This is a genomic window from Embleya scabrispora, from assembly GCF_002024165.1.
Classification (GTDB): Bacteria; Actinomycetota; Actinomycetes; order Streptomycetales; family Streptomycetaceae; genus Embleya; species Embleya scabrispora_A.
In genome coordinates this window covers 633,293-690,595 of the sequence record NZ_MWQN01000003.1, presented here as the reverse complement: position 1 = coordinate 690,595, position 57,303 = coordinate 633,293, and the positions used below count along the sequence as shown (strand labels likewise).

Annotated in this window: 48 protein-coding genes and 2 pseudogenes (2 of these 50 only partly in view); 22 read left to right on the top strand and 28 right to left on the bottom strand. The window is 71.4% G+C overall.

Translation table 11 applies throughout. From position 1 onward, the window contains the following. Together B4N89_RS38570 and B4N89_RS53510 are read right to left on the bottom strand one after the other, a co-directional pair. Positions 1–878 carry the 5' portion of a cytochrome P450 gene (locus tag B4N89_RS38570; protein ID WP_078981196.1) on the bottom strand. The gene continues 184 nt to the left of window position 1, outside the view, so 878 of the gene's 1,062 nt are visible here — the first part of the coding sequence; it begins with the start codon at positions 876–878; the stop codon falls past the left edge of the window. A 201-nt stretch (positions 879–1,079) separates the two neighbouring features. Next, a complete protein-coding gene (locus B4N89_RS53510) occupies positions 1,080–1,163 on the bottom strand; it encodes a tryptorubin family RiPP precursor (protein WP_414646465.1) in 84 nt (27 codons plus the stop codon). A gap of 503 nt (positions 1,164–1,666) precedes the next feature. On the opposite strand from B4N89_RS53510, the gene B4N89_RS38565 reads away from it, so the two are divergent. Continuing rightward, a complete protein-coding gene (locus tag B4N89_RS38565; protein WP_235619209.1) occupies positions 1,667–2,149 on the top strand; it encodes an LNS2 domain-containing protein in 483 nt (160 codons plus the stop codon). A gap of 42 nt (positions 2,150–2,191) precedes the next feature. Here B4N89_RS38565 and B4N89_RS38560 read toward each other — a convergent pair whose 3' ends face one another. From B4N89_RS38560 to B4N89_RS38545, 4 genes are all read right to left on the bottom strand, one after another. Next, positions 2,192–3,085: a hypothetical protein gene (locus tag B4N89_RS38560; RefSeq protein ID WP_078981195.1), complete on the bottom strand. Its 894-nt coding sequence runs from the start codon at positions 3,083–3,085 to the stop codon at positions 2,192–2,194. A 209-nt stretch (positions 3,086–3,294) separates the two neighbouring features. Then, positions 3,295–3,789: a nitroreductase family deazaflavin-dependent oxidoreductase gene (locus B4N89_RS38555; RefSeq protein ID WP_414646457.1), complete on the bottom strand. Its 495-nt coding sequence runs from the start codon at positions 3,787–3,789 to the stop codon at positions 3,295–3,297. A 117-nt stretch (positions 3,790–3,906) separates the two neighbouring features. Beyond that, positions 3,907–4,551, bottom strand: coding sequence for a DsbA family protein (locus B4N89_RS38550; RefSeq protein WP_078981194.1), 645 nt, complete (start codon positions 4,549–4,551; stop codon positions 3,907–3,909). A gap of 162 nt (positions 4,552–4,713) precedes the next feature. Beyond that, complete coding sequence (locus tag B4N89_RS38545; protein ID WP_078981193.1) at positions 4,714–5,214, bottom strand: MarR family winged helix-turn-helix transcriptional regulator; 501 nt, start codon at positions 5,212–5,214, stop codon at positions 4,714–4,716. 205 nt (positions 5,215–5,419) lie between these two features. Here B4N89_RS38545 and B4N89_RS38540 point away from each other — a divergent pair, with 205 nt between their 5' ends. Next, the gene (locus tag B4N89_RS38540) at positions 5,420–6,547 is read left to right on the top strand and encodes a hypothetical protein (RefSeq protein WP_201261111.1); all 1,128 of its coding nucleotides are present in this window, start codon (positions 5,420–5,422) and stop codon (positions 6,545–6,547) included. Here the strand turns inward: B4N89_RS38540 and B4N89_RS38535 are convergent. From B4N89_RS38535 to B4N89_RS38515, 5 genes are all read right to left on the bottom strand, one after another. After that, positions 6,506–7,327: an ABC transporter permease gene (locus tag B4N89_RS38535; protein ID WP_078981192.1), complete on the bottom strand. Its 822-nt coding sequence runs from the start codon at positions 7,325–7,327 to the stop codon at positions 6,506–6,508. The genes B4N89_RS38540 and B4N89_RS38535 overlap by 42 nt on opposite strands. A gap of 7 nt (positions 7,328–7,334) precedes the next feature. Then, complete coding sequence (locus B4N89_RS38530) at positions 7,335–8,309, bottom strand: ABC transporter ATP-binding protein (RefSeq protein WP_078981191.1); 975 nt, start codon at positions 8,307–8,309, stop codon at positions 7,335–7,337. 121 nt (positions 8,310–8,430) lie between these two features. After that, the gene (locus B4N89_RS38525; RefSeq protein WP_414646456.1) at positions 8,431–9,075 is read right to left on the bottom strand and encodes an HNH endonuclease family protein; all 645 of its coding nucleotides are present in this window, start codon (positions 9,073–9,075) and stop codon (positions 8,431–8,433) included. Between the two features lie 249 nt (positions 9,076–9,324). Beyond that, the gene (locus B4N89_RS38520) at positions 9,325–10,260 is read right to left on the bottom strand and encodes a LysR family transcriptional regulator (protein WP_078981190.1); all 936 of its coding nucleotides are present in this window, start codon (positions 10,258–10,260) and stop codon (positions 9,325–9,327) included. 109 nt (positions 10,261–10,369) lie between these two features. After that, positions 10,370–10,963 (bottom strand): TetR/AcrR family transcriptional regulator, encoded by a 594-nt coding sequence (locus B4N89_RS38515; protein ID WP_078981189.1) that lies wholly within the window; start codon positions 10,961–10,963, stop codon positions 10,370–10,372. A 70-nt stretch (positions 10,964–11,033) separates the two neighbouring features. On the opposite strand from B4N89_RS38515, the gene B4N89_RS38510 reads away from it, so the two are divergent. After that, on the top strand, positions 11,034–11,927 hold the full coding sequence (locus tag B4N89_RS38510) for an NADP-dependent oxidoreductase (RefSeq protein WP_078981188.1): 894 nt from the start codon (positions 11,034–11,036) through the stop codon (positions 11,925–11,927). A 92-nt stretch (positions 11,928–12,019) separates the two neighbouring features. On the opposite strand, the pseudogene htpG reads toward B4N89_RS38510, so the two are convergent. Then, positions 12,020–13,950: pseudogene (gene htpG / locus B4N89_RS38505) on the bottom strand (molecular chaperone HtpG). Positions 13,951–14,193: 243 nt separating this feature from the next. Here htpG and B4N89_RS38500 point away from each other — a divergent pair. The 3 genes and pseudogenes from B4N89_RS38500 to B4N89_RS38495 all read left to right on the top strand — a co-directional run bounded on the left by B4N89_RS38500 (position 14,194) and on the right by B4N89_RS38495 (position 18,505). Beyond that, entirely contained in the window at positions 14,194–15,801 is a 1,608-nt protein-coding gene (locus B4N89_RS38500; protein ID WP_235619208.1) for an Orn/Lys/Arg decarboxylase N-terminal domain-containing protein, read from the top strand. Continuing rightward, positions 15,735–16,526: a hypothetical protein gene (locus B4N89_RS52125; protein WP_235619207.1), complete on the top strand. Its 792-nt coding sequence runs from the start codon at positions 15,735–15,737 to the stop codon at positions 16,524–16,526. Before B4N89_RS38500 ends, B4N89_RS52125 begins: the two co-directional genes overlap by 67 nt. Before the next feature lie 333 nt (positions 16,527–16,859). Continuing rightward, a pseudogene (locus tag B4N89_RS38495) lies at positions 16,860–18,505 on the top strand (alpha/beta hydrolase). A 55-nt stretch (positions 18,506–18,560) separates the two neighbouring features. Here B4N89_RS38495 and B4N89_RS38490 read toward each other — a convergent pair. The 6 genes from B4N89_RS38490 to B4N89_RS38460 form a co-directional block, all read right to left on the bottom strand. Further along, on the bottom strand, positions 18,561–19,190 hold the full coding sequence (locus tag B4N89_RS38490) for an alpha-ketoglutarate-dependent dioxygenase AlkB (protein WP_078981187.1): 630 nt from the start codon (positions 19,188–19,190) through the stop codon (positions 18,561–18,563). A 49-nt stretch (positions 19,191–19,239) separates the two neighbouring features. Further along, positions 19,240–19,965, bottom strand: a complete 726-nt coding sequence (narI, locus tag B4N89_RS38485) for a respiratory nitrate reductase subunit gamma (protein WP_078981186.1) — start codon at positions 19,963–19,965, stop codon at positions 19,240–19,242. Next, positions 19,962–20,651 (bottom strand): nitrate reductase molybdenum cofactor assembly chaperone, encoded by a 690-nt coding sequence (narJ, locus tag B4N89_RS38480; RefSeq protein ID WP_078981185.1) that lies wholly within the window; start codon positions 20,649–20,651, stop codon positions 19,962–19,964. The genes narI and narJ overlap by 4 nt, the downstream gene beginning before the upstream one ends. Beyond that, complete coding sequence (gene narH / locus B4N89_RS38475) at positions 20,648–22,351, bottom strand: nitrate reductase subunit beta (RefSeq protein ID WP_078981184.1); 1,704 nt, start codon at positions 22,349–22,351, stop codon at positions 20,648–20,650. Before narH ends, narJ begins: the two co-directional genes overlap by 4 nt. Before the next feature lies 1 nt (position 22,352). Beyond that, on the bottom strand, positions 22,353–26,132 hold the full coding sequence (locus B4N89_RS38470) for a nitrate reductase subunit alpha (protein WP_078981183.1): 3,780 nt from the start codon (positions 26,130–26,132) through the stop codon (positions 22,353–22,355). Positions 26,133–27,561: 1,429 nt separating this feature from the next. Then, a complete protein-coding gene (locus B4N89_RS38460) occupies positions 27,562–29,079 on the bottom strand; it encodes a chitinase (protein WP_078981181.1) in 1,518 nt (505 codons plus the stop codon). A gap of 309 nt (positions 29,080–29,388) precedes the next feature. Here B4N89_RS38460 and B4N89_RS38455 point away from each other — a divergent pair, with 309 nt between their 5' ends. Next, positions 29,389–30,318 carry an EamA family transporter gene (locus tag B4N89_RS38455; RefSeq protein WP_161500959.1) on the top strand — a complete coding sequence of 310 codons (930 nt, stop codon included), beginning with the start codon at positions 29,389–29,391 and terminating at the stop codon, positions 30,316–30,318. Positions 30,319–30,442: 124 nt separating this feature from the next. On the opposite strand, the gene B4N89_RS38450 is transcribed toward B4N89_RS38455, so the two are convergent. Continuing rightward, positions 30,443–31,291, bottom strand: a complete 849-nt coding sequence (locus B4N89_RS38450; RefSeq protein ID WP_078981179.1) for a class I SAM-dependent methyltransferase — start codon at positions 31,289–31,291, stop codon at positions 30,443–30,445. Positions 31,292–31,679: 388 nt separating this feature from the next. Here B4N89_RS38450 and B4N89_RS38445 point away from each other — a divergent pair, with 388 nt between their 5' ends. From B4N89_RS38445 to B4N89_RS38395, 11 genes are all read left to right on the top strand, one after another. After that, entirely contained in the window at positions 31,680–32,828 is a 1,149-nt protein-coding gene (locus B4N89_RS38445) for an acyl-CoA dehydrogenase family protein (protein ID WP_078981178.1), read from the top strand. A 1-nt stretch (position 32,829) separates the two neighbouring features. Then, a complete protein-coding gene (locus B4N89_RS38440) occupies positions 32,830–35,730 on the top strand; it encodes an amino acid adenylation domain-containing protein (RefSeq protein WP_078981177.1) in 2,901 nt (966 codons plus the stop codon). Then, positions 35,723–36,505, top strand: a complete 783-nt coding sequence (locus B4N89_RS38435; RefSeq protein WP_078981176.1) for a thioesterase II family protein — start codon at positions 35,723–35,725, stop codon at positions 36,503–36,505. Before B4N89_RS38440 ends, B4N89_RS38435 begins: the two co-directional genes overlap by 8 nt. A 130-nt stretch (positions 36,506–36,635) precedes the next feature. Beyond that, positions 36,636–37,043 carry a RidA family protein gene (locus B4N89_RS38430; protein WP_078981175.1) on the top strand — a complete coding sequence of 136 codons (408 nt, stop codon included), beginning with the start codon at positions 36,636–36,638 and terminating at the stop codon, positions 37,041–37,043. A gap of 96 nt (positions 37,044–37,139) precedes the next feature. Next, positions 37,140–39,353 (top strand): MMPL family transporter, encoded by a 2,214-nt coding sequence (locus tag B4N89_RS38425; protein WP_078981174.1) that lies wholly within the window; start codon positions 37,140–37,142, stop codon positions 39,351–39,353. A 5-nt stretch (positions 39,354–39,358) separates the two neighbouring features. Beyond that, positions 39,359–40,600: a sensor histidine kinase gene (locus B4N89_RS38420; protein ID WP_078981173.1), complete on the top strand. Its 1,242-nt coding sequence runs from the start codon at positions 39,359–39,361 to the stop codon at positions 40,598–40,600. After that, positions 40,597–41,277 (top strand): response regulator, encoded by a 681-nt coding sequence (locus tag B4N89_RS38415; protein WP_078981172.1) that lies wholly within the window; start codon positions 40,597–40,599, stop codon positions 41,275–41,277. The genes B4N89_RS38420 and B4N89_RS38415 overlap by 4 nt, the downstream gene beginning before the upstream one ends. Positions 41,278–41,393: 116 nt before the next feature. After that, positions 41,394–43,136: a protein kinase domain-containing protein gene (locus tag B4N89_RS38410; RefSeq protein ID WP_143658233.1), complete on the top strand. Its 1,743-nt coding sequence runs from the start codon at positions 41,394–41,396 to the stop codon at positions 43,134–43,136. Between the two features lie 294 nt (positions 43,137–43,430). Further along, positions 43,431–45,254 carry a thiamine pyrophosphate-requiring protein gene (locus B4N89_RS38405; protein ID WP_078981170.1) on the top strand — a complete coding sequence of 608 codons (1,824 nt, stop codon included), beginning with the start codon at positions 43,431–43,433 and terminating at the stop codon, positions 45,252–45,254. Between the two features lie 5 nt (positions 45,255–45,259). Beyond that, positions 45,260–45,427: a hypothetical protein gene (locus B4N89_RS52120; RefSeq protein ID WP_235619206.1), complete on the top strand. Its 168-nt coding sequence runs from the start codon at positions 45,260–45,262 to the stop codon at positions 45,425–45,427. A 229-nt stretch (positions 45,428–45,656) separates the two neighbouring features. Continuing rightward, positions 45,657–45,980: a plasmid stabilization protein gene (locus B4N89_RS38395; RefSeq protein WP_078981169.1), complete on the top strand. Its 324-nt coding sequence runs from the start codon at positions 45,657–45,659 to the stop codon at positions 45,978–45,980. 113 nt (positions 45,981–46,093) lie between these two features. Here B4N89_RS38395 and B4N89_RS38390 read toward each other — a convergent pair whose 3' ends face one another. The 9 genes from B4N89_RS38390 to B4N89_RS38350 form a co-directional block, all read right to left on the bottom strand. After that, positions 46,094–46,654 carry a DJ-1/PfpI/YhbO family deglycase/protease gene (locus tag B4N89_RS38390; RefSeq protein ID WP_078981168.1) on the bottom strand — a complete coding sequence of 187 codons (561 nt, stop codon included), beginning with the start codon at positions 46,652–46,654 and terminating at the stop codon, positions 46,094–46,096. Positions 46,655–46,740: 86 nt separating this feature from the next. After that, positions 46,741–47,181, bottom strand: coding sequence for a response regulator (locus tag B4N89_RS38385; protein WP_235619205.1), 441 nt, complete (start codon positions 47,179–47,181; stop codon positions 46,741–46,743). A 507-nt stretch (positions 47,182–47,688) separates the two neighbouring features. Then, positions 47,689–47,859: a hydrophobic protein gene (locus tag B4N89_RS38380; protein ID WP_078981166.1), complete on the bottom strand. Its 171-nt coding sequence runs from the start codon at positions 47,857–47,859 to the stop codon at positions 47,689–47,691. 387 nt (positions 47,860–48,246) lie between these two features. Beyond that, entirely contained in the window at positions 48,247–49,722 is a 1,476-nt protein-coding gene (locus B4N89_RS38375; protein WP_078981165.1) for an aminotransferase class I/II-fold pyridoxal phosphate-dependent enzyme, read from the bottom strand. A gap of 77 nt (positions 49,723–49,799) precedes the next feature. After that, on the bottom strand, positions 49,800–50,207 hold the full coding sequence (locus tag B4N89_RS38370) for an ATP-binding protein (RefSeq protein WP_143658232.1): 408 nt from the start codon (positions 50,205–50,207) through the stop codon (positions 49,800–49,802). Between the two features lie 253 nt (positions 50,208–50,460). Next, positions 50,461–52,146: an alpha/beta fold hydrolase gene (locus B4N89_RS38365; protein ID WP_078981163.1), complete on the bottom strand. Its 1,686-nt coding sequence runs from the start codon at positions 52,144–52,146 to the stop codon at positions 50,461–50,463. Between the two features lie 81 nt (positions 52,147–52,227). Then, complete coding sequence (locus B4N89_RS38360; protein WP_078981162.1) at positions 52,228–52,785, bottom strand: TetR/AcrR family transcriptional regulator; 558 nt, start codon at positions 52,783–52,785, stop codon at positions 52,228–52,230. A gap of 31 nt (positions 52,786–52,816) precedes the next feature. Continuing rightward, on the bottom strand, positions 52,817–53,302 hold the full coding sequence (locus B4N89_RS50935; protein WP_078981161.1) for an FAD-dependent oxidoreductase: 486 nt from the start codon (positions 53,300–53,302) through the stop codon (positions 52,817–52,819). A gap of 96 nt (positions 53,303–53,398) precedes the next feature. After that, entirely contained in the window at positions 53,399–53,842 is a 444-nt protein-coding gene (locus B4N89_RS38350) for an NUDIX hydrolase (RefSeq protein ID WP_078981160.1), read from the bottom strand. 207 nt (positions 53,843–54,049) lie between these two features. Between B4N89_RS38350 and B4N89_RS38345 the strand changes: the two genes are divergently transcribed. From B4N89_RS38345 to B4N89_RS38330, 4 genes are all read left to right on the top strand, one after another. Then, positions 54,050–55,345, top strand: coding sequence for an alpha/beta hydrolase (locus B4N89_RS38345; protein ID WP_143658231.1), 1,296 nt, complete (start codon positions 54,050–54,052; stop codon positions 55,343–55,345). Positions 55,346–55,480: 135 nt separating this feature from the next. Continuing rightward, complete coding sequence (locus B4N89_RS38340) at positions 55,481–55,978, top strand: Asp23/Gls24 family envelope stress response protein (protein WP_078981158.1); 498 nt, start codon at positions 55,481–55,483, stop codon at positions 55,976–55,978. 210 nt (positions 55,979–56,188) lie between these two features. Continuing rightward, positions 56,189–56,437, top strand: coding sequence for an SCO4226 family nickel-binding protein (locus B4N89_RS38335; RefSeq protein ID WP_078981157.1), 249 nt, complete (start codon positions 56,189–56,191; stop codon positions 56,435–56,437). Between the two features lie 179 nt (positions 56,438–56,616). Next, positions 56,617–57,303, top strand: the 5' portion of a protein-coding gene (locus B4N89_RS38330; RefSeq protein ID WP_078981156.1) for a hydroxymethylcytosylglucuronate/cytosylglucuronate synthase. Its footprint extends 522 nt past the window's final position; only the first 687 of its 1,209 coding nucleotides appear in the window; it begins with the start codon at positions 56,617–56,619; the stop codon falls past the right edge of the window.

The window sequence follows — 57,303 nt, the reverse complement described above, 5'->3', positions numbered from 1 at the left end:
CCGAAGGGAATGTAGCCCGGGTGGTCGTCCTCGTCCAGCTCGTGCCAGCGCTCGGGGACGAACACATCGGGCTCGGGCCACAGTTCGGGATCGCGGTGGGTCAACAGCGGGAGCAGCAGCACATCGTCGTTCGGGCCGATCCGGGAGTCCACGGCGGAGAACTCGGGGGACGCGACCCGCAGGATGTTCCACGACGGCGGCAACAACCGCAGCGACTCCAGCACGATGTGCCGGTTGCTCGCGTCGGGGTGGAACGGCGAGCCGAGCCAGAGCGCGTTCGCAACCAGCGCCGCGACCCCCAGGCACACCGGCGCGGCGACCCGGCGGTACAGGCCCATGGCGTAGTGCCGGTCGCCGTGCTCGGCGGCCGCGGCGATGACGGCGGCGAGGCGGGACACCGGCGGGTCGAGGGCGGGCTTTCCCGGCAGGACGGCACTCGTGCGGACCACGGCGCGGGTGAGTACCGGCGCCTTTTCGAGGCGGCGATCGGTGAGCATGCGAAACCGCAAGGGATCGGGCCCGAAAAGAAGATCGCGAAGATACGCGTGCCCCGTACGCGGCCAGATTCCGGAAAGATCGACGGAATCGGGAGCCGGGCCGCCCAATGCGGCGCGTACGTCGTGCGAGACGGCCCGCAGGACGTCGTTGGCCTCCACGCGCTCGATCGATCTTCCCTGGAGCGGCTTGAAAGTCGGTCGCTCGAATTCGTGCGCCGGCCTGCTCTCCAGGAGTTTGTTGATCAATTCCGGATCGGCGACCCCGACCGTGTCGCCGTCGATGCGGAAAAACCCCGCACCGCGACGTTCGCGCAGCAGTTCCTCGATCTTCGGCGCGAAAACGGTGACCCGGGCACTTCCGACCGTGTCGGAACGATTCATCGGTGCTCTCCACTGGGCGTAGAGTCTCCCGCCCGGCGGAGCCGGGACGCGGCTCCACCGGACGCGAGCCCGGGCGGCGATCCGACGCTCGGTCGGGTCGAGGCGGCGCTACCGCAGAGGTAACGATTATGCGGCGGGAGCGAGCCCGAACCGCATCGGTCGGCGGATCAACCGAATCTCAGGCGGAGCCGATCGAAACGATCAGCTGTACCAGATGTACCAGGTGGCGGATTTGAGGCTCTTCTCGACCCTGAACCTCTTGGAGAAAGAGTTGACGATCTTCACCACGACAACCTCCAGGTGACTGTGGACCGGCCGGGTTTCCTACGCGACCCGGACCGGTGGAGAGATATCCACCGCTAGAGAATCCGTCTTTCGATTCTCGTCGCCTCGAAAGTGAAGCCTTGATACGAAAGGTGCGTCAATGTGATGTGGATCACAGATCAAAAAGGCTCACACACTCCTCACACAAAAGATGTAAGCGGTTGTGTGTCGATCTTGCGCGCGGGTCCCCGAAAGATCCGTCGGCGGTTCCGATCACGTGCGGAGGTCGAGTAGGAGCGAGGATAAACGGATCTCTTTCGGCCACGGGGGTAAGCGGGCCGGCGGAGCCGAGTGCCCGGGTCGGTGGTGACCGGTGACGGCCTGCCCGCCTGGATGTCTCCCGAGTCGGCGGCCCTGTGCTCCGACGGCGAGGGGTGACGACGCCGGCTCCGAGGCGGCTCCCGGGAGCCCCGCGGCATCGGCGTAGACTGCGCGACCGAGTCCGGATTGTCGTGGAGGCGTTTGTGATATCCCGTCCGCTGGCGGTGTTCGACCTGGATGGCACGGTGGCCGATACCCGGCACCGGTTGCACTTCGTCGAGGCGCGTCCCCGGGACTGGGACGCGTTCTTCGCGGCCGCGGCGCAGGACGCGCCGCTCGCCGAGGGTGCCGAACTCGCGCGGACCAGTGCGGAGACGCACGAGGTGGTGTACGTGACCGGCCGTCCGGAGCGCTGCAGGCGCGACACCGTCGACTGGTTGGATCGACACGGCCTGCCCGCCGGCCGCCTGCTGATGCGTGCCGAGCGGGACCGCCGCCCGGCACGGGTCGCCAAACCCGAACTGCTGCGGAAGCTCGCGCGCGGCCGTACCGTCGCCATGGTCGTCGACGACGACGCCCTGGTCTGCGAGGCATACCGGGCCGCGGGCTTCCGGGTGGTACACGCCGACTGGATGCCGTCCTCGCAGGCGCTGCGACAGGCTCAGAACGGCGCCGGCCGCACCTGAGTCCCTCGGCTCGGCCGAGCCCGATCATCGTGCCCGGCCGCCTCACTTAGTGGCGACTGCCGTTTGCCACATCGTGTAGGAGTATTCGCTGGTGCTGCTGAGTCCGAGGGTGCCGAAGTGGCCGTCGGCGGTTTGCAGGCAGTAGTGGCCGTAGGGGTTGAGCTTGTTGAAATCGCTGCCCCAGGCGTCCGGTGGTTCCGTGACGCAGTCCCGCAGGGACGGCGTCTTGTCGCCGGAGAACTTCGCGTACCGCGCGCCGTGTGCGGCCGAGGGGCCGCCGAGGCCGGCGTGCAGGTCGGTGCCGGCGTGCGAGGCGGAGCGCTTGTCGGAGTCGAAGTCGTAGTCGGTGTACTTGCCCGCCACCAGGAGCCGGAACTTCCCCGAACTGCGCACCGGTTGCTCCAGGCTGTCCACGACGGCGACGGCGGTCGCGGTGTCCGAGGTGGCGTCGATCGTGATCAGCTTCCGACTGGGCTCGAACGACTGCGCGGTACGGCCGTTGGTGAGCACGTACACCTTGCCCGCGTAGGCGACTCGGTATCCGGTGTTCCGCACCGTGCCGTCGACCTTGCGGCGCACCACGATCGTCCAGTCGTTGTCCACGGGTCGCGTCGCATCGGAGGCGACGCGATGCGCGACGGGGACGATGCCGCCGGACGGGCCGGCGCCGGGGTCGGTGCCGGCCGCGCTCGCGGCGAGCAGTGCTTCCAGGGCGATCGGTCCCAGTACGGTCACCGTGAGCTTGGCGGCCTGCTCGACCGAGATGTCGCCGCCTTGGCTCATCATCAGCCGGGCCACCTCGACGGTCAGCGCCGGAAGACCCTGCTTGACCACCACTCCACAGGCGACCAGCGATCCCGCCACGGTCGCCGCACACACCGTCCGGCCGAGCGCGCGCACGCCCGACGCTCGATTGGAGGACACACCGAAGGACATGCCGAATACCCCCACCGTCTTCCCGCGTCCGGTGACCGGCGCCCGGTGGACGCGGATGCCGACGCGCTCCCCCCACGGTCGCCGCGCACCACCGCGTACGACCCTCCCCGATCAGGGTAGGCCGACTCGCCCGCGCCGGCGGGGGTTTCGTCGAGATGACCGCGGTCGGCGCCGGCCACGGCGGCGCCCCTGCGGGAGTGCGGGTCGGCTCAGTCCTCGACCGCGTGCCGCGCCGGTGTGTTCGCGTCGACGGGTTCGAGGACGAAGACCGGGATGAGGCGGTCGGTCCGGAGTTGGTAGTCGGCGAAGTCCGGGTACGCGTCCACGGCTCGGCGCCACCACACGGCCTTCTCGTCGTCGAACACCTCGCGCGCCCGATATCCGCCGACGGTCGTGCCGTCCTGGAGACCGACGACGGGTTCGGCGACGAGGGAGGCGTACCACTGCGGGTTGGTCGGCTCGCCGCCCTTGGATGCGACGGCCGCGTACTGCCCCCCGTACTCGACGCGCATCACCGGTGTCTTGCGGATCTTGCCGGACCTGGCGCCCCGATAGGTGAGCAGCACGGTGGGCAGGCCCTTGATCGTGATGCCCTCGGTGGTCCCGGTGCGCATGATCTGCTCGACGTGCTCGCGGACCCACGGCGACGCGCTCGGCTCGTAGTCCCCGGTGGGTATCGCGCTCTGATCGATGTCGGTGGTCATGGGCTCTCCTCGACGGGCCGTGCCTGTGCCTGACGGCAGATTGGTTATGCGCATAAGATTATGCGCATAACCAATCCTGTGTCGAGAGGGGAGTCGGGCGGTGTCCGGGGGCGCGCCTCAGTGGCCGGCGGTGGTGGTCCCGGGGCGGCCCGCTCCGAACCGTTCCAGCGCGGCGTCGATCGAGTCGGGATCGGCGCGGCCGACGGCCAGGACCGCGACGCGCTCGCCGTTTTGGACCAGGAGGGTCGGGTACGCCGTCACCCCCGACTCGGCCGCCCACCGGAAGTCGGCCTCGGCCGCGTGACGGGAGGCCGGTGCGTCGAGCGCGGCTCCGATCCGCGTCGTGTCGAGGCCGGCCGCGGCAGCGACGCGGAGGAACGTACCGGGCTCCGACAGGCTCAGCCCGTCGCGATAGAACGCGGCCTGCACCTCGCCGGCCAGTGCCGCCGCCCGCTCCGGCGCCGCCTGCCGAAGCGCCGCCATGCCGCGTGCGGCCGCCGCGGAGTCCATCACGAACGACCCGTCCGCGATCAGCCGTTCGTAGGCCGGCCCGAACACGACGCCGGTCTGCTCACTGATCCGGGCATTCGCCCCCTGGACGTAGCCGAACTCGCGGATCGGCACGGCGCGCGGCCCGGTGAACAGCCCCCCGGACACCACCTCGACGGGCAGTTCGGGGTGGCGCGCGGTGACCTCGGCGAGGGTGGGGGCAAAGCCGTAGGACCAGCCGCAGTATGCGTCGAAGACGTAGACGAGTTTCACGGGAAGGGGCTTTCGTGGGAGGGAATGGCTCGGGCATACGCACCGCTCCGGGCGCAGGTGCCGGTCGAAGCGATGTATCTGCTCCAACAGTATCTGTTCTGTCAGATATTCCCTTCGGGTGTGCGCTCGGCCGGGCGAGCCGGTGAACCCGGTCGGTTCGGGCTAGCGCAGGCGTGGGAGGGCGTCACGGGCCGCGTGGGACAGGATGCGCAGGCACTCCATGAACTGTTCCCGGGCCTCCGCGGGCAGCGGTTCCAGGAAGTGGCGGCGGATGTTTTGTACGTGGAGTCGACTGGCCCGCACCACGACGTCCCGGCCGTGCGCGGTCAGCCGTACCAGCTTGCCGCGACGGTCCGTGGGGTCGTCGGTGCGCGCGACCAGGCCGGCCGCCTCCATGCGGTCCACCAGGCGGGTCATCCCGCCCGTGGTCAGGACCCGCTCCTGCGCGATCGCGCGCATCGACATGCCTGCGCCACCCGCTCGGCCAACGATCAGCAGCACCTCGTACATCAGGTGACTGATCCCGAACTCCTCCTCGATCGCGCCGCCGAGCAGGTACTCCAGTCGCCCGGCCGCCCCCTGCAACCGCCCGAACGCGAGCACCAACTCGTCGTTCGCGGCATCCTGCGCCGATTCGATCCCGGCGCCGTCGCTCTCGCCCACGCCTCGCCCCTTATGGTTCGCCCGATCCGATTCCTGCGACGATCATCGCCTTCCCCGCTCCCGGTCCGCGCCGTGGCCCGGTAGCGGGGCGGCCCGGCGCGTTCAGTCGAACGAGGGATGGCATCGCGCCGTTCCGCGCCCTCACGCTGGAACTCGACAAACACGCCGGGCCCGGGCGCAGCGGCGGAAAGGCGGGCGGTGGGGCATGACCGCGCGTAGGGACTTCCTCGGAGCCGTGTCGGCCGTCGGCGCCTCGACGTTCCTCGGCGGTATCGGGACCGCGGCCCCGGATGCGGGCGACCCGGGGCCGGATCCGGCCGGCGCCGAACTCCGGGCCCGCAACACGATCGTCGCGATCGACGGCGACACGCGGCGCCATTACGACACGCTGCGGGCCGAGTTGATCCCGCGCCTCGGGCCGGTCGTCGTCGTGGAGAACGACTCCCGAGGCGGCCTGTTCACCCTCGTGCACGAGGGTCGACGGGAGTCCCTGTGGCCCGTCTCGGACATCTTCGAACTGGCCAAGTCGATCGCCCATGTGCCGTTGGGCATCTTCTCGATCCTCGCGCCGTACCTGAGCCGGCGAATCCCGAACCCGCCCGGTACCGCGCGCCTGGACCGGCACGACGTGGACATGGTGGCGTTCGAGGGCCCCGGTACGACCGAGTGGATCGGTCCGCTGCGGGCCTTCGGCGCCACCCTGGCAGACGCCCGACGGCACCTCGGCGACGCGCGCCTGCCCGGCCGGCTCGACGCGGCGAGCGGGCACATCCTGGACGCGGCACTGGAGTTCATCGCCCGATCGGCCGGCCGCGCCGCCTTCGACACGCGGTCGTTCGAGGACTTCACGGGCGGCCTGGGCGAAGCCATCGCCACCAACATCGAGTACGCGGCCCGGGCGCAGATCGGCGGCGTGACCGCGCTGATGAACCGGTGGCGGGACGAGGTCGGCCCCGGGAGTTGGCCCGGCCTGTACGTGGTCGTCCTGTCGATCTGGACCACGTCCGCCCCGAACCAGAACTCGATCATCGTCAAACGGTTCATGGACCCCGCGACGGCCGACTCGCACCTGATCGACATCGCGACCGCCCAACCGCCCACCGACCCGGTCCTCGTCGCCCTCGACAACCTGGCCCGGATCGTGCAGGACAACGTCGCGGCGGAACTGGTGTTCCCGCACGACCGGCGCTCGGCGGACGCGCTGAAGGGCCGCGAGGACCTGCTCGCCCGAGAGATCCAGGATCAACTCGGGTCGGGCCGGTCCGATCCGGGGCGGCGTCGGTGCGGTGGGTCACGCGTCGCGTTTCTCGAGGAGGAGGGCGCCGAGGAGTAGGAGGATCAGGGTTTCGGCCGCGAAGACCGCGAAGCCCGGCCAGGGTTGGAGCATCTTGTCCGCGGCCTCGACCGACATGACCTGGCCGCCGGCGTTGGCGGGCATCAGCTTGGCGATCCAGTCGCCGGTCCTGCCGGGGATCAGGCCGACCACGCCGCCGACCACGAAGATCAGCGCGATGCCCAGGGTGATGGCGCCGGCGGTGTGCCGCAGCAGTACGCCCAGGGCCATACCGAACAGGCCGAGGACGGCCAGGTACAGGCCCGTGCCGATCAGGGCCCGGATCACGCCGGGTTCGCCCAGGTCGACGCCGACGTCCTTGGCGTCGAGCATCAGGTTGGCCAGGAAGTAGCAGCAGAACCCGGTGATCGCGCCCACCACGAACAGGACCAGGGCCAGTACCACGGCCTTGGCGGTGAGCATCGAGGCACGCCACGGCACCGCGGTCAGGCTGGTACGGATCATGCCGGTCGAGTATTCGGCCGTCATCGACATCACGCCGAGCACCAGCGCGGCGATCTGGCCGAACGCGACGCCCACGGTGAGCAGATCGGGCGCGTCGTTCTTCTTGCCCTCGGCCACGTCCTTGGCCACATCGCTCGCGGCCAGGGCGGCGATGCCCCAGCTGATCAGCACGCTCACCGCGAACAGGGCGAGCAGGGTCCAAACGGTCGAGCGTACGGTCTTGATCTTGGCCCACTCGGAATCCAGGATCCGGCCGAAGGTCAGTCGCGCGCCGGGCGCGACCGCGCTGGGCGCGGCGGGTGCGGTCGTCGTCATCGTGGCCTCATCCGATCCGGTCGGCGGCGGTCGGCGGGCCCCATCCCGGGACCGCCTCGGGGGCGACCTTCGGGGGTGTACCACCGGTGTGGTATTCGACGCTGTCGGCGGTGAGCCGCATGAACGCCTCTTCGAGCGAGGCCTCGACCTTCGCCAACTCGTGCAGGAACACCCCGTTGTGCCCGGCGAGATCACCGACCTGATCGGTGGTCACCTCCTGGATCAACAGCGCCCCCGCCGGGTCCCGGTTCACCTGCCAGCCCGCCTCCGCGGCGAGTTCGGCCAGCCGATCCGCCTGCGGCGAGCGCACTTTCACGTGGCTGACCGAGTTCTCCGCGATGAACTGGGCCACGCCCGTGTCGGCGAGGATCCGCCCGCGCCCGATGACGAGGAGGTGGTCGGCGGTCAGCGCCATCTCGCTCATCAGGTGTGAGGAGACGAAGACCGTGCGGCCCTCGCCGGCGAGGCGCTTCATCAGGTTGCGGATCCACAGGATCCCCTCGGGGTCGAGCCCGTTCACCGGCTCGTCGAACAGGAGCACCCGGGGATCGCCGAGCAGCGCCCCGGCGATCCCCAGCCGCTGGCCCATGCCCAGCGAGAAGCCGCCGGAGCGCTTCTTGGCGACCGAGGTGAGACCGACGACGTCCAAGACCTCGTCGACGCGGGTGAGCGGGACGCCGTTGGACTTGGCCAGTACGACCAGGTGGTCTCGGGCGGTCCGGCCGCCGTGCAGGGCCTTGGCGTCGATGAGCGCGCCGACCTCCACCATCGGCGCGCTCAGGTCGCGGTAGGCCCGACCGTCCACGGTCACCCGACCGGCGCTGGGTCGGTCCAGGCCCAGGATCATCCGCATCGTGGTGGACTTCCCCGCGCCGTTGGGTCCGAGGAACCCGGTGACCCGCCCGGGGTGGACCTCGAAGCTGACGTCGTCGACAGCCGTCTTCGCGCCGTACCTCTTGGTGAGGCCTTCCGCAACAATCATGGATATGTGCCGCTTTCTCCTCGGGCGGTCTACATGATCGCTTCTGTCGAGGAAATCCGCATCCGCAGTGTGGGAAACGGGTGAACGGGCGGCCGGGGCGCCCGGTTCGCGGTCCGTGAGATCAGCAGGCGCCGAGGATGGAGGCGAGCGCGCTCTTCTCGCTGCTGTCGACGGTGAGCGCGTAGTCGTGCTTGACCTGGACCCAGGCCCGGGCGTACGTGCAGCGGAAGGACGCCTGGGGCAGCCATTCGGCAGGGTCCCGGTCGCCCTTCGAGCGGTTGGACGAGGCGGAGACGGCGATCAGTTGCGGGTCGTTCACGTCGTTGGCGAACGTACGACGGCGTGTGGTGGTCCAGGCCCAGGCGCCGGAGGCCCAGGCCTCGGACAGCGGTATCACGTGGTCTATGTCGAACGTCGACGGGTCGGTCGTGACGACGTTGTCGTAGGCGCTGGTCCAGGTGCCGGATGTGGCGCCACAGGCCGAGTTCGTGGTCACGCCCGCGCCGTCGCGCTTGAGTATCCACTCGCGGGTGTCGCAGGTCCCGGAGATGGTGATCCAGGTCGGGAACAGGCTGCGGTCGTAGCTGTCGCCGTGGCTCTCGGCGGTGGCGGCCATGCCGGCCAGATACGAGCGGGCGGTCGCCGCGGAGACGGGTGTCGGCAACGCGGCCTGCGCGGGAGCGGTCAGGGTCGAGGTCGCGGCGAGGGTGAGCAGGGCGACACAGCCGGTCGTCGCGGCGCGGCGGAGCACGGTCGAGGTGGACAAGGCGAGGCCTCCCGAGTGACGTGGTGACGTCCGGCCCGGACCCGGGCGCGGATCGCGACCAGCGTGCCGGACGCCGAGGGGCCGCCGGGACCCTACGGGGTGTGAACATTCGGTAACCGTGACCACGACGGCGGCCGCCGGTACCCGCCGCGAACTCGATTGCGTGGCAGGCCGATCGGGCAGCCGGCCATGCGCAGGGCCGCCGACACGGCGGGAGTTCGGGCCACCCGGCCGGCAATCCGGCCGGGCTCAGTGCGGGTTGGTCCAGTCGGGGGTCCAGGTCCCGGGCGCGTTGGGCGCGGTGGCCGTGTCGGCGAGGTGCGTGCGAAGGGTTGCCAGCGCGGGGTGGGGGTTGCCGCGCTGCCACAGGAGTGAGTGGGGGTAGACGGGCATCGGGTCGGTCACCGGGATGCGGCGCAGGCCGTGGTCGGTGGGCCAGACCAGGCGGGTGTTTCCGCCCATGAAGGTGGCCAGGGCCGGCGTGTCGGCGACGGTGTCGAGGAGTGCGTCGGCGCCGAAGTTGGGGCCGGTCGCCTCGATGGTCAGGCCGAACTCGGCGACGAGGTCGTCGTAGTAGGCCGCCCACTCGGTGCCGGGGACGATGCCGGGCATCCAGATCCGATGCCCGGCGAGCCCGGCCATGGGCACCGAGCGGGCGCCGGCCAGGACGTGTCCGGGGCCGGTGAGGAGTTGGAGCGGCTCGTCGAGCACCCGGGCGGACTCGACGTCGTCGGGGAGCGGCCGGCCCGGCACGGTGACGGCGCGGAAGGACGCGTCGATCGCACCGGACCGGATGGCGGCGATGGCCGTGTCGATGCCGAACAACATCACCACGTCGAGCTCGACCTCGGGGTGTGCCCGATGGAAGCCGCGCAGCAGGCCCGACGCCGCGCCGCGTGAGCTGAGCACGTCGACGCGAAGCGGACGGCTGCCGATGCGTACGGACTCGACGGCCCGTTCGGCGACGCGCAGCAGTTCCCGGGCGTGCGGCAGGAACGCCTGTCCGTCGATGGTGAGTTCGGCGCCGCGCGGGGTGCGGGTGAACAGTCGTACGCCGAGGGTGCGCTCCAGCGCGGCGATGCGCTTGGAGACGGCCTGCTGGGTGACCGCCAACTCGGTGGCGGCCTCTTGGAACTGCCCCGCCTCGGCGGCGGTGACGAAGGTCCGGACGGCGTCGAGGTCCATGCGGACACCCTATGGGTACAACCATGGGTTGTGGTGCGGCGGTCGCAATGGTCCTTCAGTGTCGACGTGTGCTGCCGTTGGTGGTGCTGCTGATCGCTGATCGGTTGTATCAGGATCGAGGCGTCGCCGTCGGGAAGGCGACCTCCCAGGCGGCCTCGATCATCCGGAAGATCTCATCCACCGCGGCGTCCGGATCGGCCGCCTCGCGGGCCGGCGCATGGGCGTCGGTCACGAACCTGGCGATCGTCCGGCAGGCCGTGGTGCCCGGGGGCAGGTCGAGGTCGGCGGCGATGGCCGCGGCCAGCGATTCGGCGTGGCGCAGTCGCATCGACTCCTCGTATTCGCGCAGCGCGGGCGTCGCGTCGATCATGTGCCAGGTCGGGGCGGCGCCCTCCGACGCGCAATGGCGCACCATGTCCCGCATCTCGCGCCGCAACGCGGGGACGATCGGCTCGTGCGGTTCGCGGTCGGTGACCGCCTTGGCGAGGCGTTTTTCGAAGTCCTGGTCCCGCTCGAACACCAGGGCCTCCTTCGAGGCGAAGTGCGAGAAGAGCGTGGTGACGGCGACGTCGGCCTCGGCGGCCACGTCGCGGATGCCCACCGCGTCGTATCCGCGCTCCAGGAAGAGCCGCAGGGCGGTGTCGGCGATGTTCTGGCGGGTCGCGGCCTTCTTGCGTTCGCGGCGGCCGACTGGCTCGGTCATGACCTGATGCTATCAGTTACGAGACAACAACGGTTTCGAAACACTAACCGTTAGTGCTACGGTCCACGGCATGAGGAAAGTGAGCTTCGCCGAGTTCGGTGGTCCCGATGTTTTGCGCCTCCTGGACGCCGAGGAGCCCCACGCGGGCCCCGGCCGGATACGCATCGCCGTGCGGGCGGCGGGGGTGAACCCCGTCGACTGGAGGATTCGTGAAGGCCAGAAACTGTCGGCCCATCCGATCGAGCTGCCCTCCGGAGTGGGGTTGGACGCCGCCGGGGTGGTGGACGAGGTCGGCGAAGGCGTCGAGGGAGTCGAGGTCGGCGACCACGTGTTCGGCGAAGGGTCGGACACCTACGCCGAGTTCGCCGTGATGTCGGCCTGGGCCCGGATGCCCGAGGGGCTGAGCTTCGAGGAGGCGGCCGGGTACCCGTCCGTGGTGGAGACCGCGTTGCGCATCATCCGCGAGGTCGGCGTGGAACCCGGGCAGACGCTGTTGGTCAGCGGTGCGTCGGGGGGAGTGGGATCGGCGGTGTTGCAGATCGCCCGCGACCGCGGCATCGCGGTGATCGCCACGGGCGGCGCCGCGAACCAGGACTATCTGCGCGGCCTGGGCGCCGTCGCCACGACATACGGCGAGGGCTGGGTCGAGCGGGTGCGCGGGCTCGGCCGGGTCGACGCGGCGCTCGATCTGGCCGGCTCGGGGGTGATCCGCGAACTCGTCGAGCTGACCGGGGACCCACTCAAGGTGATCTCCATCGCCGACCTCGGCGCGCCGGACCTCGGCGTGCGCTTCTCCGGCGCGGCCGGAAGCGTGCCGGACGCGCTCGCCGAGGCCGCCGACCTCATCGCCCGGGGGCGGCTGCACATCCCGATCGAAAAGTCGTACCGCCTCACCGAGGCCGCAGCGGCCCAGATCGACAGCCGGGCCGGCCACACCCGCGGCCGCCGAGTCATCGTCATCTGAGCCCCCGACCCGTCCGGCCGCCCCACACAGGTGTCCTCGCGGCCGGGCGGGGGGTGCGACCGGCCGGCCCGGCCGGTCGCACCCCGGGTGGGTTACAGGCCCCTGGCCAGGTGGTTGGTCAGCAGGCGGGTGAAGCGGGCCGGGTCGGGGAGGTCGCCGCCTTCGGCGAGCAGGGCGCCGCCGTAGACGAGTTCCACGATCTCGGCGAGCGCCGGGTCCTCCGCGTTCGTCGCGTGCGCCGCGCGCAGAGCGGTGATCAGGGGTGTGTCGGGTTGAGTTCCAGGATGCGCTTGACCGGGGGCATCTCCTGGCCCATCGCCCGGTACATCTTCTCCAGGGTCGGCGTCATGTCGTGCGCGTCGCCGACGATGCAGGCCGCCGACGTGGTCAGCCGGGACGACAGGCGCACCTGCTTGACCTGCTCGGACAGCGTCGTGGTCAGCCACGGGAGCAGGGCGGCGAAGTCCTCCTCGCGCTTGGCCCGGTCCGACTCGGCCTCGCCGTCGTCGTCGGCGGGCTCGTCGAGGTCGACCTGCCCCTTGGCGATGGACCGCAACGCGTGGCCGGCGAACGCCGGGACCTGGTCGACCCAGACCTCGTCGACCGGGTCGGTGAGGATCAGCACCTCGTACCCCTTGGCGGCGAAGGCCTCCATGTGCGGGGAGTTCTCCACCATCGCCCGGGTCTCGCCGGTCAGGTAGTAGATCGCGTCCTGACCGTCCTTCATGCGCTCGACGTACTCGCGCAGCGTGGTGGTCTTTTCCGGGTCGTGCGTGGAGGCCGCCGAAACCAGTTCCAGCAACGCCTCGGTGTTGTCGGTGTCCTCGAGCAGGCCCTCCTTCAGCGCCCGGCCGAACTGCGCCCACAACCTCGTGTAGCGCTCGCCGTCCTTGGCCTGCATGTCCTTGATCGCGCCGAGGACCTTCTTCACCAGGCGCCGGCGCACCCCGCGGATCTGCCGGTCGTGTTGCAGGATCTCGCGGGAGATGTTCAGCGACAGGTCGTGCGCGTCCACGACACCCTTGACGAAGCGCAGATAGTTCGGCATCAGCGCTTCGCAGTCGTCCATGATGAACACCCGCTTGACGTACAGCTGTACGCCGCGCTTCGTCTCGCGCGAGAACAGGTCGAACGGGGCCTGCGACGGGATGAACAGCAGCGCCTCGTACTCGAAGTTGCCCTCGGCGCGCATGTGGATCGTCTCGGCCGGGTCGAGCCCGTCGTGGCTGATCTGCCGGTAGAACTCGGCGTATTCGGCCTCGGTCACCTCGCTGCGCGGCCTGGCCCACAGCGCCTTCATCGAGTTGAGCGTGTCGACGCCGTGCGTGGTGACGCCGTCGGCGTCGGTCCGCTCCGTCGCCATCCGGATCGGCCAGCGGATGAAGTCCGAGTACTGCTTGACGATCTGCCGGATCTTCCACTCGGACAGGTAGTCGGCCAACCCGTCCTCGTTGTCGGCGGCCTTGAGGTGCAGGGTGACCGAGGTGCCCACGGGCAGGTCGTCGACGGCCCGGATCTCGTAGGTGCCCTCGCCGTCGGACTCCCACGCGGTGCCCGAGTCGGTGCCCGCCCGCCGGGTGCGCAAGGTGACCTTGTCGGCGACCATGAACGCCGAGTAGAAGCCGACGCCGAACTGCCCGATCAGGTTCTGCGCCGCGGCGCCGTCCTGGGACTCCTTGGCTTCCTTGATCTTCTCCAGCAGACCGGCGGTGCCGGACTTGGCGATCGTGCCGATCAGTTCCACGAGGTCGTCGCGGCTCATGCCGATGCCGTTGTCGCGCACGGTCAGCGTGCGGGCGTCCTTGTCGACGGCCAAGACGATGTGCAGGTCGGACGTATCGACCTCGAGGTCGGAGTCGATCAACGACTCCAATCGCAACTTGTCCAGAGCGTCGGAGGCGTTGGAGATCAGCTCACGCAGGAAGATGTCCTTGTTCGAATAGATCGAATGGATCACCAACTGGAGCAACTGCCGGGTCTCGGCCTGGAATTCCAACGTCTCGACGCTGCCACCCGTGCCCACTCTGGGGTCTCCTTCATCGGTGTCGTCATATCGGCCTGGTCTCAACCACGACACGATATGGCGGAGCGCGCGAACCCGTCCACACGACTCGCGTCCTCCGCCGGGTCGACGTCACCGCCGCGCCCGGCGGGCCACGTTTTCCCTCGAAAGAGGGGTTTGGGGAGCTTTCGGGGACTTTCGTGACACCGTCCGGGTGACCCTCGAAAGGGTGATGGCGGGTACACGGTGCGTGAGGGGGCGGACATGGCGGTCGGCACGGTGGTCTTCGTGGTCTCCGAGGCTTCGGACGGGTCCGCTGCCGGGGCGGAGCAGTTTCGGCGGATCGCCGCCGAGATCCGGAACCAGGGCTTCGAGGTGCGGTGGGCGCGGGACGGGGTCGAGGCCGAGGCGGTGCTGCGGACCGAGGCGGGGCTGGCCGCCGCACTGGTGTCGTGGGACCTGCCCGGCGCCGAGCAGTCCACGAAGGAGACCGCCGGCGCGGCGGTGTTGCGCTGCGTGGGGCGGCGCTTCACCGGACTTCCGGTCTTCCTGGTGATGGCCGACGACGATCTCGAAGGACTGCCGCTGTGGGTGGCCGAGACCGTGGTCGGCTACGTCTGGCCGCTGGAGGACACCCCGTCCTTCGTCGCCGGGCGCATCGTGCACGCGGCGCGTGCCCACCTCGAAGCGGTACTTCCGCCGTTCTTCAAGGCGTTGCGGCACTTCGGCGACACCCACGAATACTCCTGGCACACCCCCGCCCACTCCGGCGGCGTGGCGTTCTTGAAGTCCCCGGTCGGGCGGGCGTTCTTCGACTACTTCGGCGAGCAGCTGTTTCGCAGCGACCTGTCCATCTCGGTCGGCGAACTGGGCTCGCTGTACGAGCACTCGGGCCCGATCGGCGCCGCCGAACGCAACGCCGCCCGGATCTTCGGCGCCGACCGCACCTACTTCGTCCTGCACGGCGACTCCACCGCGAACCGCATGGTCGGGCACTACTGCGTCACCCACGACGAGATCGCGCTCGTGGACCGCAACTGCCACAAATCCGTACTGCACGGCCTGGTCGTCTCCGGCGCCCGCCCGGTCTACCTGACCCCGACCCGCAACGGATTCGGCCTGGCCGGCCCGCTGCCCCCGACCGAGGTGCACGCCGCGGCCGTGGCGACCCGGATCGCCGCCAATCCGCTCGCGCGCGACGCCGTGCGCCCCGACGCCCAGTACGCGGTGGTGACCAACTCTACGTACGACGGCCTGTGCTACGACGCCGCGGCGCTCGCCCGGGCCCTCGCCGCCAACACCCCGCGCCTGCACTTCGACGAGGCGTGGTTCGCGTACGCCCGCTTCCACCCGCTCTACGCCGGCCGCTACGGCATGTCGGTGGGGCCGGACGGCTTCCCGGACGAGGATCGACCCACCGTGTTCTCGACCCAGTCCACGCACAAGCTGCTCGCCGCGCTCTCGCAGAGCGCGATGGTGCACGTGCGCCCCGCACCGCGCGCTCCCGTGGAACACGCCCGGTTCAACGAGGCGTTCATGATGCACGGCACCACCTCCGCGCTCTACCCGGTCATCGCGTCCCTGGACGTGGCGGCGGGCATGATGGACGGCCCGCAGGGGCACTGGCTGGTCGACGAGGCCGTGGTCGAGGCGATCCGCTTCCGGCAGTCGATGGTGCGGCTCGGCGAACGCATCGCCGCCGCGGGCGACCGGCCGCCGTGGTTCTTCGGCGTCTGGCAACCCGACACGGTGACCGACCCCGCGACCGGCGAACGCTGGGACTTCGCCCGTGCCCCCGGGAGTTGTTGCGCGGCGAACCCTCGTGCTGGGAGCTGGAACCGGGCGCGGCCTGGCACGGATTCCCGGAACTGACCGAGGGATACTGCCTGTTGGACCCGATCAAGGTGACGCTCACCTGTCCGGGGATCGACGCCGGCGGGACGATGGCCGAGTGGGGCATCCCCGCGCGGGTGCTCACCGCCTACCTCGCCACCCGCAACATCGTGGTGGAGAAGACCGATTCCTACACGACGCTCGTGCTCTTCTCGATGGGCATCACCAAGGGCAAGTGGGGCACGCTGCTCGACGCGCTGACGGACTTCAAGGCGCTGTACGACGAGAACGCGCCGCTGACCGCCGTACTGCCCGACGTCGTCGCGCTGTTCCCGGGTCGCTACGCCGAGCAGGGGCTGCGGGAGCTGTGCCGCGACATGCACGACCACCTGCGCGGGGCGAACCTGGTCGAGCTGTTGGACACCGCCTTCCGGGACCTGCCGGTGCCGGTGGCGCCGCCGCAGCGGTGCTATCGCGAGTTGGTCCGGGGCGGTACCGAACGGGTGGCGTTGGCCGAGGCGGCCGGGCGGGTGGCGGCGGCCATGGTCACCGTGACGCCGCCGGGCATCCCCGTCCTGATGCCCGGGGAGAACATCGGCGCCGCCGACGGCCCGCTCCTGCGCTACCTCGGCGCGCTGGAGGCGTTCGACCGGCACTTCCCCGGATTCCACAGCGAAACCCACGGCGTCGTCGTCGACCCGGAGAGCGGCGACTACCGCATCGAGTGTGTCCGCCCGGACCGGGAACAGGCCCTGAGCGGCTGAACCGCCGGTCGGCGACCGGAGATTGTAGGCGGCGGCACGCGTAGGCGGGATCGGTCCGGCACACGAAGCGGGAAGCCGCTCGTCGTGCGGCCGGCCGATGTCCGGCCAGGGACACGTTCGTAGGGTCGTGCACGTTCATACGAGGCATCCGCACGTCCCCCCACCCGTCCCGCCGGATTGCGGACCCTGCCGCCGCCCGCGCCGCCGCACGCCGATCCGTTCCGCGCCGGGACGGGGTCGACACGCGGCGGCGCGTCGCCTCGACAGTGCGCCGACAACCGCGACTGCGGCGGGTGTTCGGGTGCGTCTGCGGATCGGACTCCGGAGACGAGCATGACGAGAACGTCAGCGCACCGAACGAGTGAACACCACCCCGACGCGGCGACCGCGACGGTGACGGCGAGAACACCGCGTCGGCGTGCCCGTCCCGCGCGCCGGGTCCTGGCCGTGGGCCTGGCCCTCGCCGCGTGTCTGGGCGCGATATCGGCGACGGCGTCGGCGGCCGAACCCGACGACACCGACATGACCGCGAACTCCGGCGCCGGGTTGGAGCGTTACCACCACCAACGGCTCGACTGGCGCAGTTGTGTCCTGGGCCCGGACGACACCGTGGGCCATGGCCTCGAACGCGGCGGTGCCCGCTGCGCCGACGTGACCGTCCCGCTCGACTACACCAACCCCGAGGTCGCACGATCACCGTCGCGATCTCGCGGATCCGGGCCGCCGACACCCGGCACCGGATCGGCACGATGCTGACCAACCCGGGCGGCCCCGGCGGTTCGGGCCTCGATCTGACCCTGGTCCTGCGTACCGCGATGAAGGAGGTCGGCGGGCGCTACGACCTCATCGGCATGGATCCGCGCTTCGTCGGCCGCAGTACGGCGCTGGACTGCGGGTGGCCCGTCGGCACCAACCTCTTCTCGGCCGGCCTGAGTCGAGCGAGCTTCGAACGTCAGGTCGCGCTGCAAAAGGATCTGGCCGACCGATGCCGGGCGACCAACGCGCCCGTGCTGCCGTACATCAGCACCCGCAACACCGCCCGCGACATGGATGTCGTCCGGGCCGCGCTCGGCGAGCGGCGCGTGTCCTACTTCGGCTATTCGTACGGCACCTACCTCGGGACGGCCTACACCCAGATGTTCCCCGGCCGTGTCGATCGGGTCGTCCTGGACGGCGCGCTCGACCCGCGCCGCTACGCCCCCCGGGTGTTGCGGGGCAGCGAGAGCGAGAACGATCGGGCGCTGTCCGACTGGGCGGCCTGGACCGCGCTTCGGGACGACACCTACCACCTCGGCCGCACCCGCGCGGAGGTACTGGCCACGGTGACCCGCGTCCAGGAGGCGTCGGCGCGCGATCCGCTCGTCGTCGGCACCGCACCGGAGGTCTTCCGGCTGGACGACAGCCGGGTCGGGTTCGTGCTGCTGATGGACAACGCGGACGACAGCGACGCGGCGCGGGCGGCGTTCGCCGACGAGATGGCCACCCTCGTCAGGGCCGCGGCCGGGCAACCGGCGCCGCTGTCGGCGGGGTTCGCGGGGAAGCTGCGGATGTTCCTGACCGGCGACACCGGCCCCACCGGTGCCCAGATCGCCATCCTGTGCGGGGACGTGGCCGCACCACGCGATCCCGAGGTGTACTGGCGCGACATCGAGGCCGCCCGTGCCGCGCACCCGCTGTACGGCCCGTTCACCAACAACATCGTGCCGTGCGCCTTCTGGGACGCGCCGCGCGAGGACCCGGTACGCGTACGGCGCGACGTGGCGATGCTGATCGTGGCCGCCGACGGCGACCCGCGGACCCCGTACACCGGCAGTGTGGCGCTGCACACGATGATGCCGAGTTCCAGGCTGCTCACCCTCCAGGGGGCCAACCGACACGCCGTCTACGGGGTCTACGGCAACTCCTGCGTGGACGATCGGGTCAACGACTACCTGGCCACGGGCCGACTGCCGAGGACCGACCGGACCTGCGTCAAGTAGCCGAGCGGCGGTGCCCGCCGACCCGAGGTCGGCGGGCACCGCGTCGGCGGCCCGCTCAGCCGATACCGTGTGGGCGGAACTGGATGCTGATGCGTGGTCCCGTTGCCTTGGCCGACTTGGGAATCGCGTGTTCCCAGGCGCGTTGGCAGGAGCCGCCCATCACGATCAGGTCGCCGTGTCCGAGCGGGCGGCGCAGCACCGGTTCGCCGCCGCCGCGCGGTCGGAGCAGCAGATCGCGCGGCGCCCCGACGGACACGATCGCGACCATCGTGTCGGCGTGGGCGCCGCGGCCGTCGCGGTCGCCGTGCCAGGCGACGCTGTCCCGGCCGTCGCGGTACAGGCACAGGCCGACACCGACGAACGGCTCGCCCAGCTCGGCCGCGTAGTGCTCGGAGAGCCGGTCGCGCGCCTCGGCGAGGGCGGGATGCGGCAGCGCGTCGGCGGCGCGGTAGTGCGCCAGCAGCCGGGGGACGTCGACGACACGCTCGTACATCAGCCGCCGTTCGGCCCGCCAGGGAACCGTCTCGGCGAGTGCGGCGAACAGGGTGTCGGCGCCCGCCACCCACCCGGGCAGCTCGTCGATCCACGCGCCGCGACCCAGCACGGTGCGGCGCAGCCCGCGTGGCGGGCCGACGCGGACGACGTCGCCCTGGTCGAAGAGCGAACCCTGGAGTGAGCCGGACATTCCACCACGATATACCATCGATTCGAACGCATATTCGAGCGGGTGCTCGCTACCGGTCGACCGGCTCCCACCCGGGCCGGGGTTCCGTGGCGCCCGGCGGCCGTGCGTCGCGGCTGCGGTAGACGACGTACGGGCGGAAGAGGTAGCCCACCGGCGCGCTGAAGGCGTGCACCAGCCGGGTGAACGGGAACAGCGCGAACAGCAGCATCGCGAGCACCACGTGCACCTGGTAGGTGATCGGCGCCTGGGCCATCAGCTCGGTCTTCGGACGCAGGTAGGACAGGCTGCGAAACCAGGGCCCGATGGTCTCGCGGTAGTTGTGCTCGTGCGGGCCCACCGTGTTCCACACCGTGGCGGCGGTGCCGGCGAGGATGGTGCCGGCGAGGAAGAGGTACATCAGCTTGTCGTTGCGGGTGGTGGCCAGGAAGACCGGCCCGGTGGTGCGCCGGCGGCGGATCAGCAGCGCGATGCCCGCGATGGTCGCCGCCGCCGCGGCCAGGCCCAGGGCGGTGGCCGCCACGTGGTAGGCGTGTTCGCCGACGCCCACCGCGTTCGTCCACGACTGCGGGACGAGCAGGCCCACGACGTGGCCGGCGACCACGAACAGCAGGCCGTAGTGGAACAGCGGGCTGCCGATGCGCAGCAGTCGCGACTCGTACAGCTGGGACGAGCGGGTGGTCCAGCCGAACCGGTCGTAGCGGTGCCGCCAGACGGTGCCGCCGACCAGGACGACCAGGGACAGGTAGGGCAGCACCGCCCACAACATGGTGTTCATCGGCCGGCTCCGGGGTGTGCGATGGAAGGGGCGTCGCCGAACGCCGCCAGGCCGACGTCCTCGCGCGGTGGTCCCGCGTGGGCCAGGGCGCGGGCCTCGGCGCGGTCCCTGGGGGAGGGGCCGGGCAACGTCGCGCACACGGCTTCCAGGACACCCGCGTACGGGGTCCGCGCGTCGTGCAGCGCGAAACGCAACAACTCGATGCCGGGCCGGTGTTCACACAGCAGCGCGCTGCCGGCCTCGGCCGCCTCCGGACCGCCGACGGCGGCGAACTCCAGCACGGCGGGCAGGAAGTCCGGCAGTTCCGCGCCGACGAAGTCCAGACCGTGCGCGCGGTAGAGGCGCTTGAAGCCGACCAGCGCCGTGCCGCGCCGGCGGGTGTCCCCCTCGCGCCACCAACTCAGGTACAGGCTGCGCCGGTTGCGCAGGTCGAAGACGGTGACGTAGTGCGCGGCGAGCCGGTCGGCCGGCCAGGCGCACACCTCGTCGAGGAAGTCGGTGAGCAGCACCGCGGCCGGGCTCGGGGCGACCTCGGCCAGCGCGGCGCGCAGCAGTGGCACCCGGGCGTGGAAGTCCCGGTCGGGGTAGTGCAGGCACAACGCGGCGGCCTGGCGGAGCACCGCGGTGGTGCGCCGCCGGCCGGTGCGGGCCGCGCGGGGGCGGAAGCGGTCGGTGAACGCCCTCATCGGTCGGTCTCTCCCGGGTCGTCGCGCCGCGCCTCGTCGGGCGGTGGGAACAGTCCGGCCGGGCGGCCGTTTCCGTCCCAGTTGAGCAGGTTGACCCGCGCGCCGGGCCCGGCGGTGTCGGCGGGTCGGTCCGCGGTGCCTCGATCGCGCAGGGCGTGGAAGTTCTCCACGCTCACCGGTACCGGCCGCCCGGACGCCTCGCCGAACGGGCCGGATCCGCCCATGCCCGGGCCGCCCGCGAAGTCCAGACTGCACCCGTCGGGCAGGGCGGACTCCTCCAGGCGGGTGGCGTCGCCGATCGCCGCAGTCGGGATCACGTAGCGTTCGTCGTATTTGGCGACGGCCAACAGTCGGTAGAGGTCCCGCACTTGCGTGCCGGTCAGCCCGACCCGGGCGGCGATCGCCTCGTCCGGCTCCTCGTCGAGGTTGATCGCCCGCATGTAGGAGCGCATCGCGGCCAGTCGCTCCAGCGCGGCGCGCACCGGTGCGGGGTCGCCGGCGGTGAACAACTCGGCGAGGTATTCGAGCGGTACGCGCAGGGTGTCGATCGCGCCGAAGAGGTTGCCGGCGTCCTCGCCGTCGTGGCCGGTCGAGGTCAGCGCGTCGACCACCGGGGACAGCGGCGGGATGTACCAGACCATCGGCATGGTGCGGAACTCCGGATGCAGGGGGAGCGCCACCCGATACTCGGCGATCAGCGTATGCACCGGTGAGCGGCGGGCCGCCTCGATCCAGTCGTGCGCGATGCCGGCCGCCTCGGCCGCGCGCCGCACGGCGGGGTCCTCGGGGTCGAGGAAGACGCCCAACTGAGCCGGATACAGGTCGTGTTCGTGCTCGACGGAGGCGGCGGCGAGCACCGCGTCCGCGTCGTAGAGCAGGACACCGAGGTAGCGCAGTCGGCCGACGCAGGTCTCCGAGCACACCGTCGGCAGGCCCACCTCGATCCGCGGGTAGCACATGGTGCACTTCTCGGCCTTGCCGGTCTTGTGGTTGAAGTAGACCTTCTTGTACGGGCAGGCGGTCACGCACATCCGCCAGCCGCGGCAACCGTCCTGGTCGACCAGCACGATGCCGTCCTCGACCCGCTTGTACATCGCGCCCGACGGACACGCGGACACGCACGAGGGGTTGAGGCAGTGTTCGCAGATCCTCGGCAGGTAGAACATGAAGGTCTGTTCGAACTCGAACCGGATCCGGTCGGCGACCTTCTCCCGGGTCTTGGCCACCATCGGGTCCAAGTGTCCGAGTTCGGCGGTGCCGCCGAGATCGTCGTCCCAGTTGGAACTCCAGGAGATCTCCATCGGCTTGCCGGTGAGCAGGGAGCGCGGGCGGGCGACCGGGATGTCGTCGCCGAGCGGGGCGTCGGTCAGGGTGCGGTAGTCGTAGGTCCACGGCTCGTAGTAGTCGGTGATCGTGGGCAGCCTGGGGTTGGCGAAGATCCGGCTCAGCCGGTGCCACCGGCCGCCGGAGGCCAGGCGCAGTCGGCCGCGCCGATTGCGCCGCCAGCCGCCCTGCCAGGTGTCCTGGTCCTGCCAGCGGCGCGGATAACCCTGTCCGGGACGGGTCTCGACGTTGTTGAACCAGGCGTACTCGACGCCGCCCCGGTTGGTCCACGTCTGCTTGCACGTGACCGAACAGGTGTGGCAGCCGATGCACTTGTCGAGGTTCATCACCATGGCGATCTGGGCCATCACGCGCATCTCAGTACTCCACGTCCTGCGAGCGGCGCCGGATTACGGTGACCTCGTCGCGTTGATTGCCGGTGGGGCCCAGATAGTTGAACGCCCAGCTCAATTGCGCGTATCCGCCGATCAGATGGGTGGGCTTGAGCAGTACACGGGTGAGGGTGTTGTGGATCCCGCCGCGCCGGCCGGTGCTCTGCGCCTTGGGGACCCCGACGGTGCGGTCCTGGGCGTGGTGCATGTAGACGGTGCCGGTGGGCATGCGGTGCGACACCACCGCGCGGGCGGTGACCACGCCGTTGCGGTTGACCGCCTCGATCCAGTCGTTGTCGCGCACCCCGATCGCCCGCGCGTCGGCGGTGCTCAGCCAGATGGTCTGGCCGCCGCGCGAGAGGGAGAGCATCAACAGGTTGTCCTGGTACTCGGAGTGGATCGACCACTTGTTGTGCGGGGTGAGGTAGCGGACCGTCACCTCGTGTGCGCCGTCCGGGCCGAGCACGGGCTCGCCGAACAGCCGGTGCATGTCCAGCGGCGGCCGGTACACCGGCAGCGCCTCGCCGAGTTCGTGCATCCAGTCGTGGTCGAGGAAGAAGTGCTGGCGGCCGGTGAGGGTGTGCCAGGGTTTGAGGTGTTCGGTGTTGAGGGTGAACGCGGTGTAGCGCCGGCCGCCGGCCTCGCTGCCGGACCACTCCGGCGAGGTGATCACCGGCTCGGGCCGGGCCTGGGTGTCCGCGTAGCCGATCCGCCTGCCCTCGTGTTCGGCGGCCAGGTGCGCCATCGCCTGCCCGGTGCGCGCCTCGAGGGTGCGGAAGCCCTGAACGGCCAGCCTGCCGTTGGTCGTTCCGGACAGTGCCAGGATCGTGTCACAGGCCCGGACCGCGGTATCGATCAGCGGCCGACCCGCGGCGACCCCGGTGCGGGCGCTGCCGTTGAGCCGGCGCAGGTCCTCGACCTCGGCGGCCACGTCGAAGGTGATTCCCTTGACCGGCAGGCCCAGTTGCTCGGCGAGCGGGCCCAGGGTGGCCATCTTGGCGGCGACGGCGGTGTAGTCGCGTTCGACCACGGTCAGGTTCGGCATGGTCCGGCCCGGCACCGCCGGGCAGTGGCCGGCCCGCCAGTCCGCCGCGATCCCGCCGGGCTGGGCGATCTCGCCGGGGGTGTCGTGCTGGAGGGCGGTGGCCACCAGGTCCCGGCGGGTGTCCAGGTGTCCGCGCGCCAGTTCGCCGAAACGCGCCGCGATGGCGTGGAACGCCTCGAAGTCGGTACGGGCCTGCCAAGGCGGGTCGATCGCCGGGGTGAACGCGTGCACGAAGGGGTGCATGTCGGTCGAGGACAGGTCGTGCTTCTCGTACCAGGTCGCGGCCGGCAGCACCACGTCGGACATCAGCGTGGTGGACGTCATCCGGAAGTCCAGCGACAACAGCAGGTCGAGTTTGCCCTCCGGGGCCTGCTCGTGCCAGCGCACGCCCCGCGGCCGCGAGCCCGGCGGCGCCTCCTCGGCGCGCAGCGAACTGTCGGTGCCCAGAAGGTGTTTGGTGAAGTATTCGGCGCCTTTGGCGGAGGAGCCGAGCAGGTTGGAGCGCCACACGGTGAGCACCCTGGGCCAGTTGTGCGGCGCGTCCGGGTCCTCGCACGCGAAGCCCAACGCCCCGGAGCGCAGCGCCTCGACGGTGTGCTCGACGGGGTCGGCGCCGGCGCGTTCGGCCTCGTCGACCAGGTCGAGCGGATTGCGGTCGAAGGTGGGGTAGGAGGGCATCCAGCCCAGCCGGGCCGAGGTCGCCAGGCAGTCGGCGGCGGTCGTCCCGGCCAGGTCGCCCGCGCCCAGCGGGGAGGCCAGGACGTCGGTGGGAAATCCGTCGTAGCGCCACTGGTCGGTGTTCAGGTACCAGTAGGCCGTGCCGATCATCTGCCGCGGCGGCCGGGACCAGTCGTTGGCGCTCGCGAGGGTGGCCCATCCCGTGGCCGGCCGGCACTTCTCCTGGCCCACGTAGTGTGCCCAGCCGCCGCCGTTGCGGCCCTGGCAGCCGGTGAGTTGCAGCAGGGCCAAAAACGTGCGGTAGATCGTCTCGGAGTGGAACCAGTGGTTGGTTCCGGCGCCCATCAGGATCATGCAGCGACCCCTGGACCGCTCGGCGGTGTCGGCGAACTCCCGCGCGATGGCGACGGCGCGCGCGGCCGGCACCGAGGTCAGCGTCTCCTGCCAGGCGGGTGTGCCCGGTTGGGTCGCGTCGTCGTAGTCGATGGGCCATGTGCCGGGCAGGCCGTCGCGCGGTACCCCGTACTGGGCCAGGAGCAGATCGAACACGGTGGTCACCAGCGGGCCGCCGGGTCCGAGTCGGCGCGCCGGCACGCCTCGGCGCAGCACCTCGCCGCGACCCTGGCCGTGCTCGCCGCCCTCGGTGTCGAAGCGGGGCAGCAGGACCTCGACGCCGTGTGCGGCGGGGTCGCGGTACAGGGTGAGCCGGGGGCGTACGCCGGCCAGGTCGAGGTTCCAGCGACCCCGGCCCGATGCGGTCCAGCGGAAGCCGATCGAGCCGCCCGGCACGACCGGCTCGCCCGTCGCGTCGTCGAGCAGGACCGTCTTCCAGTCCGCGCCCTCCTGGGTCGAGGCGGCCCCGTCGGCGGCGAGGTCGGCGGCGCGGACGAACTTGGCGGGGGTGTACGCGCCCGGCTCGTCCGCGCGTTCGGTCAGCGTGACCAGGAACGGCAGGTCGGTGAACTGCTTGACGTAGGTGTCGAAGAACTCGACGGTCCGGTCGACGAAACACTCCTTGAGCACCACGTGGCCCATCGCCATGGCCAACGCGGCGTCGGTTCCCGGATGCGGATGCAGCCATTCGTCGGCGAACTTCGCGTTGTCCGCGTAGTCCGGCGCGACCACCACCACCTTCTGCCCGCGATAGCGCGCCTCGGCCATCCAGTGCGCGTCGGGGGTGCGGGTGACGGGCACGTTGGTGCCCCACATGATCAGGTACGCCGCGTCCCACCAGTCGCCCGACTCGGGCACGTCGGTCTGGTCGCCGAACACCTGCGGAGAGGCCACCGGCAGGTCGGCGTACCAGTCGTAGAAGGACAACATCGGCGCGCCGATCAGGCTCATGAAGCGGGCGCCGGCCGCGTGCGAGACCATCGACATGGCCGGGATGGGGGAGAACCCGGCGATCCGGTCCGGTCCGTACCGCGCGATGGTGTGCACGTGCGCCGCGGCGACGATCTCCACCGCCTCGTCCCACGTGGCCCGGACCAGGCCGCCCCGGCCTCGGGTGCGTTGGTAGCGCCGTCGGCGTTCGGGGTCGCCGACCACGTCGGCCCAGGCCAGGACCGGATCCCCCAGGCGTTGTCGGGCCTCGCGGTACAACTCCAGGAGCACGCCGCGCACGTAGGGGTAGCGCACCCGGGTGGGGGAGTAGGTGTACCAGGAGAACGCGGCGCCGCGCGGGCAGCCGCGCGGCTCGTACTCGGGGCGATCGGGGCCCACCGAGGGGTAGTCGGTGGCCTGGGTCTCCCAGGTGATCACGCCGTCCTTGACGTAGACCTTCCAGCGGCAGGAGCCGGTGCAGTTGACGCCGTGGGTGGAGGTGACGACCTTGTCGTGGCTCCAGCGCTCGCGGTAGAAGACGTCGCCCTGCCGGCCGCCCTTGAGGTATTGGGCGCGCAGGTCCGGCGAGACCTCCGCGTTGCGGCGGAAGAAGCGCCCGGTACGCAGAAGCAACTCGCTCGCGGGACCGTCCAGGCCGGGAGCCGGGGGCGGGTCGGCCGGGGGCGGTGGGTCGGTGGGCGGGGACGAACCGGTGTCCATGACGACCCTTCGGGATGGCTGCTCTGCATGCTGAATATAAGTAAATGTCCTATATGTAGGCGTTCGATGGTGGGATTTGAGCACCCGGCTCACCGTGTTCGCCCGCGCGGCCGGGGGGCCAGGGGTGGCGCGGCGGTGGAGGGGCGGTGGTGGGGTCGTCCGGCAGGACCAGGCCTTGGCGGTCGAGGGGGCCGGGTCGGTGCCGGTCGACCGGAAGGCGGGTGCTGCCGTTCGGCCTGGGCGGCGCGGGCCGTGCCGGGCGGTTGTCGGGGCCGGGGCGGGGTCGGTCGGGGTCAGGCGGTGTCGCGGGTCAGGAGGCCTGCGGCCTGTACCGGGACGTTGCCGTTGGGGAAGGTTGCGTAGTAGTCGTACTTGAGCCTGTTGCCGAGGACCCTGCCGAGCACGACCCAGCCGCCGCGCGCACCTCTGCCCCGGGTTGCGGACGATGTCCTCGCGCAGGACGACCCGGTCGGCGCGGATGGCGGCGCGGTCCTCGGTCTCCAGGGTCAGGGTCCCGGAGCAGTTGCCACCGGGGTAGTCCGACTCGCCGACGACGGTTCCGGCCTTGCCCACGTGGAGCCGCAGGCGGACGGCGAACGTGGCGGCGCTGACGGCGCTGCCGCGCCAACTCGCGGCGAAGTCGGCCGGCAGTCGGCGGGTGGTCGGCTGCGCGGTCGGGCGCGGGCTTGTGCTCGTGCTCGGCGTGGAGCCGGTGACGGACGGCCGACCTTCGGGCGGCCTCGCGGTCGCCCCGGCGCTCGCACGCGCGCTCGCGGCGGTGCCCGGGTTCGTCCCAGGGCTCGCGCCGCCGTCCGGGGAATCGATCGTGATGGTGGTGCCCGAGTCGGCGTCCAGCAGCACCCGCCCCGGCGAGAACTCCTGGACGACCCTGCCCTCCAGCGTCACCCGCAGCCCCTTCGCGGCGGCGACCCGGTAGACGTCCTCCTTGACCCGACCGTCCTCACGATGCCGGATCACCACGATGAGTTCGTTGCCGGTGGTCGCGGCCTTCCTCGAGTAGTCGACGCCGCCGTCGACCGTGAACGTCCCCGCAGGGGTGACCCAGCGCGCCCCGAGCGACACGGAGATCTTCCCGCGCGTCGAGATGGAGAATTTGATCGGCCCGATCGCGTAGCCGAGTACCGGATCGTCGAGCCCCGCCTTGCGCTCGCCGTCCTCGTCGAATCCCAAGTAGCCGCACGACGTGGCGCCGAACAGCGCCATCACCGTGCACACCGTGACCAGTCTCGCCCGTGTCCCGACCCGCCGCGCGCGCATCGCGTTCCTCCCCCGAGAACACCTGTCGTGGAGTCGAGTATGCGCCCGAATTCGGCTGAACGTGGGGAAACCGTCCCGGTGGGGGTATGCGGGTGTCGCCCGGCGGGAAATCCGCCGGGCGACACCGTTCATGATGCGGTTCGGGCCGGTTTCAGCAGGCGCCGAGGTCCTGCCAGACGCCCCACTGGCCGGTGGTGCCGGGCGTCTCGCCGGTCGTCCACCACTTGGCCTTCCAGGTGTGGCCCTGGTACGAGACCTGTTGTCCGCCGGTGTAGACCGTGCCGGAGGCCCACGGCGGGGCCGTGCACTGGTGGCCGTTGCCGCCGGTGACGGTCAGCGTGTAGGTCGCCGAGTGGTTGGCGGACGGGCCGGCGCCGGTCACCGTCAGGGTGTACGTCCCCGAGACGGCCGCCGAGGTCGTGGTGATGGCCAGCGTCGAACTGCCGCCCGCCGTCACCGATGTCGGGCTGAGCGAGGCCGAGACGCCGGCGGGAGCGCCGCTGACGGTGAGGTTCACCGTCTGCGCCGAACCCGCCGTCACCGCGGTGCTCACCGTGCTGGTGGTCGAGCTGCCCGCGGCGACCGTGCCGGAGGCGGGCGTCGTCTGTACCGAGAAGTCGTTGGTCGGGGTCGTCGTGCCGCTGGTGAACGGCGCGAAGACGTGGCTGAAGTCCCACTGGTTGCCCGGGATTCCGGAGCAACTGTCGGAGGACGCCCCGCAGTTGCCGCGGTCTCGCTGGAGCGCCCAGAAGGAGAGCGTGTTGATGCCCTTCGACACCGCCCAGTTGTACACCTGGTTGGCGTTGGCCAGGGTGAATGTCTCGGCCGCGCCGAAGTCGTCGATGCCGGGCATCTCGGTGACGCCGATCATGCCCCAGAGCTGGGTGGGGGTCTTGCCCGGGTAGAGCTGCGCGAGGGTGTTGTACAGGCCCTGCGCGGCCGTCTCGGTGTCGTTGGCCATGTTGTGCGTGGCGTTGTCGTAGTAGTCGAACGTCATCAGGTTGACCACGTCGACCCGCGTGCCGTTGCTCACCGCGTTGCGCAGCAGCGCCACGCCGTTCTCGGCGAGGCCGTGCGTGGTGGTGGGCAGCGTGTAGGAGATCTCGATCTTGCGCCCGTTGGCCGCGGCCCAGTCCTGGACCAGCTTGATCGCCTTGTTGCGGCGGTCGATGCCGGCCGTCTTGTCGAGCGCGTCGACCTCGATGTCCATGTCGAGGCGGGAGATGTCGTAGGTCGTGATGACCTTCTTGTACACCTCGGCGATCTGGTTGACGTCGGTGCAGCTGTCCGCGATCTCGGTGTTCGTGGTGTCCGCGGTGTAGCCGCCGAAGGAGGGGATCACGTCCCCGCCCCGGCCCTGGATCGTCTTGATGTCGGCGCCGAACGTGGACTGGGCGATCGGCATGCCGGTGTCGCCGTTCCAGTACGCCGTACAGGAGCCCGAGGTGGCGGTCTGCAGGAACGCCATGGTCAGGTGCTTCGCGCCCGACTGGGCGGACAGCGCCGCCGGGCTGTCCCCGGTCCACGCCTCGAAGTAGGGGGCGAAGACGTGTGCGGGCAGGGGAGTCGCGGCCTGGGCGGGGCCGGCTCCGAAGGCGGTCAGGCTCACCGCCGCGGCGGCGGTGACCGTGGCGGCGACGGCCGCTCGTAACGTACGAAGGAGTCGCATGTGCGTGCGTCCAGACTGTGAGAGGGGACGGACCGCCGTCGCTTCGCGTGGCTCTCGGCGGCATCGGTATGAGATAGCTCACGCGGTATCGAAGTCAATGGTCTGGACCAAAAATGGACTAGACCATTTTTGCGAGCCGCGAGGCTCCGCCCCTGGCCGGACCCGTTTCGGGGCGTTCGACCACTGGCGTGGGCAATGCCGCCAACCCTCCCGTGGGAGAGGCCGATACGCCTCGCCGGGCCCGACGGCTCGGGCACGTGTGCGCGTTCGGCGGAGTATCGGACGGCCCGTCCCGGGCAGGGGGTGGGCATGAGCGCTGTGACCGATCGCACCCCGACCCCACCGTCGGGCCGGGCCGTGGCCGGCAACCTGGCCGTCGTCTACGTCGTGTTCGGGTCGACCTACCTCGCGATCCGGATCATGGTCGAGACCATTCCGCCGCTCGTCGGCGCGGGGCTGCGGTTCGCCGTCGCGGGCGCGTTGTTGTACGGGATGTGCGCGGTACGCAGTCGGTCGCTGCCGCGGATGGAGACCGATCGGCTCGTGGGGACCGGCTTCATCGGGCTGTTGGTGATCGGCGCGGGGCTCGGCCTGCTCACCCTCGGGGAGCACTCGGTACCGTCCGGCCTGGCCGCGCTGTTGGCCGCCGCCGTGCCGGTGTGGGTGGTCCTGTTGCGGGCCGCGCACGGCGAACGGGTCGGGTGGTCGACATGGGGCGGGGTGGTCTGCGGCCTGTTCGGCGTGGCACTGCTGAGCCTGGTCGGCGGCGCGGGCGGTACGGCGGCCGTGTCGGGCATCCTGTTCCTGCTGGCGGCGGCGCTGTCGGAGGCGGTCGGCTCGTACTACGCACCGCGGTTCTCGCTGGTCGAGGATCCGATCCTGGCCTCGGCCGTGCAGATGCTGGTCGCGGGTCCGGTGTTGTTCGTGGTGGGCCTGGCCGTGGGCGAACACCTCGACGTGGACCGGTGGTCGCAGCGGAGCCTGCTTTCGCTGCTCTACCTGATCGGGCCGGGATCGATCCTGGCGTACGTGTCGTTCGTGTGGTTGGTCTCGCGTACGCGCACCTCGATCGCGACCACGTACACCTACGTCAACCCGGCCGTGGCGCTGTTCCTGGGGTGGCTCGTGCTGGACGAGTCGATCACCGTGTGGGTCGTGGTCGGCGCGCTGATCGTGGTCGTCGGTGTGGTGGCCGTACTGGTCGGGGAGCGTGGGGCGGAGGACGACGGCCGGGCCTGACCCGCGTCATCGTGCCGGAGGGGCGGACAGCCGAAAGCCCGCGCGCGGGCGGCCCGTCACGCGTGGGCACGTACGCGTGACGGGGCGCCCGCGCGCGGACCTGTGCGGGAGCGGCGGCGACGGATCAGTACATCGGCTTGATCGCCTCGACCAACAGGTGGTAGCCGAGGTGGCTGAACGGCGGCATGTCGCCCAGGACCCGCTCCAGCCGGGTCACCAGGCCGGCGATCGCCTTGTCCGCGAGTACCTCGTCGGCCAGCCAGGCGGCGATCGGCGAGTTGCCCCGCATCTGGGTCACGGTCATGCCGACCGTGGCGAACAGGGTGGTCAACTCCTGCGGGCTGAAGCTGTACCACGGGGCGGTGTAGTCGTCGCCGCTGCGGGTGTTGGTGAACAGGAGTTGCTTGTTCGGCACGTCCGTCACGTCCACCGCGGCGAACCGGTCGCCCGTGAACATGCGCTCGAACACGGAGTTCTTCACACCGAGCAGCATGCGACCGCCGGGGCGTAACACCCGCCGGACCTCGGCGAAGACGCGCGGCCGCTCCGCGATCGGCACGTGCATCAGGGCCAGCATCGTGGTGACGGTGTCGAACGAGTCGTCGGGGAACGGGATCGATGCCATGTCACCCTCGCGCAGGTCCGCGCTCAGGCCCCGTTCGGCCAACTTGCGCTCGGCGACGTCGAGCATGGCCCGCGAGATGTCCAACCCGCTGAGCAGCGCGCCTCGTTCGGCCATGGGAACGGTGAATCGACCGGTGCCGCACCCCATGTCGAGTACCCGCTCCCCGGGGGCGATCTTTCCCAGCAGGAAGTCGCGTTCGGCCTCCGTGAACAACTCGTCGGAGGGGCCGTCACCGGGAATACGCTCGTCGTACTCGGCGGCGACCCGACGGTATACCGAGGTGACGGTCGCCTTCTCGGTCGACGTCGGGTCGTCGGCGGATATGGACGCGGGCTCGTGGATCGACACGTGTTCTCCCTTTCCGGTTCTCTTTCGTGATTCTTTCGCTTCCCGGTGCTGTGCAGTCAAACGTAGAAAGCCCGAACTCCCTTGTCAACCAGGCTCCTTCGGCGCCGCAATTGATATATCCAAGGCCGCCGAACAGGGCTTTCACCTGAATGATCAGCGCTTCGAGCGCCGTTTTCGTCGGCACTATAGATTGATTGAAAATTTTCCCGTTTGGGCGATCGGATAACGGGCAGCAGTCCGGCTTCGGAGCGGTCTCGCCGAACGCCTCGCATCGTGTTCCGAAATGATCGACGGAAATCGCACCCGCCCCGCGCGCCATCAAGATTCCCCAGGAGGAGTCATGCCGCCCGGAATGATCACCGACGACGCAAGAGACGGGAAAGGGGATATGCGTACGCGGGTACGCGCCGTACTCGATTCCCCGCGTGTACGGGCCGAATCGGCGACCATCTGGGCGGCGGCGGGCACCGGTACCGGGGACCTCCCGCACGCCGACGCGACGTATCGCGCGCTCGGCGGCGCCGGCCTCCTGGCACCGCACTGGCCGCGCGCCTACGGCGGTCTGGACGCCGACTCCTACGCCTCGGCGACGGTCGCAGAGGAACTGGCGCTGCACGGCGTCCCGGACAGCGCCCGCGTCAACACCGTCGACAACGCCGGCGCCACCCTCCTCGCGGCCGGCACCCCCGAACAGCGCGCCCGCCACCTCCCGGCCATGGCCCGAGGGGAGCGCGTCTTCGCCGTCCTGTACACCGAACCGGAGGCCGGCAGCGACCTGGCCGCGCTCACCACCGAGGCACACCCGACCCGGCACGGATGGCTCCTGAACGGCGTCAAGTCGTGGAACGCCCGCACATCCTCGGCCACGTTCGGCATCTGTGCCGCCCGCACCCCCGGGGCCGGCAACCGCTACGCCGAGATCAGCCTGTTCATCGTGCCGCTGCGCGCCCCGGGGGTGCACGTCGAACCGATCGCCACGATCAACCCCGAACTGTTCTTCCACGTCCGCCTCGACGACGTCGCGCTGCCGCCCGATGCCCTGGTCGGCCGGCCCGGGCAGGGCTGGGCGCTGCTGTCCCGGGCACTGGGACTGGAGCGGACGGGCATCTGTTTCGCCGGACGCGCCGTCCGCTGGCTGGACCGACTGATCGCCGCGCTGCGTGCGCAGGATCGGCTCCCGGCCGCCGAGGCACGACACGAACTGCGCCGTCTCGACGCCGAGGTGCGCTCCTGTCGACTGCTGGCCTGGCGGGCCGTGCGGGACGTCGCCGAACAGCGCCCGGACGCGTCCACGGCCGCGGCGGCCAAGTGGTGGGCGAGCGAACTGGCCCAGCGGGTGGCCCGATCGGCGTGGGAACTGCTCGGCCCGCCGCCCGCCGCCGGCGTGGGACACGCGCAGTTCCCGGACCTGCTGCTCGCGGTTCGGGAGGCGCCCGGCCTCACCCTGGCCGCCGGAGCCTCCGAGGTGCTGTTGAACACCCTCGCCGCCGACCTGCTCGACGGCGGCGGGGATCCGTGGGAACGGGAGGTGAGTTGAGATGTTCGCGCACACCACGTGGCAGCGTCGCCTCGTCCGCGACTTCACCACCGCATGGCGCCACTGCGCCGCCGAGGACAACGACGCGGACGTGCGTCGCGACCCCGACCGGTCGCAGGACGCGCGTGCCGTGCTGGTCCGGCACGGCTGGCACGACCTGCTCGTGAGCGCCGACGAGGGCGGGCTCGGGCTGGGCGGCACGGAGGCGGCGCTGCTCGCGGAGAGTCTGGGCCGGGCCCTGCTGCCCGCCGAGGCGATGGACCCCGTACCGGCCGCACCCGTCCTGGCCGGATGGGGCCTGCCGGGCGGATCGGACACGGATCGGGCACGCGTGACGCTGTGCCCACCGACCCACCCCCGGGTGACCCGCGAGGACGGGACGACCGCCTACCTGACGCACGCCGTGCCCGAACTCCTCCTGCTTCCGGACGGCCCGACCGGAGTGCGCCCGATCGAGGGCGCGGACCTCCTCGCCGAAGAACTCGTCGGACCCGACGGGCGATTGTGGGCGATCTCCGCGCGCCCGGCGCCGAGAGCCGGCGCGCTCGACGCGGGTCCCCTGTGGGCCACCGCCGTACTGCTGCGCTGCGCGCACCTGCTCGGAATCGGCGCCACCGCCGTCGACGTCGGCATCGAACGAGCCCGCGAACGCCGCCAGTTCGGGCAAAAGATCGGCCACTACCAGGCGGTGGCGATCCCGCTCGCCGCGCACCGGGCCCGGCAGGAGGCACTGCGCCTGGCGATCGGGGAGGAACTGCTGTGCCTGGCGGCGGATCCCGGCGAAGCCGAGGGTGTACTGGCCCGCGCAGAGGCGATCTTCGCCGCGCTGCGCCCCCTGGTCGAGGCGTGCGTCTCGCACGGTTCGCAGGTACACGGCGCGGCGGGCCTGGCCCGGGACTGCGTCGCCGCCCGCTGCCGCCGGCGCCTCCTCGCCGAGACGGCCGGCGAAGCCGCGTACACCCGCGGCGTCGACCACCCGTACGCCCCGCCGTCCCGACGCCCGCACGTGATCGGTCCGCCGGCGCCCGCGGACGTGGTCGAGGTGGCCCGTCGGCGGGTTCCGCGAGCCGTCGAGGACACCGCCGTCGACCGGCCGGACGACGTGTGTGTACACGAGTTGTTCGAGCGGACCGCGGCCCGCCGCCCCGACCGGATCGCGCTGCGATGCGGGTCCACGACGCTGACCTATCGGGAACTGGACCGGCGGGCCGACCGCCTCGCGCACGTGTTGCGCGACCATGGCGTGGGCCCCGACGACCCGGTCGGGATCTGCATGGATCGCGGCGTCGATGCGATCGTCGCGATCCTGGCCGTACTCAAGGCGGGCGGCGCCTACGTGCCGATCGACCCCGAATACCCCGCCGTGCGGGTCGAGTTCCTGATCCGCGACAGTGCGGCGGTACTGCTCCTGACCCACGAGTGGACGGGCGAATGGCTGCCCGAGACGGATGTCCCGATCCTGTTCCTGGACACGATCGCGGACCGGATCGAGCGGGCGCCGAGCACGCCCGTGGGCGCCTCGGTCGGCGCCGGCGGCCTGGCGTACCTGATCTACACCTCCGGGTCCACCGGGACCCCCAAGGGCGTGGAGATCGAGCACCGCGGCCTGGTCAACCGACTCCTGTGGGACGCCCGCGCGTTCTGCTCGACGGGCGCGGACACGATCCTCCAACACACCTCGCTCGGCTTCGACATCTCGGTCTGGGAGATCTTCGCTCCGCTGACCTCCGGCGCCTGCCTGGTCGTGGCCCCGCGCAAGGCGAGCCGCGACCCGCACGCCCTGCTCGCCGAGGCGGCCGCGACGGGCGTCACCGTGCTGGCCTGCGTACCTTCGCTGCTCGACGTGCTGATCGAGGAACGCGAGCCGGCCCTCGCCGATCTGCCCGACCTGCGACGGGTGTTCTGCGGCGGCGAGGTGTTGTCCCCGCAGTTGTGCGCCCGCTTCCACGCGGCGGTCCCGGGGGTTGAACTGCACAACTTCTACGGTCCCAGCGAATGCACGATCGATGTCACCCACTGGCGGCTCGACCCCCGGGACGTCGAGGCGTCGGTGCCGATCGGGAGGCCCATCGACAACGTCCGCGTCCACGTCCTGGACGAGTTCGGCACCCCGGTGCCGCTCGGCTCTCCCGGGGAACTGCACGTCGCCGGCGCGGGGTTGGCCCGCGGCTACCGCAACCGCCCCGGCCTCACCGCGGCTCGCTTCGTCCCCGACCCGTTCGCCCCGCGCCCCGGCGGCCGGCTCTACCGCACCGGCGACATCGTCACGCGGGCCCGCGACGGCGCGCTGTACTTCCTCGGCCGATCCGACCACCAGGTCAAGGTGCGCGGACACCGCATCGAACCCGGCGAGATCGAGGCGGCCCTGGAGACGCACCCGGATGTCCATACGGCGGTGCTCAACGTGCTGGCGGGCCGGATCGAGGCACACGTACTGCCCGCCCCGGACGCCGGGTTCGACGAGCAGCGGCTGCGTGCCCACCTGCGCGAGCGGCTGCCCGCGCACATGGTGCCCTCGGGCATCGGCGCCCTCGCCGCCGTGCCGCTGGACGCCAACGGCAAGATCGACCGCCGCGCCCTGCCGAGCCTGGCCGCGCGAGGCGGCGGCACCGCCGAGGACGTCGCGGGCGACGCGACCGAGCGGGCCCTGCTCACGCTGGCCGGCCAGGTGCTCGGAGTGGACCGGCTCGCCCCCGGCGACGACTTCTTCGCGGCGGGCGGCAGTTCGCTGGACGCGGCCCGATTCGTCGCCCGGGTACGGCGCGAACTGGGCGTCGAACTCGACCTGGAGGCGTTCTTCGCCGCACCGACGATCGGAGCCGCGACGGCGGGAGCGGCCGGCTCCGCCGCCGAGCGACCCTCGGCGGCCCCCGACACCGCACGGGAGGACACCGATGGCTGATTCCGCGTCCTGGGTGCCGCCCACGCCCGAACCCGACCCCGGCTGCCGGGCTCGGCTGTACTGCTTCCCGCACGCCGGCGGTGCGAGCGGCACGTATCGCGCCTGGACGACGGAGCTGCGCCCGGACATCCAGGTCTGCCCCGTCCTCCTGCCCGGCCGCGACACCAGGGTCGGCGAACCGGTGCCGCCGGACATGACCACCCTGGCGACGACGGCGGCGCACGCGCTGGCCGCGCACCTCGACACGGCGCCCGGTCTCGCGTACGCCGTGTTCGGGCACAGCCTCGGAGCGATCACCGCCTACGAGACGGCCCGGCGCCTCGCCGCCCGCGGCCGTCCGCCGCTGCTCCTGATCGCCTCCGGCAGCGAGGCGCCGGACCGCGTGGCCGCGTCGGCGCGCGAGCGCCATCTGCTGCCCGACGACGCGTTCCTGACCGAGGTGGCCCGCCTCGGCGGCAGCGCCGACGCCGGGCCGCACGAGGCGGAGCTGCTGCGCGCCCTGCTGCCCCGGCTGCGCGCCGACTACACGATCGCCGAGACGTACACGCACGTTCCCGGCGCGCCGCCGGATTGCCCGATCGTGGTCTACGCGGGGACGGAGGACACGTCGGTCGACGAGTCCGGGCTGCGCGCCTGGGCCCGCCTGGGCCGTCCGGACCCGCCGGCGTCCGGCGTACGGCGTTTTCCGGGCGGGCACCTGTACCTGGACGACGCCCGACCCTTCGTGCTGCGCGCGCTGCGCAGGGACGTGGGCGCCGTTCTCGACGCGTCGTGAGGGGGCGGCACCCACCTTCCCGTGGTCACCTTCGAGTTCCTCGGGCACCGAAAAGTGCGTTCTTCCAGGTCAGCGCTCACTCTCCTATGGTTTCCGAGTAACCATCGGAGACCACTACGGAGGTAGCACCATGGCCATCACCCTCACGAACCCCGCCGGCCTGCCGGAAGTCGACGTGTATCGGCAGGTGTCGGTCGGCACCGGGTCGAAGCTGGTCTTCCTGGCCGGGCAGGTCGCCTGGGACGCCGACGGGGTCACGGTCGGCGAGGGTGATCTCGCCGCCCAGGTCGAACAGTGCTACCGCAACGTCGGCACCGCCCTGGCCGCTGTCGGGGCGTCCTTCGACGATGTCGCGAAGTTGACCGTGCACGTGGTCGACTGGACGCCCGACAAGATGCCGCCGCTCCTCGACGGCATCGCCCGCGCCGCCGCCGCACTGGGTGTGACGCCGGCGGCCCCGGCCACCCTCCTGGGCGTCGCCGCCCTGGACATTCCCGCCCATCTCGTCGAGGTCGAGGCCATCGCGATCCTGGACTGAACCCCCTCCCCGAACTCCTTGTCCACCGATCGGTGGACAAGGAGTTCCGTCGGTCGAGGCTGTCGAGGCAACCGGCCCGACGAACAGGATTCGGACATGACGAAACTTCCTGTTCGAGTGGCCGGGTGGAGTGCTCGGCGTCCCTGGTGGGCCATCGCCGGCTGGGTGCTGTTTGTCGCGTTGTGCCTGGGGGCCGGCATCGCCGCCGGGACGAACACCGCCACCAGCGAGGACTATCGGGTGGGCGAGGCCGGTCGCGGGGAAGCGCTGGCCGCGCAGGGCGGCCTGGAGCAGCGTCCGATGGAGCGGGTGCTGATCACCGCCAAGGCCGGCGCGGAACGGGTGGGCCCGGAGGCGGACGCCGCGGCCGGCGAGATCGCGGACCGCATGCGGCGACTGCCCGAGGTGTCCTCGGTCGGGGCGCCGGTGCGTTCGGCCGACGGCAGGGCGGTTCGGGTCGACATCACCATGAAGGGTGAGGAGCAGGAGGGGAAGAAGCACGTCGACCCGCTCCTGGCACAGACCCCGAAGGTACGGGCGGAACATCCGTCGTTGCGAATCGCGGAGAGCGGCGGCCCCTCGATCAGCAAGGACGTCCAGGGCCAACGCGGCGACGACCTCGCCAAGACCGAGATGATCGCACTGCCGATCACCCTGATCACCCTGTTCATCGTGTTCCGCTCGGCGGCGATGGCCGCCGTGCCGCTGGTGCTCGCGCTGTCCGCGATCGCGGCGGCCGTCGGATTGTCGATGCTCGCGTCGCACGTCTTCCCGGACGCCGGGGTCGGCACCAACGTGATCCTGCTGATCGGCCTGGCCGTCGGCGTCGACTACGCGCTCTTCTACCTCAAGCGCGAACGCGAGGAACGGGCCCGCTCGGGCGGGCGACTCGACTCCCGAGCCCTGGTCGAACTGGCCGCCGCCACCTCCGGACACGCCGTCGTGGTCTCCGGGCTCGCGGTCGCCGCCTCCAGCGCGACGCTGTTCCTGGCCGACGACGTGATCTTCTCCTCCATCGCCATCGGCGCGATCGTGGTCACCGTGGTCGCGGTGATCGGCTCGCTGACCGCGCTGCCCGCGCTGCTGGTCAAGCTCGGTGCCCGGGCCGAACGCCGCGCCGCGGCCAAGGCCGAGCGCGCGGCCCGCCGGGGCGAGCCGGTCGCCGCGAAGCCCGCGCGCAGTGGTGCCGGCCGGATCACCTCGGCCGTCCTGCGAGTCACCGCCGCCCGCCCGGTCGCGACGCTCGCCGTCGCCGTGTTCGCCATGCTGGCCCTGGCCGCCCCGCTCGCGAACCTGAAACTGACCGAGATCGGCCGTGAGACCTACTCCCGGGACCTGCCCGCCATGGACACCTGGCATCGGCAGAACGAGGCGTTCCCGGAGCTGAAGTCGATGCACCAGGTCGTGGTCCGCGCCGACGCCGGCCGGGCCGACGAGGTGGCCGGCGCGCTGCGCGAGTTGGAGGTACGGGCCAAGACCGACCCGGCGCTCGCCGGCATCGCCGAACTGCGCACCTCGCCCGACCACCGGATCACCATGCTGGAGCTGCGCGTGCCGCACTTCGTCAGTACCGACGCGGCGCAGGACTCGCTCGATCGGGTCCGCGACGACTACGTACCGGCCACGATCGGCCGACTGCGCGGGGTCGACGTGGCGGTCACCGGCGACGTGGCCCGCTACGCGGACTACCCCGAACACCAGAAGACCAAGCTGCCGATGATCGTCACGACACTGCTCCTGGTGACCTTCGTGATCACCGTGATCGCGTTCGGCTCGGTGGTCCTGGGCCTGCTCGGCATGCTGCTCAACCTGCTGTCGGCCGGCGCCGCGCTCGGACTGCTCGTCCTGGTCTTCCAAGGGAGTTGGGCCGAGGCGCTGCTCGACTTCGACTCGACCGGCTCGATCGGCTCCCGGGTGCCGCTGTTCCTGTTCGTGATCCTGTTCGGACTGTCCATGGACTACCAGGTGTTCGTGATCAGCCGGATCCGCGAGGCCGTGCGGCGCGGCGTGACGACCCGGCAGGCCGTACTCGACGGGATCGGCAACTCGGCGGGCGTGGTCACCAGCGCCGCGTTCGTGATGGTCACCGTGTTCGCCAGTTTCATCGGCCTGCACCTGATCGAGATGAAGCAGTTCGGCTTCAGCCTCGCGGTGGCCGTGCTCCTGGACGCGTTCGTGATCCGGATCATGATCCTGCCCGCCGCCATGCTGCTGCTGGGCGAACGCAGCTGGTGGCCGGCGATCGCACTGCGCCGGGGCCGGGGCCGCACCCCCGCCGCCGAGGTTCGACCGGCCCAAAACGTAGGCTGAGCGCCATGTCCGAACGGCCGCGGTCCCCCGAGCGTTTCCCGATGTGGACGCCGCACCGCTGGTACATCCTGTTCTGGGTGCTGCTCGGGCTCTGCCCGGTGGCCCTGGCCGGGGCGGGCGACCCCGGGGCGAAGCGGCTGTGGGCGGTCGGGCTGCCGGTCCTGCTCGGCCTGAGCTACCTGGTCGTACGGGTGTTCCCGGGGAATCGGGTGCTGCGGCCGAGCGCCTTCCCGGCGGTGCTGACCGTCGGCCTGGTCGCGCTGGCCTACGTGCGCGACGGCGGTGCGTCGTTGTACGTGGCGAGCCTTCCGCACTTCTGGTTCGCCGCCCGCGCCCCCTATCCCTCGATCATGCGCAGCGGCGTCGCCGCCGCCGGCACCGTGCTCGGCGGCGTCGCCTCGCAGGGCTGGAGTCCGAACCTGCTCACCGGGAACACCACGGCGACTCTGATCGCCTACGCGGTGAGCGTGCCGGTCGGCTTGTCGGTACATCGCTACATCGAGCAGAACGGGGCTCGCGTGCGGGCCCTGGACAGCGAACTGGCCGGCGCCCGGGAGCGGTTGGCGGACGCCGATCTGCGCCGGGGCGCCGCGGAGGAGCGGGAGCGGCTGGCCCGGGAGATCCACGACACCCTCGCCCAGGGGTTCGCCTCCATCGTGGTGCTGGCGGAGGCCGCGCGCTCGGGCCTGGCGAACGATCCCGACACGAGTGAGCGGCAGTTGTTGTCGATCGAGCGCACCGCCCGGGAGAACCTGGCCGAGGCGCGGGTACTGGTCGGCTCGGCCCCACAGAGCGGCCTGGTCACCGGGTCGCCGGCCCGGGTGCTGCGCCGGACCCTGGACCGTTTCGCCCAGGACACGGGAATCAACGTGGAGGCCGAACTGCCCGACGTCGAGTGTGATCAGCGCACCCGGATCGCGCTGCTGCGCTGTACGCAGGAGTCGCTGGCCAACATCCGCAAACACGCGGACGCCGGCACGGTGGGTGTGGTGCTCACCCGGGTCGCGGACGGTGTGGAGCTGGAGATCACCGACGACGGGCGGGGGTTCGTGGTGGACGAGGCCCGAGGCTTCGGTCTGGACGGGATGCGTCGGCGACTGGCCGAGCTGGGCGGCGAGTTGACGGTCACCAGCTCGGTCGGGGACGGTACGCGGATCCTGGCGATGATTCCCGTCGACGGTGCGGCCGAGGCGGCCGGGGCGGATGTGGCGGATGTGCACGACTACCGGCGGGAGAGCGCGACATGAGCGGCGACACGAACGGGGACACGCTGCGCGTCGTCGTGGTCGACGACCACTCGGTGATGCGGGCGGGGGTGGTCGCGCTGCTGGCCGCGGACCCCACGATCGAGATCGTCGGCGAGGCGGGCGACGGGTCGGCCGCCGTCGAGTTGGTCGAGCGCCTGGAGCCGGACGTGGCGCTGCTCGACCTGCGCATGCCGGTGCTGGGCGGGGTGGCCGCCACCGCCCGCATCGTGGGGCTGGGCAAGCGGACCCGGGTGTTGATCCTGACCACCTACGACACCGACGCCGAGATCGAGAGCGCGGTCGAGGCCGGCGCCATCGGCTACCTGCTCAAGGACGCCACCCGCGAACAACTCGTCGACGCCATCCGCTCCGCGGCCCGGGGCCAGACCGTACTGGCTCCCAGGGTCGCGGAGCGCCTGGTCGCCCGGATGCGCCGACCCGCCCCGGTGGTGCTCACCTCCCGCGAGATCCAGGTCCTGGACGCGGTGGCGGACGGACTGTCCAACGCGGACATCGGCGCCCGACTGGTGATCGCGGAGGCCACGGTCAAGACCCACCTGCTCCGCATCTTCGCCAAACTCGACGTCAGCGACCGCACCCACGCGGTGGTCACCGCGATCGAGACCGGGCTGCTGCCCCGGGGCGAGGGCATCGACGGGAACCCGACGCGCGGGTGAGCCCGCGAGTGGGATGATCGCGGACACCCGGGCCGGGGCCGGTCGGGTGAGGCGCGGCGCGGGCGGCGGGTGTCGTCGGGGCGGCACGTGGCGAGGGGACGCAGGTGGGGGACGGCGTGAGCGGGCCGACGGGCGACGATCCGGCGCGGATCGGGCCGTACCGGATCGAGCGGCGGCTCGGACAGGGCGGCATGGGCCGGGTGTACCTGGGGCGGTCGGCGTCGGGGCGGGCCGTGGCGGTCAAGGTGGTGCGGCCGGACCTGGCGGAGCACGCGGACTTCCGGCGGCGGTTCGCCCGCGAGGTGGCGGCGGCCCGGGCGGTGAGCGGGGCGTTCACGGCGGCCGTGGTCGACGCGGCGCCGGACGCGCCGAGCCCGTGGCTGGCCACCGTGTACGTCGACGGCATGGCGCTGTCCGACGCGGTGGCGCGGTACGGGCCGTGGCCGGTGGGGCCGTTGCGGGCGCTGGGGGCCGGGTTGGCCGAGGCGCTGGCGGCGATCCACGCGGTGGGCGTGATCCACCGCGACCTGAAGCCGTCCAACGTCATGCTGGCCGCCGACGGGCCCAAGGTGATCGACTTCGGCATCTCGCGGGCGGTCGAGGCGAGCGTGCTCACCCGCACGGGCAGCACGGTCGGCTCACCGGGGTTCATGTCGCCCGAGCAGTGCGCGGACCGTGAGGTGGGCGAGCCGTCGGACGTGTTCTCGCTCGGCGCGGTACTGGCGTTCGCGGGGCGCGGGAGCGGGCCGTTCGGGCACGGGTCGGTGCCGGCCCTGCTCTATCGGGTCGTGCACGACGCCCCCGATCTCGACGGTGTGCCCGCCCCGTTGGTGCCGCTGGTGTCGGCGTGCCTGGACAAGTCGCCGACGGCGCGTCCGACGGCCGCCGAGGTGCTGGCCGAACTGGCGATCGACGCGAGCGTGGCGGGCGCGGGCGCGGGGTGGTGGTTGCCGGCGGCGGTGGCCGGGGCGATTCCGGGCGGGGGTCGGGACGGGGCGCCGGTCGGTGCTGCGCCCGTGGACGGGGGAGCGCCGGCCGGCACGGTGCCCATGGACGAGGGTGTGCCGCAGGCGTCGGCGGTGACCGTGCCCGTGCCGGCGGATGTGGTCGAGGAGGGTGCGGTGCCGCCCGTGCCGCCGCCGCCTCGCACGGATCCGGTGCCACCCGTGCCTCCCATGCCCGGCGGGCCGCCGCGTCCCGACGGGTTCCCGGGGTTCCTGCCACCACCGCCGCCCAAGCCGCCCCGAGCGTGGCCGCGGTACCGGGCGTTCCTGGCCGCCGGGTCGGTCGTCGTGGTGTCGGCGATCACCGTCGCGGTCGTCCTGGCCACGCGCGACGACGACGCCGGCAACCGGTCCGCGGGTACCCCCAAGCCGACGGCGAGCGCGACGCGCTCCGCCACGACGGGGCCGCCCACGCGCCCAGCCGCTTCCGTCCCGTCCGGCGGGCAGCCGTCGTCCGCGTCCTCGCCCGCCGCGTCCGCCCCACCACGCACCCAACCGGACATCCGCGCCCTCGACGTCACCAAGGGCGCCGGCGGGCTGGTGACCCGTGTACTCGAACCCGGCTCGGGCCCCGAGATCCGAGCCGGGCAGCAGATCACGGTCGACTATGTGGGCGTCTACCAGAGCGACCGCGCGGTGTTCGACTCCTCGTGGTCCCGCGGCGAACCCGCCGTCTTCGGCATCGGCACGGGGGAGGTGATCCCCGGCTGGGACGAGGGCCTGGTCGGCCAACGTGTCGGCAGCCGGGTGCAGTTGGTGATCCCACCCGACAAGGCGTACGGCGCGACCCCACCCGGCGAGATGCGCCCCAACGCCACCCTCGTCTTCGTGATCGACCTCATCGCGGCACGCTGACCCGCCGCCCGCCGCGACCCTCGCCCTGCCGACCCTGGCCACGCTGTGCCCGGCGCCACAGGACCGCAGCCGTCCCGACCACCGCCCTCGCCCGCCGCACCGGCTTCCCTCGTGCCCCTGACACCTGCCCCGCCGGGAGGATCCGCCGAGCGGGCGTCTACCGAGTCTTTGCCTCGATGGGTCGTTTCCCGAGCCGGCGCGCGGTTAGCAGCATGGCCACGATCGCGTTTCCCGGAACGTGGTGGTGCGCCGGGCACCCACGCGGTGGCGCCGATGAAGGGAAGAGGGAACGTCATGTCGGAGAAGGTCGCGGACCGGATCCTGGCCAGGCTGCGCGAATGGGACGTCGAGTACGTCTTCGCCTACCCGGGGGACGGCATCAACGGCCTGTTGGCCGCGTGGGGGCGGGCGGACGACCGGCCACGGTTCATCCAGGCGCGACACGAGGAGATGGCCGCGTTCCAGGCGGTGGGCTACGCCAAGTTCTCCGGCCGGGTCGGGGTGTGCGCCGCCACCTCCGGGCCGGGCGCGATCCACCTGCTCAACGGTCTCTACGACGCCAAGCTCGACCACGTGCCGGTGGTGGCGCTCGTGGGCCAGACCGCGCGCAGCGCGATGGGCGGCTCGTACCAGCAGGAAGTGGACCTGGCGAGCCTGTACAAGGACGTCGCGTCCGAGTACTGCGAGACGGTGACCGTGCCCGAACAGCTGCCCAACGTGCTGGACCGGGCCATCCGGATCGCCGCCGCGCGGCGCACCGTCACCGCCGTGATCGTGCCCTCCGACGTCCAGGACCTCGACTACACCGCCCCCGGGCACGCCTTCAAGATGGTGCCGTCCAGCCTCGGGGCGACCTGGTCCGCACCGGTGCCCGGCGACGAGGACCTGCGCCGCACCGCGGATCTGCTCAACGACGGCGAGAAGGTCGCCATCCTGGTCGGCCAGGGTGCGCGCGGCGCCCGGGCGGAGGTCGAGGAACTGGCCGAACTGCTCGGCGCGGGCGTGGCGAAGGCGCTGCTCGGCAAGGACGTGCTCTCCGACGAACTGCCCTACGTCACCGGCTCCATCGGTCTGCTCGGCACCCGGCCCTCGTACGAACTGATGCGCGAGTGCGACACGTTGATCTCCATCGGGTCGAACTTCCCCTATTCGCAGTTCCTGCCGGAGTACGACCGGGCCCGGGCGGTGCAGATCGACATCGACCCCTCGATGATCGGGCTGCGCTACCCGTACGAGATCAACCTGATCGGCGACGCGCGTGAGACGCTGCGCCGACTGCTGCCGCTGGTGCGGGCCAAGAAGCACGGCGCGTGGCGCTCGGGCATCGAGGCGAACGTGGCGCGGTGGTGGGAGGTGATGCAGCGGCGCGCGGCGGTGGACGCGGACCCGATCAACCCGGAATACGTGGTGCACGCGCTGGACGCGCTGCTCCCGCACGACGCGATCGTCACCGCCGACTCCGGCTCGGCGGCCAACTGGTACGCCCGGCACCTGCGGATGCGCGGCGACATGCGCGGCTCGCTCTCCGGCACCCTGGCCACCATGGGACCGGGCGTGCCGTACGCGATCGGCGCCAAGTTCGCCCACCCGGAGCGACCGGCGATCGCCCTGGTCGGCGACGGCGCGATGCAGATGAACGGGATGGCCGAACTGATCACCGCCGGCAAGTATCGCCGCGAGTGGAGCGACCCGCGCCTGGTCGTCGCCGTCCTGAACAACCAGGACCTGAACCAGGTCACATGGGAGATGCGGGCGATGGAGGGCGCGCCGCAGTTCGAGGAGTCGCAACACCTGCCCGACGTGCCCTACGCCGATTTCGCCCGCTCGATCGGTCTGGGCGGCCTGCGGGTGAACCGGCCCGAGGACGTGGAGCCGGCCTGGCGCGAGGCGCTGGCCGCGGACCGGCCGTTCGTCCTCGACTTCCGTACCGATCCCGCCGTGCCGCCGATCCCGCCGCACGCCACGCTCGACCAGATCGAGGCGGCGGTGGCCGCCGTCGTGCACGGCGACAGCGACCGGGGCGGGATGTTCCGCCAGGGCCTGAAGGCCAAGCTTCAGGAGATGTTGCCCGGCGGGCGCGATCGCCCGGATCGGCCGGGCGCGGACGAGGGGCAGTGAGACCGATGCCCGTCCGCCCCGAAACCGCCGTGCCGGTGCTCGACCGCCTGGTGCGCGACGTGCGGCACGGGCGCTTCCAGCGCACCCTCGCGCTGCTCACCGCCGCGGGCTCCCTGGTGACGGCGGGGAGATCCACCTCGAGCACGATCGCGCCGGCTTCGGCAACCGCATGATGTGGTGGCCCGTCGTGCTCGGCCCGATCGGCGCCCTCGCGGGCGTCGCCGGCTTCGCCGACCGGCGTATGGCCGAGACCGCGCTGCCGATCGCGTCGGCGGCGATCGTGGCCAACGGCCTCCAGGCGCCGGCCGACCCGCGGCCGCGGTGCCGGGCCGCATGCTCGCGGGCAGGCCGGGTACGGGCCGTGTTGTCCGATTTTCACTCGGTGAAGACAGGAGGGGTGCCATGCCCAGGGGATCGAGCCCCAAGCGGGAACGGCAGTACGAGCACATCAAGGACAGTGCGAAGAAGCGCGGTGAATCCACCAAGCGCGCCGAGGAGATCGCGGCCCGCACGGTGAACAAGGAACGTGCCCAGGCGGGCGAGTCCAAGACCGCGAGCCGCACGTCCCTCGAAGACATGCCCGCAAGTCGCCGAGGCGGGAAACATTCGCACTCCGGGTCCACCGGGCCCACCTACGACCAGCTCTACGCGGATGCCAAACGCCGCAATATCAAGGGCCGTTCCTCGATGAACAAAAAGCAGCTCCAGCAGGCGCTCGGCACCTGACCGCCGTCCGGCCGCGCCTTGCCACCCACGCGAGACCGCCCCCGACCGACGAGTGTCGGCGGGGGCGGTTTCGCGTTGCGGCGGTCGGCCGGCCATCGGCTACCGGCGGCCGTTCACCGGCCGAGGACGGTTTCGATCTGACCGAGGAAGTCCTTGATGTCGCCCGGGTTGCGCGAGGTGATCAGCACGAAGTCGCCCGTATCGTCGCGGACCACCGACTCGTCGAGCCAGCGGCCGCCGGCGTTGCGGATGTCCGTCGCGACCGAAGGATACGAGGTGAGCGTGCGGTCGCGGACGACGTCGGCCTCGACCAGCAACCACGGGCCGTGACAGATGGCGGCCACGGGGCGGCCGGAGGTGGTGAAGGAGCGCACGATCGCGAGCGCGGTGTCGTTCAGCCGCAGCGAGTCGGCGTTGAGCGTGCCGCCGGGCACGAGCAGCAGGTCGTAGCCGGCGGGGTCCACGTCGGTGAGCACGAGCGTGGGTTCCACGGCCACACCCGGGTCCTTGTCGCTCACGAGCGTGCGGATCGGCTCCGCCGAGGTCGCCGCGACGGCCACCTCCGCGCCTGCTTCGCGCAGTTCCCGAACGGGGACGACCAGTTCGTCCTGCTCGACCCCGTAGTTGGTGACGATCGCCAGGACGCGTCGGTCGGACAGGTCGTTGTGGGTCATGGTGCCGGGCCTTTCGATTCACGGTTCACGGTTCACGGTCACGCGCCGACTCGTCGGCCGTGGCCGTGTGGTGCGCTGCCCCGTGTTCACATCTGTTCGGGCAGGCGCACGATCGAGCGGAAGAAGTCGTCGACCCCGCGGACGACCGCCACGAAGTCCTCGAGGTTCACGGGCTTGGTCACGTACGCGTTGGCGTGCAGGTCGTAGCTGCGCAGGATGTCCTCCTCGGCGGACGAGGAGGCGAGCACCACCACGGGTATCCGCCGCAGGTCGGCATCCGCCTTCAGGTGTTCGAGCACCTCACGGCCGCCCATCCGGGGCAACTGCAGATCCAGCAGGATCAGATCCGGCCGGGGCGCGTCCTCGTATCCCGCGCGTCGGTACAGGAAGTCCAGGGCCGCGACGCCGTCGCCGACCACGCGCAGGGAACTGGGGACACTGTCCGCGAACGCCTCCCGCGTCAGCAGCACATCCCCGGGATCGTCCTCGACCAGCAGGACCTCGATCGCCACCCCACGCTCGTTCACCCCCGAAGTCTGGCCCCAGACCGGTCCCGTCAAACCGGATCCCGGCCGGTACCCGATCATCAGCCCCGGCCTTCCCCGCGCGGGTCGGCGGGACGGGAGCCGAGATCGCCGAAGCCGGGCCGCTCGTGCGGGTCACGCCGGCGGCCGTCCCGAGGAACCTCGGCGGCGATGCCTACCGCGGCAAAGGGGGTCACGTCCGTCATGCCCACACGGCTACCCAGGCTTCGTGTCGGCACCGGGCGCGGGCGCGAGTTTCTTCGTGGCCGCGCCACGGCGGAGGCGGCGGACCCGAATCAATGGGAATTCGCGGCGGCGCTCGGGAATACGCGCCCGGCGGGACGACGCGTCACGACCGGACGACGCCCCACCCGAATTCCGCGGGGCGCGTGGGAATACCGGTGTGCGTGGGAGAACCGGGAAAGGCGGGTACGCCGGTGCGGATGTTCGGAATCCGAACGCACCGTCGCCCCGCCTCCCGGAGGCCGCGCCGTCGGGCGCGTATTTCGGTTACCAGCGATACCAGCGGCCTCGACCCCCGCCGGGGCCGGTCGAGCGGAAGAGGAAGCCCAGCAGCCAGATGACCAGGACGGCTACGGCGACCCACCACAGCACCTTGATCGCGAATCCGGCGCCGAAAAGGATCAGGGCCAGAAGCAGGACGACGAGAAGGGGAATCATGATTTTTACCTCCGCTCCGTGCGTGCCCCGGTCTACGGCGCACATTCCTGACGGCGGTCAAGTTTTACCGACAATTTCGGCGGCCCTCGGTGGATCCCGGTGATCGCCGCGGTTTTCCGCACGGCGGGTCGGCGCGAAGTTCGGGCGGCGGTGTGTTCCCCTGGAAATGTCCCTGTGTCATCGGGCCGCGGACAGCGTGATACGGCGACGCCCCGGATGGCGTCCCGTGTACTGGGCCTCGCTCCCGCCGGTTCCGTGCCGCCGGGCGTCGCCCGCCCGCTCCCCGCACGGGGTGTGGGCGGGCCATGACGTGGAGGGGATCACAGGGTGACCCCGTGCCGGGGCGTGCTCGACGTCCACCCGCCCAGGGCCTCGCCGCGCACCACGTCAGGCGGTTGTCCGGTCGGCCACGACGCGGATGGTGTCCAGTTGGGGGTCCACGGCGTCCGGGACGACCATGCCGGCGTGTACTCCCGAGGTCAGGTAGTCGACGACGGGGCGGTTGAGGCGCTCGCCCGGCAGAACGGCGGGGATGCCCGGCGGGTACGGGGTGAGCATTTCGGCGCAGACCCGACCGATCGCCTCGAAGGCGGGCACCTGCTCGGTCTCGGCGAAGAACGCGTCCCTGGGCAACTGCGCCTGTTCCAGGCGTAGTTCCTGCGGATCCGGGACGTGGATCGGGGCCCGTGCGGAGGCCGTCGTCGGAGGTGTCGCGGCCAGGGCGCGCAGGGCGTGGGTGAGTGTCGCGGTGGTGCGGTCGTCGTCGGCGTAGGTCAGCTGGGCGCTGATCCGGCGGTGGTCGCATACGTGGAGGTTGATCCGGTGGTGCTCGCGCAGCCAGTCGGCGGCCGCGTAGCCCGTCGGCCCCAGAGCGGAGATGTCGATGACGACCTGCAACGGATCGAGGTCGTGGGCGCGGTCGGGGCCGAGAAATTCGGCGCGGTCGACATGCAGGCCGTCGATGTCCTCGATGGTCGCCCGGACGTCGTCCGCCCGGCGCAGCGCCGCGTCCAGGAGTTCGTGACCCTTGGCGACCATGTGTGCCCGCCATCCGTCCAGCGCGGCGTGGATCAGGACATTGGGGCTGGTCGTGCCGAGCAGGTCCGCGCGGGCGCGCAGGACGTGCGGATCGACGAGGTCGCCCTGGTGGTGGAAGACCGAACTCTGTTCCAGGCCGCCGCCCATCTTGTGCACGCTGGTCACGCAGACGTCGGCGCCGGCGTCCATCGCCCACGTGGGCAGGTCGGGGTGGAAGGGGAGGTGCGCGCCCCACGCCTCGTCGACGATGAGCGGTCGTCCGCGCCGATGGCACACCTCGGCGATCCCGATCAGGTCGGCGCAGGTGCCGTAGGGCGTCGGGCTGGTCACCAGCGCGCCCCGCGCGTCGGGGTGGGCGGCGAAGGCGGCCTCGTACGCCTCGGCCCGGGGCGGATGCGCGAGGTGCAGTTCGGGGTCCCACGCGGGGTCCACCCAGATCGGGCGCACGCCGGAGAGGATCAGCCCGGACACCACGGACTTGTGCGCGTCGCGCGAGACCACCAGCTTCTCGTGTGGTCCCGCGACCGCGAGCATCGCGCTCTTGACCGAGAGGGAACTGCCGCAGGTGGAGAAGAAGGCGTGTTCGGCGTGGACCGCCTCGGCCATCAACTCCTGGGCTCGCTCCAGGACCCGACCCGTGGACATGCGGTCGTCCAGTCCGGAGGTCGCGAGCACGTCGGAGCCGAACACGGCTCGTCCCAGGACGGCCATCGTGTGGGCGTCGATGCCCCGGCCCTGCTTGTGGCCGGGTGGGGTGAACGGCGTGTAGGCCCGTTCGTGGTAGGCGGTCAGGGCGTCCAGGACGGGGGTTTCCGACTGATCCATGCTGCTGCGACTGCCCGGTCCGCCGCACCTGACACTCGGCGGATGGGCGCGCGACCCCGGTAGGCGGCTCGGGTGGATCAGCGGCGGATGTGCGCGCGGACGAGTTTGCCCGTGGTGTGTTGCTCGACCGTCCAGTTCGTGGTGAGCAGGTCGAGCAGGTGGAGGCCGTGGCCGCCGTCGCCGTCCGCGGGACGTCGGAGCACGAGGAGGCGGCCGTGGAAATCGGCCACTTCGACGTCGACGCCGTCCGAGGTGCGGGTCAGGCGCACGCGGGCCTCGCCGCCGGTGTGCCGCAGGGCATTGCCCACGAGTTCGGAGACGACCTGGACGACGTCGTCCGCGCGTTCGTCCGGCCAACCCCATGTGCCGAGTCTGTCGCGAACCTCGGCGCGGACCCGGGACAGGGTGCCGGGGGAATCCGGCAGGACCCGGATGCGGATCCGGATCGGGGCGTAAGAGGGCGTGCGGGGTGGAAGGGTGTTCATGTCGGGACTCCAGCCGATCCTGACGGACCTCGGTGCGGTGCCGGCGGCGACGATGTCGCGGCACGCCTGCCGACCTGCGTCCGACATCCTCGGATCCGACGGTTCCACCCACCTCTGCCCCACCGCCCCGACCCCACACCCGGCATCGGGCATCGGGCATCCCACCCGTCACACAACCAACGCACCGTGTCGACGGGTGGGTTGCCGCGCGGTACCCCAGCCGTTCGGGCGCCGTCCGCTCCCGCCTGGGCAGTCATGCTTCGGCGCGCGGAGTTGTCGCGATGGTGAGGTGGTGGGCGACCTCGGCCGGGGTGATGAGTTGCGGATAGTGGCCGGCGCCGGCGATCTCGGTCACGGGGCGGTCGACCGGGACGACGAGTGGGTCCGCCGAGCCGACGAGGATCCGGACCGGGACCCGGACGCGGGCCAACAGGGCCCGGGAGTGCTCGCGTTCGGCGACGGTGGTGCGCAGGGCGCGGACCACACGCCCCGCCGCGCCGGGGCGGCGCAGGTCGGCCGCCGCACCGGTCACCGCCGGGCTCTTCGGTACGCCGAGCGCTTCGGCCAGGCGGGCGGGGGACATCCGGCGCAGCATCGGGACGGCCGCGCCGGAGCGGGTGGTGCGGGCGGCGGGACGTTGCAGGAACGCCGGGGAGACGAGTACGAGTGCGCCGAGGCGCTCCGGATGCGCGGCGGCGAAGCGCAGCGCCGGGTCGCAGGCCGACGAGTGCGCGACCAGGACGGGGCGGGTCCGGACCGGGCGCAGCAGGTCGGTCAGCCAGGCGTCCACCGAGTGTGTGCCGGCGGAGCGGCCGAGGCCGGGCAGGTCGGCGGCCAGGAACGGCTCGGTGAGGTGGGCGGCGACGGGTGCCCACACGTCGGCGTTCAGCGGCAGGCCGTGCAGGAGGACGTGGGCGGGGTGGCGTCGTTCGCCGACCACCCATGTGGCGCTGCCGGCGACGGTGCGGAAGCCGTACGGGCTCGCCCAGGGCGTCGCGGTGCCGAAGCGGGTGGCCACCAGGTCGTCGGTCCACGCGCGCAGGGCATCGCCGACCGGGGGCATCGCCAGGCCGACGCGGGCCGCGAACGTGCGGGCGGAGGTGGTGGGGTAGCGGTCGGTGGACAGGAAGGACAACGTCTCGGGGTCGGCGCCGGTGAGCCGGCTCGGCAGTCGGCGCAGGAGGCGGACGGGGATGCTGCGCCGTGGGGCCGGTACGCCCGCGTGGTGGGCGATGGTGCGGACGAGTTCGGGCAACGGAGGCGTGGTGTCGTCGAGGATCCAGTGGTGTTCGCCCGCCGGCGATGCGGGGATCTCGGCGAGGAAACGAACGAGGTGGTCGAGGGCGACGACCGGTACGAACGTGTCGGGCCCGCCGGGCAGCGCGGGCAGTCGGCCGTCCCACAGGTCGCGGACGAGGGTCGCGAGGCCGATGAACTGGCCCGGTCCGATGACGACGCCGGGATTGGCGATGCTCAGCGGGATGCCCGACTCGCGGGCGCGGGCGCGTATCGCGAGATCGGCCTCCAGCTTCGACGCCTCGTACGCGCCCGATCCGGCGTAGTCGGGTATGCCGTCGGAGGCGCTGACCCGGTACCCGCTGACGTGGACCAGGCGGCGCAGCCCGGGTAGGGAGGCGGCCCATTCGAGCACGTTGAGCGCGCCGGCGACGTTGACGGCGCGCGCCTCGGCCTTGTCCAGGCCGAAGGCGTAGCGCCCGGCGGTGTTGTAGACGTCGGACACCTCGGGCAGCGCGGTGAGCGGACGGGTGATGTCGGCCCGCACGACGGTCAGGCTGCCGGTGTCGACGCCTCGGGAGGCGAGCCAGGGAGTGAGGGTGTCGTTCCGGACGGCGGCGGCCACATGTTGACCTCGGCGCAGCAACTCGGCGACGAGGGAACGGCCGATGAAGCCGGTCGCACCGAAGACGATGGCGTCCATGGGGCTCCTTGGAGAAAGGATCGGTAGACCGATCTACATATTTTGCGGACAGGCGTGGGCCCGGGTGGATCCGGCGCGCGTTCAGTTCAGGAGGGTCGTGATGCGGCGGGCGACGCGGTCGAGCGGGTCTCGGCTGCGGTGTGCCTTTGCCAGGAGGAGGGCACCCTCGACGAGGGCCAGGATCGTGACGGCGAGGTCGTCGGCGTCCGGGTGGCCGGCCAGTCGGGCGCGCAGGATCGCCTCCCAGGATGTGTAGACCTCCGAACAGGCTTGCTGGAGCGCGTCGTTGGTGGCGGCGGTCTCCAGTGCCACGGTGGCCACGGGGCATCCCTTGAGCCAGTCCGACGCTTCGAGGCGGTCGCCCAGCAGGCGCAGTACGGTCTCGACGAACTCGGCGGCGGGCGCGTCGGATTCGGCCAACCCTCCCATCGCGTCGCCGATCGACCGACCGGCTCGGCGGACGGACTCGCCGACCATCTGGTCCTTGCCGCCGGGGAAGTGGAAGTAGAGCGACCCGCGCGGTGCGCCACTGGCGGCGATCACCTGATTGAGGCCCGCACCGAAGTAGCCGCCGGCCTCGACCAGATCGCGGGTCGCGTCCAGCAGTCGGTCGCGTGTGTCGGCGCCTTTCCGTCCCATGAGTCGAGACTAGACCGATCTACATATTTATTCAACGGCCCGTGTACCGTTCGGTCCGCCGTCCGGCGCGGAGGACGCTCGGGTAATGGCGTGGCGCCCGGTCGCCCATGCGGGTGCGGACGCGCTCGGCGATGGCGTTGAGCAGAGGTTCGCGTACGTCGTGGTCGAGGCTGCGGTGCGGCGAGGTCGAGCCGGCCGGCGTCAGTCGGCGAGCAGCCGGAGTAGGTGGGCGCGGGTGAGGGGCCGGGGGGCGGGACGGGGCGGGGTGGGGCAGGGCCAGGCACGTGGCGGTTTCCAGGAGGGCGCGGAAGAGGTCGCCGTCGTGGAATGCGGCCCCGCCGAACGGGTCCGGTGTGGAGGGTGGTTCGGTGGTGCGGTCCGGGTTCATCGCGGTGGCGCGGGCGCGGTCGACGGATGGGTCGCCCTCGTACACGGTCACCTCGTGCCCGTCACGGGTCAGCAACAGGGCCGTGGTCAGACCCACCACGCCGGCGCCGCAGATGATGAGCGATGCCATCGGACCTCCCTCGTGTCGATCTGCCACGGTGGCATGCGGTTCGGGGCGAGGCGACCGAATCAGGGGACGCGGCGCGGCGACGGGTGGATGGCCGGTTCAGGCCGCGAGGGCGCCGGTGTGGCGGAGGAGCGGGAGGATGTGATCGGTGAGCGCGGGGGCGAGGCGCAGGTGGTCGTCCCGGCCGGACATCCAGCGCAGGTCGGCCAGTTCGGCGGCCGGCACGGGGTCGCGGTCCAGGCGGGTCGTGAAAACGGTGAGTCGCATGGGCACACCCTCCAGGGCGGCGACGGAGTCGAAGTCGGCGAGGAATCGCGGTGCCACGAGTCGCGCGCCCAGCTCCTCGTCCAGTTCGCGGCGCAGCGTCTGTATCGGGCTCTCGCCCGGGTCGGGCTTGCCACCGGGCAGGTAGAACAGGTCCGGCGCCGCCTTCTTGCTCACCACCATGAGACGCCGCGCCCGCACGATGGCCGCCGCGACGACGATCAGCGGCCCGTTCGGGTCGAGATCGAGTATGGAATCCGTCCGATCCTGGTGCGTCATGTACCGAATTCTGTCATCCGGGTCGGGCGGCGTGGGTGGCGAGGTCGTACCGCGGTCGGTGCAGGTCGGGTCCAGGGCTACCGCGCAGGTTTACCCGCGATGTCCACCGTGTGCGGGAGGACAGACGGTCCCGGGTCGGCCAGGGTTGCGCCAGGTCGGGCCCGCGTGGGGGCACATCGATACGGCGAGGAACCGTCGGGGGTGTTCGTGGACGGCACAGACGGCAAGGGCGGAACGAACGGCAAGGGCGGAACGGACGGAACGCACGCACCGGGGCGGGGCGGGAGCCGGGGCGAGCCCCGCGCACCGGGGCGCACCCGCCGTCGCGTGCGCCGCGCGGCGATGGTGTGCGCGGTCGCGGCGGCGTTGATCGCGGCCGTGGTGGGCGTGCCGACCCAGGCGCAGGCGTTTCCGCCGCCGCCCGCGCCGCCGCTGCCGGCGGCGAACTCGCACGGCATCACGCTCACCCAGTGGACGAACTCGAACCTGCTCGACGACCGCAAAATGTACGACGCCACGATGACCACCTCGGCGATCATGCAGGCGCGCGGCGGGACGCCTTCGATCGACCCCGTCACCGTGCCGGTCAAGGTGCGGATCTGGCTGCCGGACGACTACGCGACCGATCCCGCCAAGGCGTATCCGGTGTTGTACCTGCTGCACGGCGGGTTCGGCGACTACCGGCAGTGGTCCGAGTCGAACGCGGGCGACGTGCTGAACACGATCGACCGGCGGACGTTCAAGGGCATCGTGGTCATGCCCGAGGGCGGCAAGGCCGGTTGGTACACCGACTGGGCCGGACACACCCAGGGCAACTTCGCACCGATGTGGGAGACGTTCCACATGCGGCAGTTGGTGCCCTGGATCGACGCGAACTTCAACACGATCGACAACCGTTCGGGACGCGCGATCGCGGGTGTGTCGATGGGCGGCCTCGGCGCGTTGCGCTACGCCGCCGACCTGCGGGACCGGTTCTCGGCCGTGGGGGCCTTTTCGGGCGGAACCACGCTCGCCGACGACCGGGCGTTGAACCGGGTGGCCGACTCGATGCTCGGCTATGGCGCGGCGACCTCCTGGAACGGGCTGATCGACCCGAACTACCGGGTGTTCGGCACTCCGGTGGAGCGGACCGAGGCCGTCTACGGACCCCAGGCGAACTGGCCGGCGATCACCCCGGTGGGTATGGCCGCGGCGGGCAAGTACGCGGACTACGCGGGCGGTTCCGGCAAGTTCGCGATGTACTCCGGGGGTGCGAACGGTCAGGGGCTGCCCAGTGGGCAGGGGGAGTCGGACATCAAGACGTGGAACGACCAACTGCGCGCGGTCATCGGTACGTCGTTCACACCGCGCTACTGCACCGGCCCCGGCGAACACGCCTGGGACTACTGGCGCAACGACCTGCGCGACTTCATCCAGTACGTGTACGGCGCCACGCCGCCCGCGCACTGCACCGAGAACGGCCGTACGGGGAACACGGGCAGCGTGCCGTGGGTGGCCGGGTAGGCTCCGCCCGCCGGCAGGAATGAGTGTGCTCCGGCCGGGCAGACGGGCGGTCACGGAGTCTGTGAGCGGCGGGCACGAACCGAAGTCCGAACCGCAGCCGTAGCCCTGGCCGTAGCCGAAGAAGGGTCGCGTGTGATGCCTGAGTCGAAGAATGTGACGGACACGCCGGCGTTGGTGCCGGAGCTCGCCGGCGGCGCGCGACTCGCGCCGAGCGGGCCGGATCGCTCGCCGCAAACGGTGGAGCCGACGGCCGCCGGAACGCGTGGCCGCACCGCGATCGCCGACGGCGTGATCGCGAAGATCACCGGTGTGGCCGCCCGGGAGATCGAGGGTGTGCACGCCCTGGGCGGCTCGGTGGCGCGAGCCCTGGACGCGGTGCGGCAGCGGGTACCGGGCGGTCGGCCGAACGTGGCGCACGGGGTGAGCGTGGAGGTCGGCGAGCGGCAGTGTGCCCTCGACCTGAACCTCGTGGTGGAGTACGGCGTCCCGATCGCCGAACTGGGTCAGGCGGTACGCCGGAACGTCATCGCCACGGTCGAGCGCATGACCGGCCTGGAAGTCGTCGAGGTGAACGTGGCCGTGGACGACATCCACCTGCCCGACGACGAACCCACCTCCACCCGGGTCGCGTAGCCACCCCGAGGCCGTTCGCCGCACGCCCCCACCCGGCACACCCACTTCACGCCTTTCCTTTACACGCGCCCACCTCGCGATTCCCACCTGCCCCACACGTCGATTCACGTGTCCGAAGGCCCCGCCGGAGGGCACCGGTCCGGACATGGGTGGAGCATGGAAGAAACCGAGCACTCGGGGCCGTACCGAAAGGCGAGGAGGCGTGCGGCGATGGCGACTTTCATGGACGTCCACACCGGCATGACCGGCATCACCGACGAACAACTGGCAGCGGCCCACCAGGCCGACCTGGCGATCGAGGCAGAGGAGGGCGTGCACTTCAAGCAGGCATGGGCCGACCCGGAGTCCGGCACGGTGTACTGCCTGTCCGAAGCCCCCACGGCCGACGCGGTACAACGCGTCCACGAACGTGCAGGTCACCCGGCGGACGAAGTCCACCCGGTCCCGCTCTCGGTGTAGTGGTGCCTGTAGCGATGCCGATTCTCATATAAGCGCTCCGTATTCCCGGCTCATTGAATTCGGATAGAAATATCATTCGTGCATACGGGTGAATATCTACTAACCGGTTGCATGGCTCCGGGGCGGCGACCTAGATTTATGTCGCCAAGCCGCCGACCGGGAAGTCGAGACGGATTCAATTGCGCACTGATTCCAGCACACGAACCGTAATCGTCTCCGGAGCGGAATTCGGCTGGGGCAGCTCGGGGAAACTCGGCGCGATCCTGGCGGCCCTGGGCCAACGCTCGGCCGTGCCCCTGCGATTCGTCGGCGTGGCCTCCGGGCTCGGTCGGCCCGTGTTGTCCGAACACGCCATCGAGCGCTGGTACGACCTGCCGAACGACGCCGAGGACCTGCGCGAGGCCGTCGCCGCCGTCGCCGGCGCGGAGGCGGCGGTGGCCGCGGTCGTCGTCCTGGACGGTGCCGTCGCGAAGGCGACGGAGGCGGCCGGCGTCCCCACCGTCTTCGTGGACAGCCTGCCGTTCATGTGGGGCGAGGGGGACCGGGCGGCGCTGCCCCTGGACGCGACGGTCTACTGCGCGCAAAAGTGCGTCGAACTGCCCCCCGAATGCCGGGACGTGCTGGCATCCGTGCGAGCGCTGCGCTGGGTGGGCGCCGTCGTCGGCACCCCGGCCCGCTCCGGGCGCGCAGCCCCCGTCGCCGGTCCCCACCGCACCGCCCTGGTCAGCCTCGGCGGCCTGCGCGCACCCGCGCTCGCCGACTGGACGGCCTACCCGCGCATCGTCGTTCCCGCCGTCCTGGAAGCGCTCGCCGCCCACGGGGTACACGAGGTACACCTCGCCGGCAACCTGCCCGCCGACCTCGCC

What these genes read in the sequence shown, in the direction of transcription:
- B4N89_RS38560 (WP_078981195.1), bottom strand. Translation starts at nt 3,085, where the DNA reads ATGTCCTTCGGTGTGTCCTCCAATCGAGCGTCGGGCGTGCGCGCGCTC.
- B4N89_RS38555 (WP_414646457.1), bottom strand. Translation starts at nt 3,789, where the DNA reads ATGACCACCGACATCGATCAGAGCGCGATACCCACCGGGGACTACGAG.
- B4N89_RS38540 (WP_201261111.1), top strand. Translation starts at nt 5,420, where the DNA reads ATGACCGCGCGTAGGGACTTCCTCGGAGCCGTGTCGGCCGTCGGCGCC.
- B4N89_RS38535 (WP_078981192.1), bottom strand. Translation starts at nt 7,327, where the DNA reads ATGACGACGACCGCACCCGCCGCGCCCAGCGCGGTCGCGCCCGGCGCG.
- B4N89_RS38530 (WP_078981191.1), bottom strand. Translation starts at nt 8,309, where the DNA reads ATGATTGTTGCGGAAGGCCTCACCAAGAGGTACGGCGCGAAGACGGCT.
- B4N89_RS38520 (WP_078981190.1), bottom strand. Translation starts at nt 10,260, where the DNA reads ATGGACCTCGACGCCGTCCGGACCTTCGTCACCGCCGCCGAGGCGGGG.
- B4N89_RS38515 (WP_078981189.1), bottom strand. Translation starts at nt 10,963, where the DNA reads ATGACCGAGCCAGTCGGCCGCCGCGAACGCAAGAAGGCCGCGACCCGC.
- B4N89_RS38510 (WP_078981188.1), top strand. Translation starts at nt 11,034, where the DNA reads ATGAGGAAAGTGAGCTTCGCCGAGTTCGGTGGTCCCGATGTTTTGCGC.
- B4N89_RS38500 (WP_235619208.1), top strand. Translation starts at nt 14,194, where the DNA reads ATGGCGGTCGGCACGGTGGTCTTCGTGGTCTCCGAGGCTTCGGACGGG.
- B4N89_RS38490 (WP_078981187.1), bottom strand. Translation starts at nt 19,190, where the DNA reads ATGTCCGGCTCACTCCAGGGTTCGCTCTTCGACCAGGGCGACGTCGTC.
- narI (WP_078981186.1), bottom strand. Translation starts at nt 19,965, where the DNA reads ATGAACACCATGTTGTGGGCGGTGCTGCCCTACCTGTCCCTGGTCGTC.
- narJ (WP_078981185.1), bottom strand. Translation starts at nt 20,651, where the DNA reads ATGAGGGCGTTCACCGACCGCTTCCGCCCCCGCGCGGCCCGCACCGGC.
- narH (WP_078981184.1), bottom strand. Translation starts at nt 22,351, where the DNA reads ATGCGCGTGATGGCCCAGATCGCCATGGTGATGAACCTCGACAAGTGC.
- B4N89_RS38470 (WP_078981183.1), bottom strand. Translation starts at nt 26,132, where the DNA reads ATGGACACCGGTTCGTCCCCGCCCACCGACCCACCGCCCCCGGCCGAC.
- B4N89_RS38460 (WP_078981181.1), bottom strand. Translation starts at nt 29,079, where the DNA reads ATGCGACTCCTTCGTACGTTACGAGCGGCCGTCGCCGCCACGGTCACC.
- B4N89_RS38455 (WP_161500959.1), top strand. Translation starts at nt 29,389, where the DNA reads ATGAGCGCTGTGACCGATCGCACCCCGACCCCACCGTCGGGCCGGGCC.
- B4N89_RS38445 (WP_078981178.1), top strand. Translation starts at nt 31,680, where the DNA reads ATGCGTACGCGGGTACGCGCCGTACTCGATTCCCCGCGTGTACGGGCC.
- B4N89_RS38440 (WP_078981177.1), top strand. Translation starts at nt 32,830, where the DNA reads ATGTTCGCGCACACCACGTGGCAGCGTCGCCTCGTCCGCGACTTCACC.
- B4N89_RS38435 (WP_078981176.1), top strand. Translation starts at nt 35,723, where the DNA reads ATGGCTGATTCCGCGTCCTGGGTGCCGCCCACGCCCGAACCCGACCCC.
- B4N89_RS38430 (WP_078981175.1), top strand. Translation starts at nt 36,636, where the DNA reads ATGGCCATCACCCTCACGAACCCCGCCGGCCTGCCGGAAGTCGACGTG.
- B4N89_RS38425 (WP_078981174.1), top strand. Translation starts at nt 37,140, where the DNA reads ATGACGAAACTTCCTGTTCGAGTGGCCGGGTGGAGTGCTCGGCGTCCC.
- B4N89_RS38420 (WP_078981173.1), top strand. Translation starts at nt 39,359, where the DNA reads ATGTCCGAACGGCCGCGGTCCCCCGAGCGTTTCCCGATGTGGACGCCG.
- B4N89_RS38415 (WP_078981172.1), top strand. Translation starts at nt 40,597, where the DNA reads ATGAGCGGCGACACGAACGGGGACACGCTGCGCGTCGTCGTGGTCGAC.
- B4N89_RS38405 (WP_078981170.1), top strand. Translation starts at nt 43,431, where the DNA reads ATGTCGGAGAAGGTCGCGGACCGGATCCTGGCCAGGCTGCGCGAATGG.
- B4N89_RS52120 (WP_235619206.1), top strand. Translation starts at nt 45,260, where the DNA reads ATGCCCGTCCGCCCCGAAACCGCCGTGCCGGTGCTCGACCGCCTGGTG.
- B4N89_RS38395 (WP_078981169.1), top strand. Translation starts at nt 45,657, where the DNA reads ATGCCCAGGGGATCGAGCCCCAAGCGGGAACGGCAGTACGAGCACATC.
- B4N89_RS38390 (WP_078981168.1), bottom strand. Translation starts at nt 46,654, where the DNA reads ATGACCCACAACGACCTGTCCGACCGACGCGTCCTGGCGATCGTCACC.
- B4N89_RS38380 (WP_078981166.1), bottom strand. Translation starts at nt 47,859, where the DNA reads ATGATTCCCCTTCTCGTCGTCCTGCTTCTGGCCCTGATCCTTTTCGGC.
- B4N89_RS38375 (WP_078981165.1), bottom strand. Translation starts at nt 49,722, where the DNA reads ATGGATCAGTCGGAAACCCCCGTCCTGGACGCCCTGACCGCCTACCAC.
- B4N89_RS38370 (WP_143658232.1), bottom strand. Translation starts at nt 50,207, where the DNA reads ATGAACACCCTTCCACCCCGCACGCCCTCTTACGCCCCGATCCGGATC.
- B4N89_RS38365 (WP_078981163.1), bottom strand. Translation starts at nt 52,146, where the DNA reads ATGGACGCCATCGTCTTCGGTGCGACCGGCTTCATCGGCCGTTCCCTC.
- B4N89_RS38360 (WP_078981162.1), bottom strand. Translation starts at nt 52,785, where the DNA reads ATGGGACGGAAAGGCGCCGACACACGCGACCGACTGCTGGACGCGACC.
- B4N89_RS50935 (WP_078981161.1), bottom strand. Translation starts at nt 53,302, where the DNA reads ATGGCATCGCTCATCATCTGCGGCGCCGGCGTGGTGGGTCTGACCACG.
- B4N89_RS38350 (WP_078981160.1), bottom strand. Translation starts at nt 53,842, where the DNA reads ATGACGCACCAGGATCGGACGGATTCCATACTCGATCTCGACCCGAAC.
- B4N89_RS38340 (WP_078981158.1), top strand. Translation starts at nt 55,481, where the DNA reads ATGCCTGAGTCGAAGAATGTGACGGACACGCCGGCGTTGGTGCCGGAG.
- B4N89_RS38335 (WP_078981157.1), top strand. Translation starts at nt 56,189, where the DNA reads ATGGCGACTTTCATGGACGTCCACACCGGCATGACCGGCATCACCGAC.